At 38.4% G+C, this 57,671-nt stretch carries 55 protein-coding genes and 2 riboswitches (1 of these 57 cut by a window edge); of the genes, 23 read left to right on the top strand and 32 right to left on the bottom strand.

The window, feature by feature from the left end:
• Positions 1–435, bottom strand: the 5' portion of a protein-coding gene (locus HHL23_RS07405; protein ID WP_169234171.1) for a DUF4251 domain-containing protein. It extends 117 nt beyond the left edge of the window; the window shows 435 of its 552 coding nt (coding positions 1–435); the start codon lies at positions 433–435; the stop codon falls past the left edge of the window.
• A 106-nt stretch (positions 436–541) separates the two neighbouring features.
• Here HHL23_RS07405 and HHL23_RS07400 point away from each other — a divergent pair, with 106 nt between their 5' ends.
• Both HHL23_RS07400 and HHL23_RS07395 read left to right on the top strand, forming a co-directional pair.
• The gene (locus HHL23_RS07400; RefSeq protein ID WP_169234170.1) at positions 542–1,348 is read left to right on the top strand and encodes a M48 family metallopeptidase; all 807 of its coding nucleotides are present in this window, start codon (positions 542–544) and stop codon (positions 1,346–1,348) included.
• A gap of 88 nt (positions 1,349–1,436) precedes the next feature.
• Complete coding sequence (locus tag HHL23_RS07395; protein ID WP_169234169.1) at positions 1,437–1,748, top strand: hypothetical protein; 312 nt, start codon at positions 1,437–1,439, stop codon at positions 1,746–1,748.
• A 35-nt stretch (positions 1,749–1,783) separates the two neighbouring features.
• On the opposite strand, the gene HHL23_RS07390 is transcribed toward HHL23_RS07395, so the two are convergent.
• The 12 genes from HHL23_RS07390 to HHL23_RS07335 all read right to left on the bottom strand — a co-directional run bounded on the left by HHL23_RS07390 (position 1,784) and on the right by HHL23_RS07335 (position 12,771).
• Positions 1,784–2,398, bottom strand: a complete 615-nt coding sequence (locus HHL23_RS07390) for an outer membrane beta-barrel protein (RefSeq protein ID WP_169234168.1) — start codon at positions 2,396–2,398, stop codon at positions 1,784–1,786.
• Positions 2,382–3,197, bottom strand: coding sequence for an ABC transporter ATP-binding protein (locus HHL23_RS07385; RefSeq protein ID WP_169234167.1), 816 nt, complete (start codon positions 3,195–3,197; stop codon positions 2,382–2,384). The genes HHL23_RS07390 and HHL23_RS07385 overlap by 17 nt, the downstream gene beginning before the upstream one ends.
• A complete protein-coding gene (locus HHL23_RS07380; RefSeq protein ID WP_169234166.1) occupies positions 3,197–3,949 on the bottom strand; it encodes an MlaE family ABC transporter permease in 753 nt (250 codons plus the stop codon). Before HHL23_RS07380 ends, HHL23_RS07385 begins: the two co-directional genes overlap by 1 nt.
• 119 nt (positions 3,950–4,068) lie before the next feature.
• Positions 4,069–5,439: an exopolysaccharide biosynthesis polyprenyl glycosylphosphotransferase gene (locus HHL23_RS07375; protein WP_169234165.1), complete on the bottom strand. Its 1,371-nt coding sequence runs from the start codon at positions 5,437–5,439 to the stop codon at positions 4,069–4,071.
• A 45-nt stretch (positions 5,440–5,484) separates the two neighbouring features.
• Positions 5,485–6,114, bottom strand: a complete 630-nt coding sequence (locus HHL23_RS07370) for a 7-carboxy-7-deazaguanine synthase QueE (RefSeq protein ID WP_073328950.1) — start codon at positions 6,112–6,114, stop codon at positions 5,485–5,487.
• Between the two features lie 7 nt (positions 6,115–6,121).
• A complete protein-coding gene (locus HHL23_RS07365; RefSeq protein ID WP_169234164.1) occupies positions 6,122–7,006 on the bottom strand; it encodes a bifunctional 5,10-methylenetetrahydrofolate dehydrogenase/5,10-methenyltetrahydrofolate cyclohydrolase in 885 nt (294 codons plus the stop codon).
• A gap of 21 nt (positions 7,007–7,027) precedes the next feature.
• Positions 7,028–7,852, bottom strand: coding sequence for a class I SAM-dependent methyltransferase (locus HHL23_RS07360; protein WP_169234163.1), 825 nt, complete (start codon positions 7,850–7,852; stop codon positions 7,028–7,030).
• A 3-nt stretch (positions 7,853–7,855) separates the two neighbouring features.
• Positions 7,856–9,496, bottom strand: a complete 1,641-nt coding sequence (pgi, locus tag HHL23_RS07355; RefSeq protein WP_169234162.1) for a glucose-6-phosphate isomerase — start codon at positions 9,494–9,496, stop codon at positions 7,856–7,858.
• 202 nt (positions 9,497–9,698) lie between these two features.
• Positions 9,699–10,307 carry a hypothetical protein gene (locus HHL23_RS07350; RefSeq protein ID WP_169234161.1) on the bottom strand — a complete coding sequence of 203 codons (609 nt, stop codon included), beginning with the start codon at positions 10,305–10,307 and terminating at the stop codon, positions 9,699–9,701.
• Positions 10,297–10,806: an RNA polymerase sigma factor gene (locus HHL23_RS07345; protein ID WP_169234160.1), complete on the bottom strand. Its 510-nt coding sequence runs from the start codon at positions 10,804–10,806 to the stop codon at positions 10,297–10,299. Before HHL23_RS07345 ends, HHL23_RS07350 begins: the two co-directional genes overlap by 11 nt.
• A gap of 25 nt (positions 10,807–10,831) precedes the next feature.
• Positions 10,832–11,701 carry a TraB/GumN family protein gene (locus HHL23_RS07340; protein ID WP_169234159.1) on the bottom strand — a complete coding sequence of 290 codons (870 nt, stop codon included), beginning with the start codon at positions 11,699–11,701 and terminating at the stop codon, positions 10,832–10,834.
• Between the two features lie 158 nt (positions 11,702–11,859).
• On the bottom strand, positions 11,860–12,771 hold the full coding sequence (locus HHL23_RS07335; protein WP_169234158.1) for a DUF4349 domain-containing protein: 912 nt from the start codon (positions 12,769–12,771) through the stop codon (positions 11,860–11,862).
• A 211-nt stretch (positions 12,772–12,982) separates the two neighbouring features.
• Here HHL23_RS07335 and HHL23_RS07330 point away from each other — a divergent pair, with 211 nt between their 5' ends.
• Complete coding sequence (locus tag HHL23_RS07330; protein WP_169234157.1) at positions 12,983–14,341, top strand: acyl-CoA dehydrogenase family protein; 1,359 nt, start codon at positions 12,983–12,985, stop codon at positions 14,339–14,341.
• Between the two features lie 85 nt (positions 14,342–14,426).
• Here HHL23_RS07330 and HHL23_RS07325 read toward each other — a convergent pair whose 3' ends face one another.
• Positions 14,427–14,804 (bottom strand): DoxX family protein, encoded by a 378-nt coding sequence (locus tag HHL23_RS07325; RefSeq protein WP_169234156.1) that lies wholly within the window; start codon positions 14,802–14,804, stop codon positions 14,427–14,429.
• A gap of 157 nt (positions 14,805–14,961) precedes the next feature.
• Here HHL23_RS07325 and HHL23_RS07320 point away from each other — a divergent pair, with 157 nt between their 5' ends.
• A complete protein-coding gene (locus HHL23_RS07320; RefSeq protein ID WP_228464658.1) occupies positions 14,962–15,204 on the top strand; it encodes a bacteriocin-like protein in 243 nt (80 codons plus the stop codon).
• Positions 15,205–15,277: 73 nt separating this feature from the next.
• Here the strand turns inward: HHL23_RS07320 and HHL23_RS07315 are convergent, their stop codons facing one another.
• Both HHL23_RS07315 and lon read right to left on the bottom strand, forming a co-directional pair.
• Entirely contained in the window at positions 15,278–16,390 is a 1,113-nt protein-coding gene (locus HHL23_RS07315) for an AI-2E family transporter (protein ID WP_169234155.1), read from the bottom strand.
• A 346-nt stretch (positions 16,391–16,736) separates the two neighbouring features.
• A complete protein-coding gene (lon, locus tag HHL23_RS07310; protein ID WP_169234154.1) occupies positions 16,737–19,142 on the bottom strand; it encodes an endopeptidase La in 2,406 nt (801 codons plus the stop codon).
• 260 nt (positions 19,143–19,402) lie between these two features.
• Here lon and HHL23_RS07305 point away from each other — a divergent pair, with 260 nt between their 5' ends.
• The 5 genes from HHL23_RS07305 (at position 19,403) to HHL23_RS07285 (ending at position 25,430) form a co-directional block, all read left to right on the top strand.
• Positions 19,403–21,556, top strand: a complete 2,154-nt coding sequence (locus tag HHL23_RS07305; protein ID WP_169234153.1) for a peptidylprolyl isomerase — start codon at positions 19,403–19,405, stop codon at positions 21,554–21,556.
• Between the two features lie 131 nt (positions 21,557–21,687).
• Positions 21,688–22,638: an MlaD family protein gene (locus tag HHL23_RS07300; RefSeq protein ID WP_169234152.1), complete on the top strand. Its 951-nt coding sequence runs from the start codon at positions 21,688–21,690 to the stop codon at positions 22,636–22,638.
• 7 nt (positions 22,639–22,645) lie between these two features.
• Positions 22,646–23,989 (top strand): 4Fe-4S dicluster domain-containing protein, encoded by a 1,344-nt coding sequence (locus HHL23_RS07295; protein ID WP_169234151.1) that lies wholly within the window; start codon positions 22,646–22,648, stop codon positions 23,987–23,989.
• A 63-nt stretch (positions 23,990–24,052) separates the two neighbouring features.
• Positions 24,053–24,838, top strand: a complete 786-nt coding sequence (locus HHL23_RS07290; RefSeq protein WP_169234150.1) for a (Fe-S)-binding protein — start codon at positions 24,053–24,055, stop codon at positions 24,836–24,838.
• 103 nt (positions 24,839–24,941) lie between these two features.
• Complete coding sequence (locus tag HHL23_RS07285) at positions 24,942–25,430, top strand: hypothetical protein (protein ID WP_169234149.1); 489 nt, start codon at positions 24,942–24,944, stop codon at positions 25,428–25,430.
• Between the two features lie 21 nt (positions 25,431–25,451).
• On the opposite strand, the gene HHL23_RS07280 is transcribed toward HHL23_RS07285, so the two are convergent.
• Both HHL23_RS07280 and HHL23_RS07275 read right to left on the bottom strand, forming a co-directional pair.
• A complete protein-coding gene (locus HHL23_RS07280; RefSeq protein ID WP_169234148.1) occupies positions 25,452–26,060 on the bottom strand; it encodes an acyltransferase in 609 nt (202 codons plus the stop codon).
• Positions 26,047–27,279: an oligosaccharide flippase family protein gene (locus HHL23_RS07275; RefSeq protein WP_169234147.1), complete on the bottom strand. Its 1,233-nt coding sequence runs from the start codon at positions 27,277–27,279 to the stop codon at positions 26,047–26,049. The genes HHL23_RS07280 and HHL23_RS07275 overlap by 14 nt, the downstream gene beginning before the upstream one ends.
• Positions 27,280–27,350: 71 nt before the next feature.
• Here HHL23_RS07275 and HHL23_RS07270 point away from each other — a divergent pair, with 71 nt between their 5' ends.
• Complete coding sequence (locus HHL23_RS07270) at positions 27,351–27,875, top strand: hypothetical protein (RefSeq protein ID WP_169234146.1); 525 nt, start codon at positions 27,351–27,353, stop codon at positions 27,873–27,875.
• A gap of 67 nt (positions 27,876–27,942) precedes the next feature.
• Entirely contained in the window at positions 27,943–29,211 is a 1,269-nt protein-coding gene (gene serS / locus HHL23_RS07265; protein ID WP_169234145.1) for a serine--tRNA ligase, read from the top strand.
• Positions 29,212–29,290: 79 nt separating this feature from the next.
• Here the strand turns inward: serS and HHL23_RS07260 are convergent, their stop codons facing one another.
• The 10 genes from HHL23_RS07260 to HHL23_RS07215 all read right to left on the bottom strand — a co-directional run bounded on the left by HHL23_RS07260 (position 29,291) and on the right by HHL23_RS07215 (position 39,807).
• Positions 29,291–30,055 (bottom strand): hypothetical protein, encoded by a 765-nt coding sequence (locus HHL23_RS07260; RefSeq protein ID WP_169234144.1) that lies wholly within the window; start codon positions 30,053–30,055, stop codon positions 29,291–29,293.
• Between the two features lie 90 nt (positions 30,056–30,145).
• Positions 30,146–30,886, bottom strand: a complete 741-nt coding sequence (locus HHL23_RS07255; RefSeq protein WP_169234143.1) for a hypothetical protein — start codon at positions 30,884–30,886, stop codon at positions 30,146–30,148.
• 16 nt (positions 30,887–30,902) lie between these two features.
• A complete protein-coding gene (locus HHL23_RS07250) occupies positions 30,903–31,661 on the bottom strand; it encodes a sulfite exporter TauE/SafE family protein (protein ID WP_169234142.1) in 759 nt (252 codons plus the stop codon).
• Entirely contained in the window at positions 31,652–32,104 is a 453-nt protein-coding gene (locus HHL23_RS07245) for a FixH family protein (protein ID WP_169234141.1), read from the bottom strand. Before HHL23_RS07245 ends, HHL23_RS07250 begins: the two co-directional genes overlap by 10 nt.
• Before the next feature lie 64 nt (positions 32,105–32,168).
• On the bottom strand, positions 32,169–33,623 hold the full coding sequence (gene ccoG / locus HHL23_RS07240) for a cytochrome c oxidase accessory protein CcoG (protein ID WP_169234140.1): 1,455 nt from the start codon (positions 33,621–33,623) through the stop codon (positions 32,169–32,171).
• Positions 33,624–33,715: 92 nt separating this feature from the next.
• Positions 33,716–34,597: a cbb3-type cytochrome c oxidase N-terminal domain-containing protein gene (locus HHL23_RS07235; protein ID WP_169234139.1), complete on the bottom strand. Its 882-nt coding sequence runs from the start codon at positions 34,595–34,597 to the stop codon at positions 33,716–33,718.
• A 10-nt stretch (positions 34,598–34,607) separates the two neighbouring features.
• Positions 34,608–34,808, bottom strand: coding sequence for a cbb3-type cytochrome oxidase subunit 3 (locus tag HHL23_RS07230; RefSeq protein ID WP_062652071.1), 201 nt, complete (start codon positions 34,806–34,808; stop codon positions 34,608–34,610).
• Between the two features lie 16 nt (positions 34,809–34,824).
• Positions 34,825–37,086, bottom strand: a complete 2,262-nt coding sequence (gene ccoN / locus HHL23_RS07225; protein WP_169234138.1) for a cytochrome-c oxidase, cbb3-type subunit I — start codon at positions 37,084–37,086, stop codon at positions 34,825–34,827.
• A 5-nt stretch (positions 37,087–37,091) separates the two neighbouring features.
• Entirely contained in the window at positions 37,092–37,319 is a 228-nt protein-coding gene (ccoS, locus tag HHL23_RS07220; RefSeq protein ID WP_169234137.1) for a cbb3-type cytochrome oxidase assembly protein CcoS, read from the bottom strand.
• Between the two features lie 109 nt (positions 37,320–37,428).
• Positions 37,429–39,807, bottom strand: coding sequence for a heavy metal translocating P-type ATPase (locus HHL23_RS07215; protein ID WP_169234136.1), 2,379 nt, complete (start codon positions 39,805–39,807; stop codon positions 37,429–37,431).
• An 88-nt stretch (positions 39,808–39,895) separates the two neighbouring features.
• Here HHL23_RS07215 and HHL23_RS07210 point away from each other — a divergent pair, with 88 nt between their 5' ends.
• The 11 genes from HHL23_RS07210 to HHL23_RS07160 all read left to right on the top strand — a co-directional run bounded on the left by HHL23_RS07210 (position 39,896) and on the right by HHL23_RS07160 (position 48,843).
• Positions 39,896–40,609: a Crp/Fnr family transcriptional regulator gene (locus HHL23_RS07210; RefSeq protein WP_169234135.1), complete on the top strand. Its 714-nt coding sequence runs from the start codon at positions 39,896–39,898 to the stop codon at positions 40,607–40,609.
• 62 nt (positions 40,610–40,671) lie between these two features.
• Positions 40,672–41,487: a 3-methyl-2-oxobutanoate hydroxymethyltransferase gene (panB, locus tag HHL23_RS07205; RefSeq protein WP_169234134.1), complete on the top strand. Its 816-nt coding sequence runs from the start codon at positions 40,672–40,674 to the stop codon at positions 41,485–41,487.
• A 3-nt stretch (positions 41,488–41,490) separates the two neighbouring features.
• Complete coding sequence (locus tag HHL23_RS07200; RefSeq protein WP_169234133.1) at positions 41,491–41,814, top strand: hypothetical protein; 324 nt, start codon at positions 41,491–41,493, stop codon at positions 41,812–41,814.
• A 3-nt stretch (positions 41,815–41,817) separates the two neighbouring features.
• A complete protein-coding gene (locus HHL23_RS07195; protein ID WP_169234132.1) occupies positions 41,818–42,495 on the top strand; it encodes an RluA family pseudouridine synthase in 678 nt (225 codons plus the stop codon).
• A gap of 155 nt (positions 42,496–42,650) precedes the next feature.
• A riboswitch (TPP riboswitch) is annotated at positions 42,651–42,748 on the top strand.
• Positions 42,749–42,806: 58 nt separating this feature from the next.
• Complete coding sequence (thiS, locus tag HHL23_RS07190; protein ID WP_169234131.1) at positions 42,807–43,013, top strand: sulfur carrier protein ThiS; 207 nt, start codon at positions 42,807–42,809, stop codon at positions 43,011–43,013.
• 25 nt (positions 43,014–43,038) lie between these two features.
• Positions 43,039–44,850 (top strand): phosphomethylpyrimidine synthase ThiC, encoded by a 1,812-nt coding sequence (gene thiC, locus HHL23_RS07185; RefSeq protein WP_169234130.1) that lies wholly within the window; start codon positions 43,039–43,041, stop codon positions 44,848–44,850.
• Positions 44,847–45,437: a thiamine phosphate synthase gene (locus HHL23_RS07180; RefSeq protein ID WP_169234129.1), complete on the top strand. Its 591-nt coding sequence runs from the start codon at positions 44,847–44,849 to the stop codon at positions 45,435–45,437. The genes thiC and HHL23_RS07180 overlap by 4 nt, the downstream gene beginning before the upstream one ends.
• 32 nt (positions 45,438–45,469) lie before the next feature.
• Entirely contained in the window at positions 45,470–46,087 is a 618-nt protein-coding gene (locus HHL23_RS07175) for a thiamine phosphate synthase (protein WP_169234187.1), read from the top strand.
• On the top strand, positions 46,084–46,860 hold the full coding sequence (locus HHL23_RS07170) for a thiazole synthase (RefSeq protein WP_169234128.1): 777 nt from the start codon (positions 46,084–46,086) through the stop codon (positions 46,858–46,860). Before HHL23_RS07175 ends, HHL23_RS07170 begins: the two co-directional genes overlap by 4 nt.
• 15 nt (positions 46,861–46,875) lie before the next feature.
• On the top strand, positions 46,876–47,994 hold the full coding sequence (gene thiH, locus HHL23_RS07165; protein ID WP_169234127.1) for a 2-iminoacetate synthase ThiH: 1,119 nt from the start codon (positions 46,876–46,878) through the stop codon (positions 47,992–47,994).
• Positions 47,995–48,132: 138 nt separating this feature from the next.
• Positions 48,133–48,843: a HesA/MoeB/ThiF family protein gene (locus tag HHL23_RS07160; protein WP_169234126.1), complete on the top strand. Its 711-nt coding sequence runs from the start codon at positions 48,133–48,135 to the stop codon at positions 48,841–48,843.
• Positions 48,844–48,911: 68 nt separating this feature from the next.
• On the opposite strand, the gene HHL23_RS07155 is transcribed toward HHL23_RS07160, so the two are convergent.
• On the bottom strand, positions 48,912–51,125 hold the full coding sequence (locus HHL23_RS07155) for an outer membrane beta-barrel family protein (protein ID WP_169234125.1): 2,214 nt from the start codon (positions 51,123–51,125) through the stop codon (positions 48,912–48,914).
• 121 nt (positions 51,126–51,246) lie between these two features.
• A riboswitch (SAM-I-IV-variant riboswitch) is annotated at positions 51,247–51,345 on the top strand.
• 289 nt (positions 51,346–51,634) lie between these two features.
• Here HHL23_RS07155 and HHL23_RS07150 point away from each other — a divergent pair.
• Entirely contained in the window at positions 51,635–54,379 is a 2,745-nt protein-coding gene (locus tag HHL23_RS07150; protein ID WP_169234124.1) for a TonB-dependent receptor plug domain-containing protein, read from the top strand.
• A 425-nt stretch (positions 54,380–54,804) separates the two neighbouring features.
• On the opposite strand, the gene HHL23_RS07145 is transcribed toward HHL23_RS07150, so the two are convergent.
• The 3 genes from HHL23_RS07145 to HHL23_RS22900 form a co-directional block, all read right to left on the bottom strand.
• The gene (locus tag HHL23_RS07145; RefSeq protein WP_169234186.1) at positions 54,805–55,218 is read right to left on the bottom strand and encodes an outer membrane beta-barrel protein; all 414 of its coding nucleotides are present in this window, start codon (positions 55,216–55,218) and stop codon (positions 54,805–54,807) included.
• A gap of 167 nt (positions 55,219–55,385) precedes the next feature.
• A complete protein-coding gene (locus tag HHL23_RS07140) occupies positions 55,386–55,928 on the bottom strand; it encodes a hypothetical protein (protein ID WP_169234123.1) in 543 nt (180 codons plus the stop codon).
• Positions 55,929–55,933: 5 nt separating this feature from the next.
• Positions 55,934–57,145, bottom strand: coding sequence for an RHS repeat-associated core domain-containing protein (locus HHL23_RS22900; protein ID WP_394354151.1), 1,212 nt, complete (start codon positions 57,143–57,145; stop codon positions 55,934–55,936).
• Between the last annotated feature and the right edge of the window lie 526 nt (positions 57,146–57,671).

The following is a 57,671-nucleotide window of genomic DNA, read 5'->3' as shown; positions in this document are numbered from 1 at the left end:
TTCTATCGTAATTTCGTCAACGTTTCTTACATCCACAGGTTTGATCTTTAAAGTCCAGTTTCCCTTTTTATTTTGAGATTTGTTTACTGTGAAATCTTTCGAAGTAAAACGGTAGCTGTTATTTGCGGTATTGTAAGAAGCGTTGTATAATCTTCCAAAGTAAGGGAGAGTAACTTCTAAATTATTTTTCTTAAGTACAATAGTGTAACTTAGTCCATCCAGCTGAAGCATTCTTGTGGAAGGAGCATTTTGAATAGATCCCATCACATTAATCACCTCATAGTTCATAGGATTGGCCCGTTGGGCATAAAAAGTAAATTCCTCAGAATCTACCAGTGTGTCTACTGTTTTGGAATCCAATGAGCCCTGTGAAGAACAGCTCTGAAAGAGAAAAAGAAAACCAAAAATAAATATAAGTGAGATATACTTTTTCATAACCGTAATAATTGTTAAATTTAAATAGCAAAATGTATGCAAATATATCCCTTCTCAACCATTTTGGAACAAAAATTGTAAATGTTGAATTATTAACACTCGAAATATGAAATTTACACATCTATTAGGAATAGGAGCAGTTGCGTTGTCAACTCTAGCTTGTACTACAAATCCGATTACGGGCAGGTCTTCATTACAGATCGCCAATAACTCGGAAATACTGACCATGTCTTCTCAGGAATATAAAACAACATTGTCTAAATCTAAGATTATCTCCGGAACTGCAGATGCCAAAAGAGTATCGAGTGTAGGGAGCAGAATAAAAAGTGCGGCAGAAAGATACTATCAGAGCATAGGAAGATCAGCAGATCTTGCCAATTACAACTGGGAGTTTAATCTTCTGCAAAGCAATGAATTGAATGCGTGGTGTATGCCTGGCGGGAAAGTGGCAGTATACACAGGAATTCTTCCTGTCACGAAAAATGATAATGGTCTTGCTGTAGTTATGGGACACGAAGTTTCACATGCTTTGGCGGGGCATGGAAATGAAAGAATTTCTCAGGCAATGGTAGCACAGTACGGCGGTTCTATTTTGGGTGGAACCATTTCCAATTCACAATGGGCCGGTATTTTTGAAAAAGTGTATCCTATCGGGTCACAGGTAGCTTTATTGAAATACGGAAGAAATCAGGAATCAGAGGCAGATCAGATGGGACTGTACCTGATGTCTATGGCAGGATACGATCCGAGAGAAGCCATTCCTTTCTGGAATAGAATGGAAGGTGCCTCTTCAGGAGCAAAACAGCCGGAATTCCTGTCTACTCACCCAAATCCTGAGTCCAGAATTTCAGACATTAATAAAAACCTTCCAAAAGCTTTGGAATATTATAAAGCTGCCGGAGGGAAGATATAATGATTTAACATTTTAATCTTGTATAAAGCCTTATTGAATTTTATTAAATTGGGTAAGGCTTTTTAATCAACCACTAAACACAATATTTATGAAAAGTTTATCAATTACCGGACTTATACTGCTTGCGGTTTCAGCATTGCTTTTTTATCTGACCACTGATTTTACGGTAGGCGGAATTACCATCTCACACATGATGGGAATGATGGCCGGAGTAGGAATAGGCCTTATTATCGGCGGAATGGTAGGATATGTAAGCAAAGGAAGCGCCCTCAAGGCTGAAGAAAAAAGAAAAGAATTCAAACAACTGCAAAAAGACAAAGAAGAACTGGAAAAGCAGGCGGTAGAAATTGCCAAACGTGAAGCAGAGCTTCAGCAACAAAATCAAAACCCTCAAATTTAAAATTTGAGGGTTTCTTTATAGCTGTTATTTTCAAATTATTTAAATCTGTAGCCTACACCTACTAAAAACAGGTTAGGTCTGTTGTCGTATCTGATCTCTGAACCAGAAACTTTATTGATGAAGTTTCTTTCATCCTTACTGAATGAACCTTCATATCGGGCATTAACGATCAGTTTTTTAATTTCAAGCTGTGCACCGAACTGATACCCTACCGTGAAATTATTTTTAACGTTTTCCTTGAAATCGTTGTAGGTATTGTCCTTACTCAAATTGTAGCTGGCCACTGGTCCTACAAAAACCCCAAGCATATCTCCTAAAACATTATGTCCCAGAAGAACAGGCATATCAAGACGATTGCTTTTTACATCAAAAGTAGTATTTTCTGTAGTGAATTCATTTTTGAAATGTGTATAATATAATTCCGGCATTACATAGAATGAACCCGGAAGTGCCACTTTTACTGATAGTCCAACATTGAAGCCTGCATTGTTTTTTCCTGTTCCTTCAATGGCTTCATTCACTGTTCCTTTAATGTTTTTCCATGAAGGAGAGCCTGTAGGGAAGATTAAGTTAGCTTTTCCTGCCAGTGAGATCTGCGCAGAAGCGAACATTGAAAACCCGATTAACGCTATACTAAGTACCTTTTTCATTATCATCTATTTTATGGATTGTATTTTCAATCGTTTTATTATTTTCAAGTAAATATTCTCTCAGTTCTTTAAACAGTTCCGAAGAATAAACGAAGTCAATAAGATTTTTATTGCCTGCGGTGATCAGAATGTCTTTGGTTCCTTCCCATTCTTTAATCCCTAATCTCAGGTATACAATTTTCTGCCCAATCGTCATCACAGAATTCATATCATGAGTATTGATGATGGTTGTTGTATTGTATTCCTGGGTAATCTCCACAAGAAGATCATCAATGATATTCGACGTATAAGGATCAAGACCGGAGTTCGGTTCATCACAGAACAGATACTTCGGATTGTTCACAATGGCTCTTGCAATGGCGACACGCTTCTGCATTCCTCCGGAAATCTCGGATGGGAATTTTCTGCCCGCTTTATCAAGATGCACCCTGCCTATTACGTCAAAGACCCTTTTCTTTTTTTCTCTGAAAGTAAGATTCGTAAACATATCCAGCGGAAACATGATATTCTCTTCCACGGTAAGCGAATCAAAAAGTGCACTGCCCTGGAATACCGTTCCAATCTCCGACCGAAGGTGCTGTTTTTGATCTCTTGTCATCGTATTGACATCACGGCCATCAAAAAGGATCTCTCCTGATGAAGGCTGGTAAACATTCAGCAGGCTTTTCAGGAAAACTGTTTTCCCCGAGCCACTCTGCCCGATGATCAAATTCACCTTTCCTTTGTCAAAGGAAGTCGAAATTCCCTTAAGCACTTCAACATTGTCAAAACTCTTCTTAAGATCTTTTACCTCAATCATTAGCTTAATATTAATTGGGTTAAAATTAATTCAGAAATGATAATAAATACCATTGTCCATACTACTGCCTGCGTACTGGCTCTACCTACTTCCAGCGATCCTCCTTTTACATTATATCCGAAATAAGAAGGAACTGTGGCAATAATAAAAGCGAATACAGTAGTTTTTACAAATGCATAGTACACGAATAAGTTCGGCATAAACATTTGAATACCTGTAATGTAGTCGTTTTCAGTCCAGTTTCCGGTCAGCATACCTGCCAGATGTCCACCGCCAATACCAAATACGATACTGATGGCGATAAGGATAGGATTGAAAATAACACAGGCACAAATTTTAGGCAGAATCAGGAAATTGGGAGAATTGACCCCCATAATGTCCAATGCGTCGATCTGTTCAGAAACCCTCATGGTTCCTATACTTGATGCAATATATGATCCTACTTTACCCGCCAGAATAAGGCTGATGATGGTGGGAGAAAACTCCAGAACCAAAACTGCCTTTGTAGCATATCCCACGAATGAAGGCGGGATTGGGAAAGAGGAAGAAGCAAAGTTGTTGAACATCTGGATAGCGACTACCGCTCCCACAAATATAGAAGTGAAGATCACAAGTCCAAAAGAATTGACACCGAGATCATTAATTTCTCTCATGAACAGCTTCCAAAAAACCCTCATTTTCTGGGGTTTCTGCAAGGATTTACCTAGAAGGACAATGTATTCTCCTACTGCTGTGAAAAACTTTTTTAACATGCTGCTAAATTAGACTTTTTTTATTTAATTAAAGTTAAGGCTCAGGGCAATACCTGAGGTTTATTTAACCTGTGAAGCAAATATGATTCCTCAATCTTAATCTTAACCTTTTGTTTGATTTATTTTGCGTTTTTATCGCCACCGATCACCAATAAGACCGTCTTTAAAATAATGACCAGATCCAGAACAAAACTCCAGTTTCTTACATAGAACGTGTCTGCAAGGATCCTTTTTTTCATCTCTACTTCCACATCTCCGTAATCTCCACGCAATCCACTTACCTGAGCAAGGCCAGTGATACCCGGGGATACCATACTTCTTAAGCTATATCTTCCGATCTTTGGTTTATAGTAATTGTCCACAGACAGCATATGTGGGCGTGGACCTACGATAGACATTTCTCCTTTCAGGACATTGATAAACTGAGGAAGTTCATCAAGACTTGTTTTTCTAAGGAATTTCCCGATTTTTGTGATCCTTGAATCATTCTCTTCCGTAGTTTTTGTAGCAGATTCATCATTGACGACCATGGTTCTGAATTTTAAGCAGGAAAATACTTCTTCATGGAAGCCGTACCTCTTTTGTACAAAAAAAACAGGGCCTTTGGACGTTGCTTTTATTAGAATCGCAATCACCGGAAAGAGCCATGAGCAAAGTAAAACTAAAATCGTAACTGAAAAAGCGATGTCAAAAATCCTTTTAACCAGAAAATTGGAATAATAGTCCAAAGGATATTTTGCCTGGCTTAGGATCGGCTGTGTCTGAATATACCCAAGATCATACAGGAAAAAATCACTCTGTGTAATGCTGGGAATCAATGAGACGTGAACCTTATTGTCCTCCGCCAGTTTGAAGATTTCTGTTTCTATACCTTCACTGAATGTATTTTCTGTAGATAAAAACAGGGTGTGAATTCCGTTTTTTTTCCAAAAAGCAACCAGCTCATTGGGACTTATATCAGAGCTTTCGTAATCAAAAATTTTATATCCGTAATCTTTTCTGTCTTTAAATATATTCTTTAAAATCTCAGTAGAACCGGTCTCGCCCAGAAACATGACATTTCTATAATTAATCCCCAGCGACCGGAAGTATTTTATGGTAAAATAAATAACTGATTTTGCCAGGAAAATAAAGAAAAAAAGATAAAATGAAAGCCAGTAAATATCCGAATTGAAAAATACATTCTTACTAACCTTTCCAATAAGCATGACTCCCAATATAAAAAATATGAAGTGAATCAGAAGGCGTTCCAAAAACAATGTATAGGTAAGATTTCTCTGGATATTATAAATTTTTGTCCTGCCGCTAAGCAGCATCCAGAACAAAAAGAGTAATATCAGGGAAAAAATATTCTGATACCAGGTTTCTTCGTGATACCGCAAGCTTTCGTTTCTGCTTACAAAAAAGAAAATGAAGATAAATGCAATAACCATAAGGTCAAGCAAAATAATGATCGATTTCAGGTATCTAGAGTATCGAATTCTCTGCATCTATCGGTGTTTATAACGGATACGAAGAGCTAAGGTACGTATTTTTTACGGTATATTCAGGTATTTATGTGTCTGAACCGAAGCCTGCCATTCCGGGTGGGCCAAAATAAAATCGGTAATCTTTGGATACATTTCATCACGCTTGCTCCATTCGCTTTGCATATACAGCTTACAGTTTTCTGAAACCTTTGCGGCCTGCTCCTGTGCAAATGTAAAGTCGTGTTGATTGAATATGATCACTTTAAGTTCACTTGCTTTCTCATATATCTCTTCTTTTGGAAGTCCTGTTTTCTTAGGAGAAAGAGTGATCCAGTCGATCTGCCCGCTTAGCGGATAGGCACCTGATGTTTCAATATGAATGGTACATCCCAGTTCCTTTAATTTGGAGGTCAGGATATCCAGATTCCACATCAGCGGTTCTCCACCGGTCAGGACAATCGTTTTACAGTGTTTTGCTGCCGTTTCGGCAATTTCTTCTGCATTCATCAGCGGATGGAGGTTAGGATCCCAGCTTTCTTTTACGTCACACCAGTGACACCCGACGTCGCAGCCTCCCAATCTTATAAAATAGGATGCTTTTCCGGTGTGGGCTCCTTCTCCCTGTAAAGTGTAAAAATGCTCCATTACGGGGAGCATTTTACCTTCTTTTAATAAAATATCTTCTTCTTTATTCATTTTAAAATTAGTCGTTATAGACCGAAGTTTTGTATGCGATGATGGTGTTCTTCATCAGCATGGCTCTTGTCATTGGGCCTACTCCTCCAGGTACCGGTGTGATCCAGCTTGCTTTGGCTGCACAGCTGTCAAAATCTACATCACCTGCAAGGTAGTATCCTTTTGGAGAGTCATCATCTACTCTTGTGATACCTACATCTACGATTACTGCGCCATCTTTGATCATATCTCCTTTTAAGAAATGAGGATCGCCCAAAGCGGTAATAACGATGTCTGCTTTTCTTGTATATTCTTCGATGTCTTTCGTGTAAGAGTGTGTTAAAGTCACCGTAGAATTCCCCGGGAAATCTTTTCTTCCCATCAGGATGCTCATAGGTCTTCCTACGATCTTACTTCTTCCGATAATGACACAGTCTTTTCCTTTAGTTTCAATATTATATCTTTCCAATAAGGTCAGGATCCCGAAAGGAGTTGCAGGAAGGAAAGTGTCCATTTCCAAAGCCATTTTTCCAAAATTTTCAGGATGGAAACCATCTACATCTTTTCTTGGATCAATAGCCAGAATGATCTTTTCCTGATCGATCTGATCCGGTAAAGGAAGCTGTACGATAAAACCGTCAACCGCCTTAGATTTATTCAGCTCGTCGATCTTTTCCAATAGTTCAGACTCAGAAACTGTACTTGGGAATTTGACAAGCGTAGAGCGGAATCCTACTTCCTCACAGTCTTTTACCTTACTGTTTACATACGCCTTGCTCGCTCCGTTGTTTCCTACAAGAATGGCTACCAGATGTGGTGCTCTTTTCTTGCTTTCAAGGATCTTTTCCACTTCAACCTTGATCTCCGCTTTTATTTCTTTGGATACTTTCAGTCCGTCAAGAATTTCTGCCATTTTTACTTTTTTTACTTTTATTTAGATTTTATTGAATACAACAATATCCTGAAATTCATCCGCACTTTCCTTTTCTACATTGGTTCTCCAGAACCCTTCTTTTACTGTGGTTACTTTTAAACCGGCTTCTGCAGCCATTTGGTTCAGTAAAGGGATACTTACCGCAATATTAGCTGCGGTCACTTTATCATCCATCAGTCTGTAGCCTTCATATTGATGGGGAAATGGCATGATGCCAAATTCAGTTTTAGAATCATCATACAGAAAGAAAGTGGCTAAACACTGTCCACCGCTGTTCAAAACCCGACTGATCTCATTCAGATATCTTTTGATCTCGGGAATCTGCATATGGGTGAAAACCGAGAATAGGAATACTTTGTCAAACTCTGCATCATGATAAGGGAATGTAAAACTCTCTGCTTTTTGGCTGAAAGTATTGTACAGGTCATTGTAAATCGGGGTAAACTTGAATTTAAAATTAGGATGTTTTTTACCAATATTCTTATGACACCAGTTGATTCCTTTTTCTACAGCATCAAAGCCGTCATAAGTTCCTTTATCGATAATTCCTGTAAGTGCTACGGCAGTTCTTCCGATTCCGCATCCCACATCCAGGACGTGATCTGTATTTTGTAAGCCGATATATTTTTTAAGGGCATTTACCTGACGTATCCCGTGAGGAATAAAGTCGCTGCCCCCCACATAAATATCACCTTTCTTAGGTTCATTCTTGGATCTTTTTCCGGTAAGGCCATCATAGAGGTCTATTGGGAAATAATAGATCTTTCTTCCTAAGAGCCTAAGGCTGGGAGGAAGTTTATAATAATATGATCGTAATGCAGACATCTGCTATTTATTTCCTTTATAATAATTGATCAATCCATTGGTAGAGCTGTCATGAGAACTTACTGCTTCATTGTTTTCAAGCTCGGGAAGGATCTTATTGGCTAAAACTTTTCCTAATTCTACACCGAACTGGTCGAAGCTGAAAATATTCCAGATAACACCCTGAACAAAGATTTTATGTTCATACATCGCAATTAACTGTCCTAATGAAAAAGGAGTTAATTCATTGAATAATATAGAGTTGGTAGGTGTGTTTCCGTGGAAGACTTTGTAGTTCAGCAGTTTGTCGATCTCCTCATCAGATTTTCCTTCGTTTCTTAATTCCTGTTCTACTTCCTCTTCCGATTTTCCAAAGGCAAGTGCTTCAGTTTGAGCAAAAAAGTTAGCTAAAAGTTTCGGCTGGTGATCAGAAACCGCGTTGCTGCTTTTTACATAAGCAATAAAATCTGCAGGAATAAGTTCAGTTCCCTGATGGATAAGCTGGTAGAAAGCATGCTGCCCGTTGGTTCCCGGTTCGCCCCAAATAATTGGTCCCGTTTCATATTCTACAAATTCTCCATTTCTGTCAACGCATTTTCCATTACTTTCCATATCTCCCTGCTGAAGATAAGCGGCAAACCTGTCCAGATATTGAGAATAAGGAAGAATTGCATAGGTTGTTGCAGCATAGAAATTACGGTACCAGATCCCTAAAAGCCCCATCAATACCGGAACGTTTTCTGAGAAATCAGCCGTCTGGAAATGTTGGTCAGTATCGGACGCTCCTTTCAGAAGCTGTTCAAAATTGTCATATCCTACTGCCAGAACGATGCTTAGACCGATAGCACTCCAAAGAGAATATCTTCCACCTACCCAATCCCAGAACTCAAAAATATTTTCTTCTGCAATGCCGAAGTTTTTAACTGCCTCAACGTTAGTAGATAAAGCTACGAAATGCTTGGCCACATCTTCTTCTTTTCCGGCTTTCAGGAACCAATCTTTCGCCGAGTTGGCATTGGTCATCGTTTCCTGAGTCGTAAAAGTCTTGGAAGCGATAATGAACAATGTGGTCTCAGGATTCAGTTTTTTAACGGTTTCTGCAATATGATTGCCATCAACGTTGGAAACGAAATGAACGTTTAATCTTGTTTTAAAATGTTTTAAAGCAGAACAAACCATCACAGGGCCAAGATCTGAACCTCCGATTCCGATATTCACGATATCAGTAATTTCTTTTCCACTGAAGCCTTTGTGTTCCCCTGAAATAATTTTTTCGGAGAAAGCTTTCATATGGTCAAGAACTCTTCTGATCTGGGGTTTGATATTTTCTCCGTCTACGATGATCTCTTTATCTGAAAAATCCCTTAAAGCGGTATGCAATACGGCTCTTCCTTCTGTTTCATTGATCTTGTCTCCGGAAAACATTTTGGAAATAGCATCTTTCAGCTGACATTCTTCTGCTAATTGCAGCAAAAGCTCCCTGGTTCTTGTGTCGATCAGGTTTTTAGAATAATCAAAAAGAAAATTATCTTTCTGCAAAGAAAATTCCTTGAAACGCTCAGGATTGTACTGGAAAAGACTTCTTAAGTCAAAGTCGTTACCTGCAAAATGTTCGTCAAGAGCTTTCCAGCTGGTGGTTTGTATAGGATTTATTTTTGATAGCATATTTTAGGAATTATATAGATTCAGAAATGAAAGGTTGGATCAGATGTTTAAAATCCATATCATTTTATTTCTGATGTGCAAATTTAAGGAAAAATAAAACCTCAGATAAATTTGAGCATGATAAATAACAATTTTTTAAAAAACAAACCTCAGATCAAGTCTGAGGTTCATCGTTATTGTTTGTGAAAGATGGATAAGAAAATTATTCCTCCATTTCGTTCAGAATATTTTCAAGACGCTTGGCGTTTCTTCCATAGATGTATTTGGTCCATAAAACAATGCCGGTTACAATGGCTATGGTTCCGATGAGAACAACCATAATCAAAGCTTGTTGATAAGAATCAGCAAAACTTCCTAGAGACTTGCCCTTTTTCTCGAATATATTATAGAATTCCAGTCCTAATGCGATCATAAAGTGGGGAAGCAGCAGGAATCCGAATGACTGATAGCGTTCCATGTTCAGTTTCAATTCATGGTATATTTTCCAGAGGCTGTTTTTGGTATTTCCGCTATACAGCTCGGTTTGCTTATAAAATTTATAGAATCCGAAAAAATAATAGGAAGATATGACGACAAGCATGGCGTAGGATGTATAATAAATGATGTACTGAGAGGGCGGAAAATCCAATTGCTGTGGAAAGAAGGCAATAAGAATGATGGCAATGACCTGCATAGGAAATTCTGCTTTCATGCTTTTCTGGATCTTTTCAATGGGATGTTTGCTTTTCTTTAACTGTTCTATGGTGTTGGGAATATGGATGCTGCTACCGTCTTCGTTATTCCACTGTTCTTTTAATTGATCAAAATTCATAGCCTGATTTTTTTATGATTTGCTGTATTTTTTCTTTGGTTCTATTTAGTTTTACACGGGCATTGACTTCGCTCAGCCCCAGGTTTTCCCCAATCTCTTTGTGGGACATTCCTTCCATGAAATAAAAGATAATGGCTTTTTCAAGGGCCTTAAGCTCCTGGACCGTACTGTAAAAAACTTCCAGCTGTTTGTCCTTTGCAGGATTGTAGTCTTCATTTTGCACTTCAAAATGATGGGGTACATCGGTTTGATTACTTGTGCGCTGTTTTTCTTTTTTTAAATAAGTAATAGCGGTATTGATGGCCACACGGTACATCCACGTTGAAAATTCACTATTGCCCTTGAAGTTCTGGTAAGATTTCCACAGCTGAATAAGAATTTCCTGCTGCAGGTCTTCCCGGTCTTCCACAGAATCTGCATAGATGCGGGAGGCCTTATATAAAATGCCTTTGTGTTGGTTGACGAGCTTTAAAAAAGCGGTTTCAGTTTGACTGCTCACGATGATTTCATGGTTTGATTATACATTAAAGACTTGATACGGGTTTTATGGTGTATCCTTTCGATCTTAAAAGACGAATCACTCCGTTTTCACCCATAAGATGAGCGCCTCCAACGGCAAAGAAAGCACTTTCTTTTTTCATCATTTCCGGCATTTTTTCTACCCAGTTTTTATTTCTATCTGTAAGCATGGCTTTTTCCTGGTCAGCAGTCATTATTTTATCATTTTTAAAGAGTGAATAAACGGACTGTACGTCTTCTTTTTTAAAGGCAGTGACCATTTTGTTAAGAAGGATTTCATATTCTTTTCCCATTTTTAACTGTTGAATGACTGCTTTCAGATCATAAGCTTTATTAATGGAGGTCATCTGATCCTCTACTTTTTCAAGCCCGAAGACTTTCTTTTTATTTTTAAGAGCATTTTGAAGAAGCTCTATTTCATATAATTTTATTTCAGTCTGTGGGCATGGTAAGGCTTTCATTGAAATCAGCGCATACAGTGCCTGTGAGCTTGAATTGTCCATCTTCTTTAAATCTGTTCCGTAGTCAGCAAGGACTTTATCCAGTTCCTTAGCTTCTTCAGGAGTAAGCTGATCGGATAGTTTTTTATCCGTCTGATACATTTTCTGCATAGCCGCCATTTCAGCCGGATCCGTATAATTGATCTCCATGACAAAATGATCAGATTTTTCAAGAGCTTTCAATACTTTCGGTTTAATCTCAAAATCCTGACCGCACATGATATGGCAGGTTCCTGCAATATAAGAGGATTGTGTAAGTCCATTTCCGGAAATCTCCCAAAGTGTACTGTTTTCTGTGTCCTTGCTCTGAGCTTTTGCCGTCATAAAGGTTGCCGATAATAATGCTGCGAACCCAAGTTGTATTAAATTTTTCATATGATTAAGTTTTTGATTATTTACTCTTTTAAACAGTAGGTAAGGGCAGCATAATAATCGTTACAGTTTTTTTTGAAAAAAATAAAAAAACCTCCTGAAAAGAAGGCTTGAAAAATCTAAAATTATGATGATAACCAATGGGTTAGGATTGCTTTTTGTTATTCTGAAATTTTTGTAGTTTGCGGTTTTGTCAGCTTTCTTTTTCTTAAAAAGTATACGACTACAGCTAAGATTAATAATAAAGGCCATACCGTGATAAGTCCTACGGCAATTTTTTGGATAAGATAAAACCCTTCTACAAAGGCATTTTTAGCATCATATATAAAATTGAATTTATATTTATTATCAATGTTACGGGTATTGGTAACGGCTATTTCAGCGATGCGAAGTTTAGGTTCTTTAATATAAATATCTATCGTGCTGTATTTGATGCTGTCTGTAGTGTCCATGCTGGCGAGCTGCTGCAGATTTCCTTCCGCCATATTATCATTGTCAAGTTCTACTTTGTCTTTATTGGCTTTCAGCTGATGGATGTTTTCGCCTGTCTTTTTAACTCTTTTACGCTCTATTTCCGCGTATTTGATGTTTGATGTTACATCTTCAGCATTGATCGTTCTGGAATTCAGGAAAAGTTTTTTATCATTGATGAGCACAAGAAGCTCACCCAGTTTTTCTGTCTGAACACGCACCTGCATGGTATTTTCCGTCTGGTATTTTTTGATCAGCATGGCATCATCGGTGGAAGTATTGTAAGTGTCCTCTGAAATTACATTGCTCTGAAGATTGCTGTGGGTGACAAAGCCTCCCAGATCCTGAACTGTTTTTTCAATAGAAACCGTTGCTTCATAGACGTCCTTGACCTCCATATTGACATCAGCTGTTTTAATGAACTGTTTGTCCTTTACTTTCATTGTTGCTACAGAAGAAACACTGTCTGAAACACTGGCCGTTGCAGAGTCTGTATTAGCATAGGCTTCGAGATCAGTTGAGGCCACTTCTCCTTTTTTACATGAATAGATTCCTAATAAAAGAACTGCTGACAGGGATAATTGAATGTAAGTGGTTTTCATAGCGTTGATTTTTTTTGTTGGTTTTCTTAGGTCAAAGTTCTGTCAGGATCGTTTGTAATATTTGAAAATCCGTCGCAAAAAAATTGTAAAGAAATATTTGTGTTTTAATGGGTTGTAAATGAGTGTTTTGTAAAATAGATTGCAATGGGATGGCTTGTTTTCGGAGCAGTTTTTGCTTCACTTTTACAAATCAATCCCACAAAACATTACTATGTCAAATACTTTTTCCAAAATCAGAAACGCAATAGAATTATTCAGATCCATAGATTTTGACGAGTTGAGTACTATTTCTCAAAAAGTCGATCTCCCTAAACTGATGCAGAACTTTTCCAAACTGGATGATAAACAACTGAACGGAATGATGAAAATGCTTGATCCTGATCAGAAAAAACGTGAGCTTCCCCCGATCGATGGTGATTTTTATGATATCTACCACACACTGACTCCTGAGCAACGTGAGATTCAGCTTAAGGTAAGAGCGTTCATGGAAAAAGAAGTAAAACCTTTGGTGAATCATTATTGGCTGAGAGATGATTTTCCTTTTGAACTCATTCCTAAATTTCAGAAACTGAATATTTGTGGGGTCACCTATGAAGGATATGGCTGTCCGGGAATGCCTTTTCTGATGGAAGGGGTTATTGCTATGGAGATGGCGAGAATAGATGCTTCTATTGCTACATTTTTCGGAGTTCAGTCAGGTTTGGCAATGGGATCTATTTATATCTGTGGATCAGAAGAACAGAAACAAAAATGGCTTCCCCAGATGCAAAAGTTTGAAAAAATAGGGGCTTTCGGTCTTACAGAACCAGAAGTGGGGTCCGGGGCAGCAGGCGGTCTTACCGTCACCTGTAAAAAAACAGAAGAAGGCTGGATTCTTAACGGTCAGAAAAAATGGATCGGAAATGCAACATTTGCCGATTTAATTATTATCTGGGCAAGAGATCTGGATAGTGGAGAAGTGAAAGGTTTTATTGTAGAAAAAGATAATCCGGGCTATTCCGTTGAGAAAATCAAAGGGAAAATGGCATTGAGAATTGTTCAGAATGGTTTGATCACTTTAAAAGACTGTCTGGTAACCGAAGAAAACCGTTTGCAACATGCCAATTCATTCAAAGATACCGGAAAAGTATTGCGTATGACCAGAGCGGGAGTAGCATGGATGGCTACAGGCTGTGCAAGAGGAGCATACGAAAGTGCATTACAATATACCAGAACAAGAGAGCAGTTCGGGAAACCTATCGCCTCATTCCAGATGATCCAGGGTCATTTGGTAGAAATGCTTTCTAATCTTACGGCCATGCAAACAATGGTTTTCAGGTTGTCTGAAATGCAGGATGAAGGGATTTTAAAAGATGAGCATGCTTCGCTGGCCAAGGTTTTCTGTACTTTAAGAACAAGAGATATTGTTTCCAGAGCCAGAGAAGTGCTGGGAGGAAATGGTATTCTCCTTGAGTATGATGTTGCCCGATTTGTGGCAGATGCTGAGGCCATCTATTCTTACGAAGGAACGAAAGAGATCAATTCACTTATCGTAGGAAGATCGATTACCGGATTTAGTGCATTTGTATAATAAAAGATAGCAGGTAGCAGATGATAGGTTGCAGGTTAATGCGCGCTTTGTTACCTGCCACCTGCTACCTATTATCTATAACCTTTTAACTAATCAAAGCTTTATATTTCTCCCGGTCATCAATAATTGCCCAGATATTAATGAGGAACATTACTACAGCGGTGATAATTCCCATTTGGGTTGGGTCTCTGTATATATTATGAATTACCATTCCTATCATGACAGGAAGGAGGATAATGGCGCCCAAAGCTTTGGTTTTCTGGAAGATAAATAGTACTCCGCCAACAATTTCTACGATTCCCACTAATGGCAGTAACCAGCCGATTTCACCGAATGCAGCAAAGATTTTTATCTGCTCATCGGACATTTTAGGCATGGGTGAATAATGGAAAAATTTGTTCAGACCGGCATGAATAAACATCAATGCAAATATGAACGAAAGGATAAATTTTACGATTTTCATGATTGTTGATTTTATATCAAATGTAAAACAAAAATGGTATTCGTTTGTTTATTTTAAATAAAACTTGAGAATATTTGTTATTTCATCTAGTATCACATATGATTTTTTAATTTGATTTAATATATTTGTTGAACAAATCAAACTAAACAATAGTATTATGCTGAAAAATCTTCAAAAATTAAATCGTGAGAATTTAAAGAAAGTTCATGGCGGAGGAAAGCCTCCTATCTGTGATATAGGGCCGGAAGGCTGTCCGTGTATAATTCCACCGGGAGACCCTTGTTTAGGAGGTCCAGGCGGTGGAGGTGGTTCGGATTTAGGATACTGTCCTGATAGCCATGCGTATATTCCATGTAATCAGACTTGTCCTAACGGGATGGATCCGTTATGTGCATTGTAAAAATTACCTATAGGGCTGTCTCAAGTGAGGCAGCTTTTTTTATAGGTGATAATCGATGAATAATGACTCATCATCAATCCATTTCCTTCAGAGTAATGTTTTTAGAGATCTTGTAGGTCTTTTTCTTTTTATTAGGCTTTTCTTCCTCTCCAAGCAGTTTGCCCCAAGGTTTCAAGCCATCTACTCTTTCGAAGATGATTTTAATGATGGCAATAGCCGGGATACAGAGAAACATTCCCGCGATTCCCCAAAGATGTTCACCCAAAATAATTCCGATAAAGGAAAATAAAGCGTTGATCTTCACTTTTGAACCCACTACAAATGGAAGCACAATGTTTCCGTCAACGACATGAATGGCAATATATCCAATGGCTACATAAATACAGGTAGAGGGCGTACCCGTGGCAAAGGCAATGAAACATGAGATCAAAAGGGAAATGCAGATTCCCAGATAAGGAATCACATTGAGTAAGCCTGTCAAAACGGCAAGAAGTATCGCATACTTTACTCCCAGAACTGTAAGAACGATTGAACAAAGAATGGAAACGATCAAAACCTGCAGGCAGAGTCCGAAAATATATTTCTTCGTCATTACTCTGATCTCGTTTACAACTTCCTGTACGCTGGTTTTATGTCTTTCGTTAAAAACGGTTACAATGAAATTATTAAGAATTCTTCTGTAATTTAAAATGAAGATAAAAAACAGGGTGAAGAAAACAATAAAGCCGAAACCGCTGGAAAATATTCCAAAAGTAAAGCCTAAGATGACACCGGAAGAAGAAAGTAATTTATTTAATCCCTGATTAATGTAATCAAGCTGCTCATCTATTTTTACGTTGAATGTTTTTGATATCCAGTGCTGAAGATTATTAAAAACAGTGGTCATCTGATCCCTGAGATGGGGCAGATCTTTGCTGAAATCGGAAAGCTGTGATCCGAAAAAATAAATGATTCCGCATAAAATGGCGAGCATAAAGAAGACCGAAGTCATCGTCGATATAGATCTTGGAAACCTTAGCCTTCTTTCCATGAAAGTCGCAGCAGGAAGAAAGAGCATAGCCATTAAAAAAGCCAAAAAGAAAGGAGCTAAAATACTCTGTCCAAGTGTCAACAGGTAGCCGAGACCAATGATGGAAATAACGACAAGCGTGAGCTTAACAAGAAACGGGAGTCTAAGGAAATTCATAATTTTTCAAATCTGTCGGATAAAAATAAGAAAACACAACTAATTAATCGGATCTTTTGGGTTAATTAACATAATTCTTTTTGAATGAGAAGATGTAGGAATAGCGCCGTGTGGTATGTATTTCTTTAAAATAATCTCACGCAGATTTCTCAGATTACACCGATTTATTATACTGAAGAAAATCTAAGATTTTCATAAACTTAAGTGCTCTTCCTATGCGTAATATATTTAGCTTAAAATCACGTAAGTATTAAAATTTTTGTATCTTTTGTGGTGAATTTTAAAAAAAACGCACCCCAGACCTAATCTGAGACGCGTTTCCTTATTGAGAGTTCATAGTTCTGAATTATTTTTCGATCGCCACATCAATCACCTCTTCCATTCTGTTCACATAATGTACAGTCAGGTTTTTAAGATAATCTTTTTTGATCTCTTCCACATCTTTTCTGTTCGCTTCACAGAGAATTACTTCTTTTATTCCTGCTCTGGTAGCAGCAAGCAGTTTTTCTTTGATTCCGCCTACAGGAAGTACTTTTCCTCTTAACGTTATCTCTCCCGTCATCGCAAGGTGAGGTCTTACTTTCTTGTTCTTGAATGAAGAAACCATTGACGTCAGCATTGCAATACCTGCAGATGGTCCGTCTTTCGGTGTCGCCCCTTCCGGAACGTGAACGTGGATGTTTTTCTTGTCCAGATCTTCCTGAGCTATTCCAAGATCATCATGTCTGGCTTTGATATATTCCAAAGCAATAGTGGCGGACTCCTTCATGACCGTACCTAAGTTCCCGGTCATGGTAAGGCTTCCCTTTCCATTGCTTAAAATGCTTTCAATATATAAAATGTCTCCCCCAACACTTGTCCAGGCCAAACCTGTTACAACACCAGGTACACCAGTGATTTCAGACAAACTTTTAGGTCTTGGAACCCCAAGAATTTCGTCTACTTTCTCAATGGTGATCTTTGGGTCGTATTTTTTTACCAGTGCAGTCTGCAGAGCAACCCATCTTGCAATAGCAGCAATTCTTTTTTCTAAAGTTCTTACCCCACTTTCCGAAGTGTGTGCTTCGATAATATGTTTAAGCTCAGGATTTCCAAGTTTGAATGATTTCGCATCCAATCCATTTTCTTCCTGTTGTTTTTTAATTAAATGTCTTTTGGCGATCTCCGTCTTTTCTTCCATCGTATATCCGGCAATCTGAATGATCTCCGTTCTGTCTAAAAGCGGTGTCTGAATCGTGGAAAGTGAATTGGCAGTTGCGATAAACATCACTTTAGACAAGTCATAACCCATTTCTAAGAAATTATCATAGAACGCTTTATTCTGTTCAGGGTCGAGAACCTCTAAAAGGGCAGAGCTTGGATCACCGTGAAGGCCCTGAGCGATTTTATCAATTTCATCAAGGACAATCACCGGGTTAGAAGTACCAGATTTCTTGATCGTCTGCAGGATTCTTCCCGCCATGGCTCCAATATATGTTTTTCTGTGTCCACGGATCTCACTTTCGTCATGAAGTCCACCCAGAGATAATCGTACATATTTTCTTCCCAAAGCATCAGCAACAGATTTTCCTAAAGAAGTTTTTCCTACTCCCGGAGGCCCTACAAGCAATAGAATAGGGGATTTCATGTTGTTTTTTAATTTTAAAACAGCCATGTGCTCCAGAATCCTTTTCTTAATATCTTCAAGTCCGAAATGAGCCTTGTCTAAGATCTTCTCAGCTTTAGCAATATCAAAAACATCTTTTGTGTAAGTCTCCCATGGAAGATCCGTAAAGAAATCAAGATAATTTCTCTGAACGTTATAATCCGGAGAATTCGGGTTCTGACGCTGCAGTCTGTTGATCTCTTTCTGGAAATGTTCCTCTACTTCCTGGTTCCATTTTTTTCTGCTTGCTTTATCGATAAGCTCTTCCACATCACTTTCCGGACCGCCTCCCAGTTCGTCCTGGATGGTTCTGATCTGCTGGTTCAGAAAATATTCTCTCTGCTGCTTATCAAGGTCTTTTGATGTTTTCTGATGGATCTGGTTTCTTAATTCCAGCTTTCTGAAATCCTCGTGCATCATTTCATAGCACTTGTTAGCCCTTTCTACGAGACTCTTTTCTTCAAGAAGTTTCTGTTTTTCTAGAGATGGGAAATTGGAGTTGGTACAGATGAAATTCAGCAGGTCATCATTATTATTAATATTCTTAATCGCGAAATTAGCCGCGTTGGGAATATTCGGATCCAGTTCAATAATCTTTAAAGCAAGATCTTTTATATTTTCAAGAAGAGCATCATACTCTTCCTTATTTTTTGGACGTGTATCTTTTAGTTTTGTGATTTCCGCTTTAAAATAAGGCCGGCTTTCTACGATTTTTTTGATCTTAAATCTGTGGAAACCTTTCGTAATAGCTGTGATATTACCTTCAGGAAGTTTGATGATTTTGATGATCTTCGCCAGTGTGCCGGTCTGGTACATATCTTTCTCGGCAGGCTGCTCCAACTCTGAATTTTTCTGGCTGACGATCCCAATGAAATCACCATTTTTCTGGGCTTCTTCCAAAAGCTGTATCGATGTTTTTCTTCCTGCAGTAATAGGAATTACCACGTTCGGAAACATAACCATATTTCTTACGGGAAGTATAGGGAATATTCTTTGTTCGGAATTTTTATCAGTCTCCGAAAAGTCTGAAAGATTGATCTCTTCGGCTACAATGTCAAACCCATCGCTGATCATTTCCTCTAAACTAATATCTTCAAATTCTGTCATAGTTAATCAAATGACAAATTGTCATCTTCGTTTTAAATCGTTAAAATGATATTTTACAATATGCGCTGAAAACGTGCAGCGTACTATAGTTCTCTATATTGCACAATACCTATGCCATTTGTTTTTTGCTAAAAAATATGGTCAAAATTTCCTTTTTTCAACAATCTTTCATTTTAAAAATTAAAATAAAGGACTTCTGCTTCTCTAATTTCTTAAAAATGTGTATTTTCGCAAACTGATAAAAAACTATAATATATAAAATGGCAATTTTAGGACAGATTAGGAGTAAGCCTTGGCTTTTGATGGGAGTGATAGCATTGGCGCTTTTAGCGTTTCTGGTAAACCCTGAGAGCATCGACAAGGTTTTTGGGAAAAATCCTGACGTTTTAGGAAAAGTAAACGGTGAGAAAGTCACCCGCGAAGAGTTCAACGATCAGCTTTTCGTACTGCAGCAACAGGCTGAACAACAAGGCCGTCCAAAAACGGGACTTGAAGAGCAGGCTTGGCAGTTACTTGTACAATCTAAACTTATCAAGCAACAGTTTGAGAAGTTGGGCTTTGAGATGACTGACGACTATTTCTGGAATCAGATCCAGTATGATCAGATGTTTGCCCAACAAAAGCAGTTTTTTGATGAGAAAGGTAATTTTAAAACTCAAGAACTTAAAAAAGAAATTGAAACGTTAAAAAGCACCAATCCGGAAGGTTACAACCAGTGGTTGAAAACCAGAAAAACCGTTGAGTACAGACTCATGGCGAGACAGGTGTTTACTAATATTTCAGCGGGTATTACTACTGGTAAGAAAGAGGCTGAAGAGCTTATGAAGCAGAGAGACCAGTTAGCAGACATCGATTTTGTAAAGATTGATTATGCTGCATACCTTCAGAAAACGAAGATCAACGTTACTACGGCAGACCTTGATAATTATATCAAACAACACCCTGTAATGTTTAAAGCTGAACCTAGCAGAAATATTGGAATTGTATATTTCCCTTCTACCCCTAGCCCTGCAGATGATGCAGCTGCTCAGAAGGAAATCAATAAACTTTTCTCTGGAGGTACAGATGCAAGCGGAGGAGCTGAAAACTTCCAGAATACAAAGAATGACTCCATGTTTGTAATGGCCAATTCTGATATGCCTTATAACAATCAGTATGCAAAGCCGAACCAATTGCCTCAGGCTATTCAGGGACAGATTGCATCTGCCGCTATCGGACAGACCTTCGGACCTTACAAGGAGCAGAATTTCTACGTAGTTTCAAAACTTTTGGATAAAAAGACTTCTGACTCTACCTTGTCAAGACACATCCTGATTGCTTTCAAAGGAAGCCCGGCAGGAGAAGGTGTGGCAAGATCTAAGGAACAGGCTAAGAAACTGGCAGACTCTATCGGAGCTATTGTGAAAGCAAGCCCTGCTAAATTTACAGAGTTTATCAAACTTTCTAATGACCCAAGTTCTGCTGCACAAGGAGGAAGCTTAGGATGGACAACTCCTGAAACGCCTTTCGTTCCGGAATTCCTTACCTATTTAGCCAACAACCCTAAAGGAGCTACTGGTATTGTAGAAACACAGTTCGGATACCATATCATCAATATTGAAGATAAAAAAGCAGGGTCAATGAGCTATAAAGTAGCTAACCTTGTAAAAGAAGTGAAGTCTTCAGATGCTACAGAGGCAGAATCTGATAAAAAAGCAAGAAGATTTATTCAGCAGGTTCAAGGGAAATCTTTCAACGATTTCGTGAATATTGCTAAAAAAGGAAACTATCAGTTCTCCAATCCTAAAGCAGCCAAAAGATTTGACGGACAGCTTCAGGGACTTGGTACAGATAAAGATGGAGAGATCTTAGCTTGGGCTTTCGATAAGAAAAGAACAAAAGGAGATACAGAATTCTTTACAGTGGAAGGAACAGGTGATAAAATTGTAGCCTATCTTAACGGGAAGCAGGATGCAGGTCTTGCAGATGCTGAATCTGTAAGAGACCAGATCGAAGTGATCGTTAAAAACAAATTAGCTGCAAAACAGATTACTGATAAAATTGCTGGAGCTAAAGCTTCTAATTTAGATCAGATCGCTAAACTGTTTGCTTCAACAAAGCAGTCTGCTCAGGTGAATATGCTTAACCCTTCAGTAGCCGGTTCTATGGAGCCTAAGGTTGCCGGTGCAGCTTTCGGTGTTGCGAAAGGTAAACTTTCAAACGCTATCGAGGGTGGAACAGGAGTTTATGTATTGATCAAAAAATCAGAAACAATAAACAAACAGCCGGGTGACCTTAAGCAGTTTACTGAATCTATTACGCAGAGAGGAGCACAGATGTTCGGACAGGCTTGGATGAAGAGTCTTCAGGATAATGCAGATATCAAAGATTACAGAATTGAGATCTGGAACAAGGTTGGAAACCAACAACAGTAAGAAATTAATTTTTACAGATATAAATAAAAGCGGCAGATTTTTCTGCCGCTTTTTTGTATTTAACGCAGAACAATAAAGAAAAAGATTAATTTAAAATGTGTTATATTTGCTCATTAGAAAAAATTTAGCAAGTGAAGTTCAGTAAAGAATTAAAAGCTGGTGTGATTGCACTTTTGGCTATTGTAGGCTTTGTGGTGTTGTTTCAATTCATGAAGGGCAGAAGTCTTTTTACTACCGATAATATATTTTACGCAAAATACGACAATGTAGAAGGGCTGGCTCAGTCGTCTGCAGTTTCCATCAACGGTCTCAAAGTAGGACAGGTCGATAAGATCATTCCTAAGACCGCAAAAGACGGAAAAATTAGTTTTGTAGTAAAAATTACGGTGGATGACAAGTTCGAGTTTTCCAAAAATTCAACCCTAGAAATCTTTGAACCAGGCCTTATGTCCGGAAAAGAAATGAGGGTAAATCTTATGTATGGTGGCCAGACGGCAAAAGACGGTGATACCCTACAAGGTACTTTCAAATTGGGAACTTTGGGAAGTTTTTCTTCTCAGGTAGGTCCGGTGAAAGATCAGCTGCAAACAGTATTACATCGTGTAGACTCTCTAATGGCTAATGCCAATCTATTGGTTGACGGGCAGAACAGAGCTGAAATCAAAGCATTGCTTTCGAATCTTAATAAGACGGTAAGCGCTTTACAGACTACAGCAGGAAGTGTAAATACCTTGGTTGGACATAATGATCCCAAACTTCAGAAAGTACTTGATGATGCAAGTGTTACCATGCAGAGTGGAAAAGTAACTTTGGATAAATACGGAAATCTTGCAGAAAGCATTGATACTAAAAAGTTGAATGCAGCTATATCCAATTTAGATGCTACCGTAGGAAAACTTAATCAGGTCATTGCAGGAGTTGATAGTGGACAGGGAAGCTTAGGAAAGCTAATGAAGGATGAGCAACTTTACAATAATCTGAATTCTGCATCTACAAACCTGAATTCATTGATTGAAGATATGAAAGCAAACCCTAAGAGATATATTAATTTCTCGGTTTTCGGTAAGAACAATAAAGACTAATCACCTTATGCAGTACATCGATAACATTATTTTTCTGATCTTATTAGTTGCTGGATTTGGGCTATTTGCAAAAAGCCTGCTCAAGATTTACAGAAATATCAAGCTGGGAAGAGAGATCAACAGAAGCGACAGGAAAGCAGAGCGCTGGGAAACCATGGCCAGAGTGGCGATGGGCCAGAGCAAAATGGTGAAACGTCCTGTAGCAGGTATTCTCCACCTTTTTGTATACGTTGGTTTTGTTATTATCAATATTGAATTGATAGAGATTATTGTAGACGGAATTTTTGGAACCCACAGATTTTTAGCTTCCATTTTTGGACACGGTTTCTATAATTTCTTTACGGCGACATTGGAAGTACTGGCTCTTTTAGTAATCATTGGAGTGGTTGTTTTCTTTATCAGAAGAAATTTCTATGGCGTTAAAAGGCTTACCATGAAAGAACTTTTTGGCTGGCCTAAAAACGATGCCAATTGGATTCTGATTATAGAGTTTGCTCTAATGGTAGCCTTCTTCAGCATGAATGCTTCAGAATTAGTTTTGCAGGCAAGAAATGCAGAAGGTTTTCATCATGTAGGTTCTTTTCCGATTAGTCAAATGCTGTTTGTTCCATTCTTGGAAGTATTTAGTTTTGACAATGGCTTTTTGGTTTTTGTTGAAAGAAGCGCATGGTGGTTCCACTTTGTAGGGATCCTTTTCTTCATGAACTATCTTTATTACTCAAAACACCTTCATATTATTCTGGCATTTCCAAGCACTTGGTTTGCGAATCTTGATAAAAAAGGAAAATTCAATAATCTTGACTCTGTAACCAAAGAAATCAAGTTGATGATGGACCCTAACGCTGACCCTTATGCCGCACCGGCTGAAGGAGAAGCTGCAGATGTTCCTTCCAAGTTTGGAGCAGAAGATATATTTGACCTGAATCAGGTACAATTACTCAACGCCTATTCCTGTACAGAATGCGGAAGATGTACTTCGGTATGTCCTGCTAACATCACAGGGAAAAAACTTTCTCCAAGACTGATTCTGATGAAAACAAGAGACAGGCTGGAAGAAGTAGGTAGAAATATAGACAAAAACGGAAAATTCGAAGACGACGGCAAGAAGCTTCTGAATGATTATATTACAAAAGAAGAACTTTGGGCATGTACAACATGTAACGCCTGTACAGAAGCATGTCCGGTATTGCTGGATCCGCTTTCTATTATTTTCGAAATGAGAAGATTCCTTGTGATGGAGCAGTCCGCTGCACCTCAGGAACTAAATCTGATGATGACGAATGTAGAAAACAATGCTGCACCTTGGCAGTATAATCAGGCAGACCGTCTGAACTGGGCAAACGAGAATTAATGTAAAATAATGTAACAATGTAGCAATTCATTGGTAAACTGGTATATTCGTAAATTTGAAAAAATGGATTTCAATATAAAAACAATGGCAGAATATGCTGCCGAAGGAAAATCCCCGGAAGTTTTATTTTGGGTGGGATGTGCCGGAAGTTTTGACGACCGCGCGAAAAAAATCACCAAAGCCTTTTGTAAAATTCTTAATAAAATAGGAGTTGAATTCGCTGTTCTCGGACAGGAAGAAAGCTGTACCGGAGATCCCGCGAAAAGAGCAGGAAACGAATTTGTCTTCCAGATGATGGCCCTTACCAATATTGAGGTCCTGAATGCGTATGAAGTGAAAAAGATCGTTACCGCCTGCCCTCACTGTTTCAACACCCTTAAAAACGAATATCCGAGCCTTGGAGGACACTACGAAGTGGTGCATCATACTCAGTTCCTTAAGACATTAATGGAAGAAGGAAGATTGAAAATCGAAGGAGGAGCTTTTAAAGGAAAAAAGATCACTTTCCATGATCCTTGCTACCTGGGGAGAGCCAACAACGAATATGAGGCTCCTAGGATTCTTCTTGAAAAACTGGATGCCGAGCTTGTAGAAATGAAGCGTTGCAAAACCAACGGTTTATGCTGTGGAGCAGGAGGTGCACAGATGTTTAAAGAACCTGAAAAAGGGAACAAAGACATCAATATTGAAAGAACCGAAGAAGCTTTATCTTTCCTGCCTAAAGTCATTGCGACAGGATGTCCGTTCTGTAATACCATGATGACAGACGGTGTAAAACACTTTAACAAAAACGAAGAAGTAGTTGTAAAGGATATTGTAGAACTTCTTGCTGAAGCAGACGATTTATAGAAAATCCATTAAAGATATCTAAAAACTCAGGCTCAGGCTTGGGTTTTTCTTGATTATAAACTCAGGAATATTTCTTAATTTTATACTTTAAAACCGACAGGATATGAAAATTGAAGAATCTAGTATAGTAGAAACCAACGACTACAGAGTCATTATATACCCCGCATCGAGACCATTTGAAACCAAAGAGGCTAAAGTGATCACCGAAAAACTATTCGATTTCCTTGCCACTTGGGCAGCACACGGAAAACAGCTTGCCTCCTCCTTTAAAATTGAGAAAAATCAGTTTATCGTGGTATGTGTAGACGAGGAGAAAGAAATGGCTTCAGGATGCAGTATTGATGCCTTAGGGAAGATCATGCGCGAGATCGACGGCGAGTATCAACTGGGACTTTTCGACAGAATGAAAGCTAGTTTTATACAGAATAATGAAGTAAAGACTCTGAAACTTCAGGACTTTAAATCTCAACTGAGAAGCGGTGAATTGCCGAAAGACATCCAGGTTTTTGATTTTTCTAAAAATACCTACCTGGACTTTTTAAGTCACTTTCTTCTTCCATTAGAGAAAAGCTGGGCAGCAGGGATTGCTTAGCCCCATATAAAATACAATCTTCTAGAACTTTAGATTGATGCCTTCGGGGAGTTTTCTGTTAAAAACAGTCTTCGTGAAGTCTTCAATGTAAGGTTCTTTTTGTTTGATAACCTTACAGGGATTTCCTACTGCAATAGAGTTGGAAGGAATATCTTTTGCAACAATAGAGCCGGCTCCGATCACGACATTGTCACCTATTTTTACGCCCGGAAGAATCACCGAATTCGTTCCTACAAAAACATTATTACCTATTGTGATAGGCTCACATTGGTCATGAATGCTGTGGTCATTGTGGTTATGATTGGCAGATATCAGAGACGTTCCCGCTCCGAAACCTACATTGTGTCCTATAATGATCCCGTTATTCGCCTGAATATAAATATTGGGATTATCACCCGGATCACACATAATCCCTTTCTTGATATTCTGGTATCCTCTGATTTCCGAAGTAAAATGAACCGGCCATGGAACTTTCCCATTGATTCTCAGTATTTTTTGTGGAACCAAATAATAGAAAAAGAGCACATGAGGAAGCAGGTAGTCATATTTTTGGCGGTAATACTCCGGATAGAAAAAATTATTAATTCTATGGAAAATCTGGTATTCAATAAATTTTTTAATCGGATTCATTTTTCTTCAGAATAAACATGATGTAAAAGTACAAAAATCCATAACCTATAAACAAGAACAGGGAAAAAATACCCACCAGATAGCTGATTCCTTTCTCTTTTCCAATCAGGATAGCGGCAATATTGGCCAGGAAAAGATAAATATTAAAGACCATGGCTACATTATTTCTCTTCAGGATCGTGAGAATATCTGAAATAGGATTGATAAGGCTTCGGGTAAGATATCCAAATGACATCAGGAAAATAAACAGACCAAGATGTTCCCAGTTTTTATTGAAAAACAATTCCAGTATAGGAATTCCAACGACGTTGACGAGGATATACAGCGCAAAAATGATATAAAAATTCATTAAGCTCATTTTCTTGGTATACGCAAAAAGTTCACTTTTGCTCCGGCCTCTGTTGTTAATCTCCGCAGCTCTTGGATAGTAAACCGTTGCGATGGATGAGGAGACCAAAAGAAGTGGAACCGACATGATTTTTACCGCTAAAGAATATTCTCCAAGCAATGAATCTGCAAAATAAAGCGATATCAGGATCGGCATAATATTATTTCCTAATGCATTGATCAGTGTGGAAGGGTAAGAGTATTTAAAAAGCTCCGGCCGTTTTTTTGCATTGGCTATGTATCTTTTGAAATCTGGTTTTACATAATATTTTCTGGAGTAATAAATGGCAGCAAGGAAAGCGGCGATATATCCGATCAGGCTGCCGATCACAAGGCCGTTTTCTATCTTAATAAATACAAATACCACCTGAAACAGAAAGCTTATCAGAGAATCTACAATCGTCAGAACGGAAACCAGTTTGAAGAGTTTCTTTTTAGCCAGTAAGAATTTCGCATTGTTGGTAAATAAGTAAATAAAGCCGGTAAAAATCCCAAGAAATAAAATGTTTTTAGGAATATCAAAAGGAATAAATACCAACAGGAAAGCCAACATCATAACTGCCCCTGAAATAATGCCGGCCGCACTGAAATTATTGTTCACATCCTCCTCATTTCCCTCGAGCATGATCATGTGTTCCTGTGCAAGGCTCAGTACTACGGTAAATATGCTCATGATGCTCAGGTAGATACTGAATATCCCGTATTCAGATGAACCGTAATATTTTGCCAGCAGAAGCCCTCCAATCACCAAAACAAACTTAGAAATAAAGTTCCCTTTAAAGATGGTGGTGATGTGACTGCTGTTTAATCTTTTGAGTTTGTTTAAAAACATGGTAAAATATTACGAGAACAAATATATAATTATACATTTGCATAAAAAAAATTATTGAAAATTAACAGAAGATGAAATCTAAGCTCAATCATATTGTCATACTTAAACTTATAGCCGTACTTTTTTTAACGGTTTCATGCGGAAGCGACGATGAATCTTTACAGAGGATTGATCAGGTCATGAACTTCTATATGAAAAACAGTGCCGGACAGGATCTGCTGAACGGTAAAAAGACAGGATCATATACTGCCTATTCAGTGAATGATGCGAATGGATTAGCAGATATTGCTCCAGTATCTGTCCCTCTTAAAATGACAACGGATTCCTTATACTATTTTGAGTATTTGAGAGGAGCGAGAAGGGTGATTTTAGATTCTGTGAGCCCCGAGAATAAAACATACAGATCAAATCTCACTTTTTCGCTTAGCAGAACAGTGAACAATCAGGTGGTTACCGTTACTGATGCTATGGAAATTCGTTACCGCTGGACGCCTTCACTGTTCCAGGTTTCCGAGGTCCGTTACAATGGTCAGGTCGTATTTTCGAAAGCTGCCGATGCACCTAATGCGATAAATACCTTTACTATCATAAAATAATTCTAAATTTGTAAAACTGTTAGCTTAGTATTTAAGTTTAACATCTAATATTTAACATCTAAATAAAATGTTACAAGTCAATTTTTTACGCGACAATAAAGAGCGCGTTTTAGAAGGTCTTCAAAAAAGACAATTCAAGAATCTTGGGTTGGTAGACGATGCTGTCGCTACTGACGACGAAAGAAAAAGAATTCAGTTTGAATTAGATTCCCAACTTGCTGAAATCAACAAAATTTCCAAAGAAATTGGACTTTTGATGAAAGAAGGAAAAAAAGAAGAAGCGGAATCCTCAAAATCTAAAACAGCTCAATACAAAGAATCGAGTAAAGAACTGCAGGCTCAGTTAGATGTAACGGAGAAGGCTTTACTGGATATTTTATACCAGATTCCCAACGTTCCTTTTGATTTAGTTAAAAGCGGATCTTCTGCGGAAGACAACGAGAATATTTACCAGTCTCATGATGTGGAAGGCCTTGGAGAAGGGGCTATTCCTCACTGGGAACTTGCCAAAAAATATAACCTGATCGATTTTGAATTGGGAGTAAAGATTGCCGGTGCCGGTTTCCCTGTTTATTTGGGTAAAGGAGCAAGACTTCAGAGAGCATTGGTTCAATATTTTCTGGATAAAAACGTTGAAAAGGGCTATATGGAAGTTAATCCTCCTCACGTTGTGAATGAAGCTTCAGGATACGGAACGGGACAGCTTCCTGATAAAGAAGGTCAGATGTACCATATTGGTATTGATGATTTGTATCTGATTCCTACGGCAGAAGTTCCTGTAACGAACCTTTATCGTGATGTATTGCTGGAGGAAAAAGACCTTCCGATCAAAAATACAGCTTTCTCTCAGTGCTACAGAAGAGAAGCGGGAAGTTACGGAGCTCATGTAAGAGGTCTGAACCGTCTTCACCAGTTCGAAAAAGTAGAGATCGTAAGACTTGAAAAGCCTGAGAACTCTTATGCTGCATTAGAGGAAATGGTAGAACATATCAAGGAGATCCTTGCAGATCTTGAACTTCCGTTCAGAGTATTGAGACTTTGTGGAGGGGATACAGGTTTTGCTGCTGCCATGACCTATGACTTTGAAGTATGGAGTGCAGCTCAGGAAATGTGGCTTGAAGTAAGTTCTGTATCTAATTTTGAAACTTTCCAGGCAAACCGTCTGAAATGCCGTTTCAAAACAGATGGGAAAGCTCAGCTTGTACATACCTTAAACGGTTCTGCAATGGCTCTTCCGAGAATTATGGCTGCATTGCTTGAAAACAACCAGACCGAAGAAGGAATCAGAATTCCTAAAAAGATTGCAGAATATGCAAGATTTGATCAGATTAACTAGAATCATATTTTAATAGAAATACATCATCCCCTTTCAGTTTTGGAAGGGGATGATTTTTGTTTGTTACTGGACACTTGAATTATTCGGTAGTGATCACTACTTTCTTATCCTTATTAATCAGGTTTTTACTGTCTAAAAGATCATTGGATCTTATGATGATCTGAACGGTTTTATGATCAATCTGTTTGACGAAATCGTGTTTTCCTGTAATACTTTTAATCGGTTTCTGAAACTTCAGGGTATTGGTAAAGGTAAGATTGAACATTCTGAGCATTCCTGCCATTCCGGAAGCCATTTGTTTTCCGTATGCTTCAATAGAATCGCTTTTGGTTTGGGGAACTGTTTTTTCTTCTGAATCTTTTTCTTCCAGCATTTTAAGAATACCATCAGAATTGAATTTATCCGTGTTAATAGTCAGTGACTGACCATTCCAGACTGCAATATCTTGTAAAGGGATCTTTTTCAGACGCTTGTCATTGGCTAAAAGTTGGGTGATCTCAGAAGGCATTAGTTTATCATATTTAAGAGAAAGACCTACGATCTCGTTTTTGTCTTTATCCACTTTCATATACACTTTCTTCAGCACTTTCGCCGAATCCTCATTAAGCGTTACTTTTCCATGTTTCTGAACATTGTAAAGACTTGTCCAGTCAGTAGGCAGCTTATCAAGCTCACTTAGTTTCTTTGAATCTGGCCCCATCATGCTCATCATTCCCATTACATTTTTATCCATCAGGATATTAGACTGCATACTGGTTGCAGCATCCTTATAATAGGTCGTTTCTGTATTGATAGAGCAGGACTGAAGAATTATCAAAAGAATGGCAGGCCATAAAAACTTCATCTGTTTAATCATTGCTAAAAATTTTACTGTTTTCTAATGTATTACAAAACAGATACCAACAAAAAACGGCTGAAATTTCAGCCGGTCATTTTATTCTGTAACGATCACAATTTTTTTGTCTGAATGTTTTAGCTTGGCCTCCTTATCATACATGGCCTTGAGATCGTAATCTATTTTAATGGTATAATTATCGGTTTGTTTCACCCAATCGTGTTTCCCGGTAATAGATTTTATTTTGTTTTCAAATTTCAGGGTGGTTCCGATGCTTTTGAAGAACATCGTGATCATTCCTTCTACCTTTTCAGCTTCATCTTTTGATGCTTTGCTTTTAAGGGTCTCCTCAATATTCTTAAGGTTGAAATTTTCGGTATTGATCGTCAATGTTTTTCCATCCCAATCATTGAAAATATTCTGATCAAACGGAAGCTTTTCCTTTTTGTTGTAGCTGCTCAGCATTTGATAATCTCCCTTGGTAAAGTGCTCCATTTTTAAAGAAAAACCGGCAGGCTCATTATTCTCCTTATTGGTTTTCATGAATATTTTTTTCATGATTCTAATGGAGTCCGGATCTTGGGTCTTCAGTTTTCCTTCCTTCTTCTGTATGTCAAAAATACTTGTCCAGACCGTTGGGAGCTTATCCATGTCTCCGAATTCCTTCTGCTGTTTCAGAGAGTCGGGAGTCATGGCCTTCATTTCGGCTATAAACTGTTTCATGTCAATATCTGTAACAGAAGTAGATGCAGCATCCTTGTGATAGACAATTTCAGAATTAATGATACAGGATTGCAGTACAAAAGCAGCAGCAATCAGTAAGAAGAATATTTTTTTCATGGGTTAGTTAGTTCTATTAATGACAGTTGGTCGAACTGTGGTCGTGTCCTTCAATATGACAGTTGGCACCGTTATGGTCTTTAGAAATCGTCATCGCTTCAGCTCGGGGAGATATATAAGGAATTCCGAGCTCTAAACCTCTAAGGATAAATAATCCTCCCAAAATGATCATGATCACCGGAACGGCTTTTAAAACCTTTACTCTGAAAGCCTGATTCATGAGGTTTCCGGCAAGAACTACTGCAAACATGAACGGAAGGGTTCCTAAGCCAAATAAGGCCATATATGAAGCTCCCTGCCACACTCCTCCGCTCGCCAGACTTGCGGTAAGAGCCATATACACCATTCCGCAGGGTAGAAAGCCATTTAAAACTCCCGTACTAAACCTTGAACGGTAATCTGCTTTCTGCAGGAGTTTTCCTAAATTTGATTTTACGGAAAACAAAAATTTAGAAAGAAAAGGAATCTTAGAAGCAAAATCCTTTCCTCCAAACGAAAACAAAGCCATAATAATCAATAGTATTCCTGCAATAATCGTCAGATACTGCTGAAATCCCGCCATCTCAAAACCTTCTCCTATAATTCCCAGAACTGCTCCTAATAAAGAGTACGTGAAAATTCTGCCGAATTGGTAGGTCAGATTCTGAAGGTAAAAATTGGTGGCCTGTTTTTTTGTCAATCCCATCGATAAAGCAATAGGGCCGCACATTCCGATACAGTGAAAACCGGAGGCAAATCCCAATGCAATGGCCGATAAAATGAGTCCTATTTCCATATTACATCATAATCCATTCTGTAGTCTGTTTTATCTTTTGTCCACATCAGTCTCAAGGTATAGTTCCCTACTTTCAATACCTGTGCAGGGATCATGAAAGAATGTGAAGCATCAAGATGTACAGGTTTTTTTATGTCTAAATTCTGGTCGTCGGTTCTGTTTAAAACAAATTTTGCCGTAGTATTCGTATTGTCGTATTCTTTTGGGAAAACAATCTTTATTCCGTCTTTTTCCTGACTGTATACAGGTTTTTCCTGTAAATCATCCGCTTTCTTTTTAGCATCAATAACGTCCTGGTATTTAAGCTCCTCTTCGTAATAATTATCGGTTACCATTTCAGAATTCTTCTGCCCGTTCGGGAAAAGAAATAACATGGATAATATAAAAACAATGAATGCAAATAATGCAATTACAACACCGTGTCCCCAACTAAAGTTTTTCATTTCTTCCGGATTTTTTATTTGTTTTTAGGACCTCTGTGACTCTTGAATGACAGAGGTTTTTAAATTAAAATTGCAGTTTGAATGGCCCCTCGAAATACGTCTGATAAGAATCGACAAGTTTACCTTTCATATCATAAACACCAATGGTTATATTCTGTTTGGAAAGTTTCATTTCATCTTCAGGAAAGCTGATATTGATGGTTCCTTTCGAAATTTTGTCTCTATCTACCTGAATTTTGCTGGAAGCACTGTAAATAACCTCGCCGTGAGCAGGCTCAACAATTTTGATCGTTACAATCTTTTTCTCGTTGGTTTTGTTTAGGAAGGTATAATTGTAGGTATTGGTAATCTTCCCATCTCTTACAAAGAATGTACTTCCTGCCGGTTTAATGAATTTTGCTTCCATTTCACCTCTGCTGTAAAGAAGGAATCCCAGGAATCCTACCAGTAAAACAAGAACAACGGCAAAGCCTTTCATTCTTCCGGTAAATTTGAACTCGGTCTGATTCTCAATTTCATTCTCAGAGGCATATCGTACCAATCCTTTTGGAAGACCAACTTTTTCCATCACCTCGTCGCAGGCATCAATACAGGCAGTACAGTTGACGCATTCCAGCTGCTGTCCGTCTCTGATGTCTATTCCCGTAGGACAAACCACTACACACTGATGGCAGTCGATACAGTCTCCTTTTCCTGCAGCCTTACGGTCTTCCCCTTTTCTCCATTTTGATCTGTTTTCCCCTCTTTTAAAATCGTAGAAAACGTTGATTGTATCTTTATCTATCAAAACGCCCTGTAATCTACCATATGGGCAAACCAATGTACAAACCTGTTCTCTGAACCATGCAAATACAAAGTAGAATGCAGAGGTAAACAGCACCATGATGATAAAATTGGTAGGGTGAGCAAAAGGCCCTTCAGATATGATTTTTAATATTTCCTCATACCCAACAATATACATCAGCATAAAGTGGGTGATAATTAAGGAAATAACAGCATACACCGTCCATTTCAAGCTTCTTTTCCAGATTTTCTCGCTGTTCCACTCCTGTCTGTCCAGCTTCATTTGCCTGTTTCGGTCACCTTCAATCAGATATTCAATTTTACGGAAGATAGATTCCATAAAAATTGTCTGAGGACATATCCATCCGCAGAAAATTCTTCCGAACGCAATCGTAAAAATGATAATAAAAATTAAAGATGCGATAGCACCTAAAGTGAGGATAAAAAAGTCTTGTGGATAGAAAGGCTGTCCAATGATGAAAAACTCTCTATCGATAACGTTGAATAAAAAGAAAGGGTTACCATTGATCTTAATGAATGGCACCGTAAAATAAATAATTAATAAAGCATAGCTTACAAGGTTTCTATAGTTGGTATATTTCCCTTTTGGTTTTCGTGGAAATACCCATCTTCTCTTACCGGATTGCTCCATTGTCCCGATAGAATCTCTGTAAGTCTCAGGGTCCAGAACCTGTCCCTGTCCACCGCGTACTTCTGTTTCTTCTATATCTGACATTTCGTAATATGTTTAAAAAAGAAAAAACATAATTCGTTACTATTTTTTTAATAACAAATTATGTTTTTTTCATATGATTTAATCTTTTAAAATTATTCTTTTTCCCAATGCGCTTCAGTTCCTTGAGGAGCTGCTCCTCCCTGAGCTGGAGTCACTGGCGATTGTTCCTGATTGATGTGATATACATATGCTGCAATCTTCTCAATCTCTGCTCCTGAAACTTCTCCGTTTTTACCGAAGGCTCTCATCGAAGGGTTAGTAGGAGAACCGTTCCAGTCCATGTGGAAAACATTTTTAAACAACGTTTTCTCTGGCTGGTTGATCCAGAAGTTATCTGTAAGGTTGGGTCCAATACCACCACTACCGTCTTCTTTGTGACAAGATGCACAGTTGGTTTTGAATAATTCTTTACCTTCCGCAATATTGTCGGCAGAATATTTTGCAGTTTCTATCGTTACAGGAGGTTGTTCAGCTTCATATTTTGCAATACTTGCCATTTGTTCCTTGTATTCCTGCTCGTATTCGCTCAATGGGTGAGCAAAATCTGTGAAAGAGTATGCTGCAATATATACAATACAAAAAGCAGTCCCAAAATAGAATAATCCTACCCACCATTTTGGAAGCTGATTATCTAATTCCATAATTCCATCGAAACCGTGGTCAATAAGGATATCCTTTTCTTCCGTTTCAGATTGCTTTTTGAATGCAGCATCATACATTCTTCTCAGGAATGGTACTTTCTTTTCTGCTAAATAAGCTGCTTTTTCTTCCGGAGATAATTTTTTGAATTTGTTGTTTTCAATCAAATCTCCAATAGAGCTGTGGATGTATGCTAAAATAGCACTGATCACTACAGTTCCCCAGAAGTATGGTGAAGCTAGAAACGAGTAGCTCTGTACAAACAAATAATAAAAAACTATTAGAAGTCCAGTTATTATTAAGATGTTTACAACAACAGGTGTTCTTTGTTTCATAATAAATAGTTTAATTTTTTAAATTAAAATCGTCATCCTCATCATCCCCAAGCGGTGCCTCTTCCTCCTCTTTGTAATATTTTTTAGGCCTGCTAAAAACATAGATTACCAGAGCTACGAAGAATAGCATAAAGAAAATCAGAGCCAGCGTCTGGTAAAGACCAGCGTTTTCTGTATTGGATAATATATCTTTAAAGTTCTGAGGAATCATGTGAACCTTTTAATGTTTAGTTAGTACTTGCTGTTTTTATTTCTGTAGTCTTGATATCTGTACCCAATCTCTGAAGATAAGAGATAAGCGCTACGATCTCTTTTTTCTCCAATTCTCCCTGAGGTCTCTTAGCATAAGCTACCTTAAGGTCATTAGCTTCTGAGAAGATATCTTTTACAATTTTCGTTGCCTGGTTGTCTGCCCATGTATTGGCAGAATCTATTTGAGCCTTAGTATAAGGAACATCAAACGTATTCTTCATAAGCTTCATTTTGTCTACCATTTTAGATCTGTCTAGGTTGGTAGCAATTAACCAAGGGTAACGAGGCATGATAGAACCGGCAGATGTAGATCTTGGGTTGTACATGTGTTTGTAATGCCAAGAACTTGGGTTTTTCCCTCCTTCTCTATGTAAATCCGGTCCTGTTCTCTTAGAACCCCATAAGAATGGTCTGTCATAAACGAACTCTCCCGCTTTGGAATACTGTCCGTTTTTACCGTTGAATCTTGTAATCTCATCCCTGAACGGTCTGATCATCTGAGAGTGACAAGCATTACATCCTTCACGGATATAAAGATCTCTACCCTCTAATTCAAGGGGTGAATATGGTTTTACTGCTGAAATTGTAGGGACACTTTTCTTTAAAGATAGGGTAGGGATAATCTCTACCGAACTACCGATTGAAATGGTGATGAAAGATAAAATACCTAATAATACAGGCATTCTTTCAAGCCATAAGTGAGTACCTTCACCTTCTTTACGTTTGTTTCCGATATTGGCCAACGCTGGTGCTTCAGCAGGAACTTCTTTTTGGAATGAACCTTTTCTTACCGTAGCGATGACGTTAACAATCATTAAGATAGCTCCTGAAATATAGAATATACCTCCTAAGAATCTCATTTTGAAGTAAGGAATAATCGCCGTTACAGTATCCAGCCAGTTTTTATACATCAAAGTACCATCCGGATTGAACTGCTTCCACATTAACCCCTGTGTAAATCCTGAAATATACATGGGTACTGCATAGAAAATAATTCCTAATGTCCCTAACCAGAAATGCCAGTTAGCTAATTTTACAGACCAAATTTTTGTTCTCCACATAATAGGTACCAGGTAATAGATAACCCCGAATGCCATGAAACCATTCCATCCAAGAGCTCCTAAATGTACGTGACCGATAACCCAGTCTGTAAAGTGACCAATTTTGTTAATATTTTTAGTGGCTAAAAGCGGACCTTCAAATGTTGCCATACCGTAGCATGTAACAGCTACTACGAAGAACTTAAGGATAGGGTTTTCCCTTACTTTGTCCCAAGCCCCTCTCAGCGTAAGAAGTCCGTTTAGCATTCCTCCCCAAGACGGTGCGATAAGCATGATAGAGAAACCAGTTCCCACAGCCTGCGCCCATGCAGGAAGAGCTGTATACTGAAGGTGGTGAGGACCAGCCCAGATATAGACGAAAATTAATGACCAGAAGTGAATAATAGACAGTTTATAAGAGAAAACCGGTCTGTCTGCTGCCTTCGGAAGGAAGTAATACATCAAACCAAGAACTGGAGTTGTCAGTACAAATGCAACCGCATTGTGACCATACCACCACTGTACAATAGCGTCTTTTACGCCCGCATATGCTGAATAAGATTTCCAGCCTGTGAAAGATAAAGGAACCTCAAGGTTGTTGAAGATGTGAAGCATTGCTACGGCAATCCATGTACCGATATAGAACCAGATGGCTACATAAAGGTGTCTTACTCTTCTTTTTGCAATCGTCAGGAACATGTTGGCCCCGAAAATAATCCATGAGAACGCAATCAATATGTCGATCGGCCACTCGTGTTCAGCATATTCTTTTGAAGTATTAATCCCCATAAAGAACGTAATGAACGTAGCAACGATCATAAACTGCCAAGTCCAGAAATGTAACCAGGATAATGTATCACTGTACATTCTTGTTTTTAATAATCTCTGTAATGAGTAATAAATACCAGTATAAACGATATTACATACGAATGCCCAGATTACGGTATTGGTATGAAGCATTCTGATTCTACCAAAACCAAATGCACCATGAGTGTTTATTAACCCTTGAATATTGCCTGATGCAAGACTCTTGATGGTGGTATCATCTGTACCGAATATAAATTCCGGTAATTCAGGGTAAAAAAGCATTAATGCCGCCGTAAGCCCGAACGTAAATCCTATAAGACCGAAAACTAAGGTCGCATAAAGGAACGCACGGACAATACTGTTGTCATAACTAAACTTTTGTGTTTCCATATCAACTATTCACTTTTTTCTTCAATTTTATTATTCTCTCCTATTTTTTTCTCGTCTTTATTTTTGTTGCCTTTTTCATCCTTTTCCTTGATTTCTCCACTGTCAAAAAGAATCCTGACAGCAGGAGATTCATCATCTTCAAACTGTCCTTTTCGGGCATACACTATAAATACGATCAAGAAAATCGCAGCCAAAGAAACACTGCAGAGGATCATTAAATATAGAATATCCATTGGACAACAAAATTAACCTATTTTCGGGGTTCAAATTTAGTGAAAAATAATGACTTTCATCACGAAATGCCGATTTCAGCTAATTTAAACTCAGTCTAAATAAGAGCTTCTACGCCTGCTTTTTGAAATGTTTTCTACCCAAAATCCAGGTGGAAATAGTGGTAAATGTTACTACGGTGATTGAACTGATTGGCATGATGATTGCTGCAAAGAGCGGATGCATATGGCCTGTAACTGCGTAACTTAAACCAACGATATTGTATAGAAAACTGATTATGAATGTCATTTTTACAATAGTGATTGAGCCTTTGCAGACATTCAGATAGTTATCCAGGGTCACTACTTTATCACCATTCATGATTACATCGGAAGAAGGTGTGAAGCTATTGGTGTCATCAGAGATAGCGATTCCTACGTTACTTTGTTTAAGCGCTCCTGCATCATTCAGTCCGTCTCCTAGCATGGCTACTTTCATATTCTGATCCTGAAGGTTCTTGATGTAGTTCAGCTTATCCTCCGGGCTTTGGTTAAAAGCCATTCCCTGGTAGTTCGGGATCAGTTCCTTAAGCTGGTTTTCCTCAGAAGAGTTATCACCGCTCAGGATGAATATTTTATAAGAAGTAAGTTTTGTAAACAGTTCTTTTAATTTCGGACGGTATTCATTTTTGAAGATAAATTTACCAACAAACTCATCATTTTTACTGATGTAAACAGCGGTTTCAAGGTTTTTAGGTTCCTGGTTGTTATAGCGGGCAGAACCGATCTTATAAAGGCTCCCTCTTACCCTTGCTTCGTATCCTTTTCCTGAGATCTCCCGGAAGTTTTCAACAGGGAAATAGTCATCATTTACGTCTATGAATTCGTATAGTGACTTAGAAAGCGGGTGATTGGAGTTCTTTAATAATGTTTTGATATTCAGTTGGTCAAAATCACTGATTTCAACACCTTCGTATCTGATGTTGGACTTTTTTGTGTGGGTAATGGTTCCTGTTTTATCGAAAACAATAGTATTTAATTTGGCAATCTTTTCGATCGTCAAGGTATCTTTTACATAAAACTTATTACGGCCTAATATTCTCATAATATGGCCGAAGGTGAACGGTGCAGATAAGGCAAGAGCACACGGACATGCAATGATAAGTATGGCTGAGATAACCTGGAACATAATCTTCAGATCAATAAATGCCCAATAAATCCCAGAGATTAAAGCAATGCCTAAAATAATGAATGTGAAGTATTTACTGACGTTGTTGGTCAGTGTATCAAGGCCTGTTTCGTGCTTTTTGAATGCTTCCTTATTCCAAAGCTGTGTCAGATAACTCTGGTCAACATCTTTGATCACCTCAAGCTCTAGTGAAGATCCGATTTGTTTTCCTCCGGCAAAAATCTTGTCACCCGGCTGTTTGCTGATGCTTTCACTTTCTCCGGTGATGAAGCTGTTGTCTATATTTCCTTCTCCGTTGATCAGGATGGCATCCACTGGAATGATTTCCTGGTTTCTTACCAAAATCCTGTCGCCGACCTTAATTTCGGAAAGAAGGATGTTGTTCTGTTTTCCCTCGAAATCCACTTTGGTAACGGCGATAGGGTAGAATGATTTGTAGTCCCTGTCATAGGATAGTGCGCTGTAGGTCCTTTTCTGGAAGATTTTACCCATTAGCATGAAAAATAACAACCCACACAGGGTGTCGAAATATCCAGGACCGTAATTGGTCACTACTTCATAAATGCTTCGCCCGAAAAGAACAAGAATACCCAGTACGATTGGAACATCAATATTCACGATCTTATTTTTTAAACCATACCAGGCAGATTTATAATAATCCGAAGCAGAATAAAAGACAACCGGGCATGCCAGAAGAAACATCAGTGTTCTGAAAAGTCCTTTGTAATGCTCCATCCAGAAATCTTCGCCACCTACATATTCAGGAAAGGCAAGGAACATACTGTTTCCGAATGCAAACCCTGCGATTGCAAATTTTATAAGAAGAGATTTATCAAGATGATCTACATTTTTATCGGCTGTTTCAAGGCTGATAACAGGTTTGTAACCGAGATTGGTTAAAAAAACAGCTAGTTCGCTTAATTTTAGATCGTTATGATTGAATGAAATCTGTAAAGTCTTTCTTGTGAAATTGACCTGTGAATAATTGATATGTTCATTCAATGTATGAAGGCTTTCCAGAAGCCATATGCAAGAAGAACAATGTATTACGGGGATTTTAAAAGTAACAAGGCTGGTCTTTCCTTCTGAGAAATCCGTTACCTTTTCAAAGATTTCCGGAGTATCGAGGTATTCAAACTGTGAAGAGTTCTCATCACCGGGACGAATTCCTGCCTTCTTATTTAGTTCGTAGAAATTAGTTAAATTATTGATATTCAGAATCTCGTATACAGATTTACATCCGTTGCAACAGAAAGTCTTTTCATCAAACAGAATTCTCTCTTTTTCTATACCTTGACCACAATGAAAACAGTTCTCGCTCACCTCATAATATATTGAACTACAAAATTATAACAATTTTTTTTGTTTATCGCGTTAAAAAGTTCTATTTTTGTGATAAATGTCATATAAAATGTCGCAGGAACAACAGATTGCAATGGAAGAGAGGTTCGCCAGAGTTTTTAATGATAAATCATTTAAGGAAAGACTTTCTAGCACTGATTTTGAAAAGTATATTAACGGCAAAAAAAAATTGAGTTTTCAAAAACACGATACTATTTTTGAGGACGGGGAAACTCCGAAAGGAGTGTTCGTTTTAGAAAAAGGAGCTGCTAAACTTTCAAAATCCGGAGCTTTTGGAAAAGACCAGATTTTAAGATTTATAAAAGAGGGGGACATCATCGGTTATCGTTCATTGCTTTGCGGGGAAAATTTCCAGGCAAAGGCAGAGGCTATGACAGACATTGAATGCATTTTCCTTCCCGCAGATATTTTCATGTATCTTCTGGAAGTAGATCCGCAGCTTTCTTTTGCAATGCTTCAGAAAATCTCTTACGAATTAGGAGAGTCATCCAATACCATTACCTTCCTTGCACAGAAAACAGTAAGGGAAAGACTGGCAGAAATTCTAATCCTTCTGGAACAGAAACTGGGGGTAGATCCTGAAGGATTTATCAAAATTTCGCTCACCAGAGAAGAAATTGCCAACATCATTGGTACCGCTACAGAAAGTGCCATCCGTTTGATCTCTGAATTCAAACAGGACAGTCTTATAGAAGTAGACGGAAGAAACATCAAAATTCTGAACCACGACAAACTGATGAAACTAGGTCACGTAGTTTTATAACAATCATACAAAAACTTAAGTCGGCGAAAGCTGACTTTTTAACTTTTAAAAATAGATACATTATGTCTGTTCACTCTGAAATTAAAAAAGTTACGACTGAAACCTTGCGTAAAATGAAATTCGACAAGGAAAAAATAACGATGCTTACGGCATATGATTTTACCACTGCAAAAATGGTAGATGCCGGAGGTGTTGACGCTATTTTGATAGGAGATTCTGCAGCCAATGTGATGGCTGGTTTTGAAACAACTTTGCCGATCACTTTAGATCAGATGATTTATCATGCTCAAAGTGTTGTTCGTGGAGTAGACAGAGCCCTTGTAGTAGCAGACCTTCCCTTTGGAACCTACCAGAGTAATCCTGAGAAAGCATTGGAGTCTGCGGTTAGAATGATGAAGGAAGGAGGTGCTCATGCTGTAAAAATCGAAGGTGGTAAAGAAATCTCAAAATCTATTAAGAAAATTATCAATGCCGGAATTCCTGTGATGGGACATTTGGGTTTAACACCCCAGTCTATCTACAAATTCGGAACCTATAAAGTAAGGGCTAAAGAAGAAGCTGAAGCAGAAAAACTGATCAGCGATGCGCAGCTTTTAGAAGAATTGGGGTGTTTTTCTATAGTTTTAGAGAAAATACCAGCTGATTTAGCCAAAAAAGTATCAGAAAGCATTACGATTCCCACCATAGGAATCGGAGCTGGAGCTGACTGTGACGGGCAGGTTCTTGTGTACCACGATATGGTAGGAATGAACAAAGGTTTCAGTCCGAAGTTTTTGAGAAGATATCTTGATCTCTATACAGAAATTACAGGAGCGGTTGCTCAGTATGTAAAAGATGTGAAAAATGTTGAATTTCCTAACGAAAATGAAAGCTACTAATTGATGATGAACCAACAACAATCACTTCAGGGAATTTTATCAATCGCAGCAATTATATGCATGGCGGTAGGCTGGTTTAATTTATTCTCTCCGGAGATCAACGAGCTTCTTTCCAGAAAAGTTTTTTATGTATTGATAGGAGCGAGTTTCTTCGTTCAGGCACCATCGCTTCCCAATAAAAATTTTATGTACGGGATGTATGCGGCAGCGGCACTTTGTGTAATCGGCGCATTTTTACCGGCAGATTCTAAACTTTCAATGCTTAAAACAATCGGTCTTCTTGGAGGAATCATTATTTCTTTGACTAACAGACCAAGGCGTTCGTAATGTATGAAAGAGCAGATTGTATATGAAGACAACCATCTTTTGGTCGTTAACAAAAAAGTAGGACAGCTTGTTCAGGGCGATAAAACCGGTGATGAATCTTTACTGGAGTCCATTAAGAATTTTATAAAGAAAAGAGATGACAAACCGGGAAATGTTTTTCTCGGTTTGGTTCATCGTATAGACCGCCCAACTTCGGGTCTGGTCATTTATGCCAAAACGTCCAAGGCACTTTCCCGTCTTACACAGATGGTCAAAAACAGAGAAGTCAAAAAAACCTATTGGGCTGTGGTGGGAAAAGAAATAATTCCCCAGAGCCAGCGACTTGTTCATTATTTAAAGAAGAACGAAAAAAATAATAAAGCGAGTGTCTTTACAAAAGTAACGGAGGGTGCCAAAGAAGCGATTCTCACCTATTATATTATCAAGATATTAGATAATTATATGTTGCTTGAGATTGATTTGGAAACCGGAAGACATCACCAGATCCGTGCTCAGCTCTCTAAAACAGGAATTCCGATCAAAGGAGATCTGAAATATGGAGCACCCCGCTCAAATCCGGACGGTGGTATTAATCTTCATGCAAGAAAACTGGAGTTTATTCATCCTGTTACTAAAGAAGAAATAGAAATTATAGCTCCCGTTCCACAGAATGATGCCATCTGGCGAGCTTGTGAAGAATAAAAATAGCTGTACTTGAGGTTTAATCTTTGTTTTGCAAGCCAATTTTTTAATAGAAAACTTTTAAAATAATATGAGATCATTTCAATTCTGAGATGGTCTTTTTTATTTTAAGCAAAACTTAGATTTTGCCTGTTCTCAAAAAATACCTACCTTCGTCACAACTTTAGGGGTGTCTGCAAATAGGCAGACTGAGACTTTACCCTTTGAACCTGATCTGGATTATACCAGCGTAGGGAAAAGTAAATGACTTTTGCTGTACATTCTATTGTGCAATAATGGCCATTCCTAAAGTATATATAAAATAATTAGGAATGGAACTTACAATCAACCACACGACGAAAACATTTGAAGTACTTCCCGAAAATCTGGAAGAATTGATGGCTATGGAAGTACCCGGAAAGAAAAAAGGGATAGCCGTAGCCGTGAACAACCGTATTATTCCACTGTCTGCCTGGACAGAAACCCTCCTTAAAGACAAAGATTCAGTTTTAATCATTACTGCCACTCAGGGCGGATAATTCTCATTTAATAATACAAAAACTTATGGCTCATTCAATCACATGTTCGCCATTTCCGAACGCCAGGAAAATTTATGTTGAAGGAAAAATACATCCTATCAGCGTAGCAATGCGGGAAATCCATCTCAGTCCGACACGTCTTACCAATGGAACACTGGAAGAAAATTCTCCGGTAACCATTTATGATACTTCGGGGCCTTATACAGATGGAAATGCATCAATTGACATTATGAAAGGGCTTCCAAGAATCCGGGAGCAATGGATTCTGGACAGAAAGGATGTAGATGTCCTGGAGGGAATCACTTCAGAATATGGAAAAGCACGTCTTGCAGATTCCCGGCTCGATGAGCTGCGTTTCAGGTATGATCACAAACCTAAGGTCGCTAAAGACGGATTTGAACTTACCCAGCTTTACTACGCAAAACAGGGAGTCATTACCCCCGAAATGGAATATGTAGCCATCAGGGAAAATCAGCGTATTGAACAACTGGATACGGTTCCCAGAGAAATGGCAGTGCAGCATCCGGGAAACAGTTTTGGCGCCAATACCCCAAAAGGAAAGATCAGTCCGGAATTCGTTAGAGATGAAATTGCAGCCGGAAGAGCAATTATCCCTAATAATATCAATCATCCGGAAAGTGAACCGATGATCATCGGGCGCAATTTCCTGGTTAAAATTAATGCTAATATTGGTAACAGTGCTGTTTCCTCAAGCATTGATGAAGAAGTGGAAAAAGCAGTCTGGGCCTGCCGCTGGGGAGCAGATACCATCATGGACCTTTCCACAGGAAAAAATATCCACGAAACCAGAGAATGGATCATCAGAAACAGTCCTGTTCCTATTGGGACGGTTCCGATTTATCAGGCTCTGGAAAAAGTAAAAGGAGTCCCTGAAGATTTGACGTGGGAAGTTTTTAAGGATACCCTGATCGAACAGGCAGAACAGGGAGTATCCTATTTTACGATTCATGCAGGAGTATTATTAAGATATATCCATCTGACCGCTAAAAGAGTGACGGGAATTGTTTCCAGAGGTGGTTCCATTATGGCAAAATGGTGTCTTTATCATCACAAAGAAAACTTTTTGTACACCCATTTTGAAGAGATCTGTGAGATCATGAAGAAATACGACGTAGCCTTCTCTCTGGGAGACGGACTTCGACCGGGTTCTATCGCCGATGCAAACGATGCTGCCCAATTTGCAGAACTTGAAACCTTAGGTGAACTGACCAAGATCGCATGGAAACACAATGTACAGGTGATGGTGGAAGGGCCGGGTCATGTACCCATGCATATGATCAAAGAAAATATGGAGAAGCAACTGGAAGAATGCCATGAAGCCCCGTTTTATACCTTAGGCCCATTGACAACGGATATTGCACCAGGTTATGATCATATTACTTCAGGAATTGGAGCGGCCATGATCGGCTGGTTCGGCTGTGCGATGCTTTGCTATGTAACCCCGAAAGAACATTTGGGTCTTCCTAACAAAGAAGATGTAAAAGTTGGAGTAATCACTTACAAACTTGCTGCACATGCTGCAGATTTGGCCAAAGGTCATCCCGGTGCCCAATACAGAGATAATGCATTAAGTAAAGCCAGATTTGAGTTCAGATGGGAAGATCAGTTCAATCTTTCATTGGATCCCGATACGGCAAGAGCCTATCATGACGAAACTTTACCCGCAGAAGGAGCTAAGATTGCCCATTTCTGTTCCATGTGCGGTCCAAAATTCTGTTCCATGAAAATTACCCAGGAAATCCGGGATTCCGCAGAAAAAGGGATGCTGGATAAGTCCCAGGAATTTATTGAAAAAGGAAAAGAAATTTATATATGATCCTTGTGATCACTCCTGAAGCTCCTGTTCAAAATGAGACAGAAATAATCAATCAGCTGTTTCACGAAGGATTGGATTTGCTTCATATCAGGAAACCTTTGACTAGTAGAGAAGAAATGAAAAGTTTCCTGGATGGTATTAATGAGCAGTTTTATCCTCAATTAGTATTACATGGGTTTTATGATCTGATAATGGAGTATCCTGTTTCCCGTCTTCATTTCAGGGAAGCAGATAGGCTAACCGAAGGTTTTAAATCTTATACAAACGAATATATTATTTCAACCTCGGTGCATGATATGGAGACTTTTAATGGCTTGGAAAAAGAATGGAAATATGCATTTGTAAGTCCTTTTTTTTCGAGTATTTCTAAAAAAGGTTATGGTGAACAATCTACTGTGATGGAAGATATCAAATACAGAAATAATCAGGATGTCAAATTGATTGCATTGGGTGGAATTAATAAAGATAATATCAGTAAAACCTTTGAAAGCGGAGCAGACGGAGCAGCACTTTTGGGAGCGGTTTGGGAAAGTGATCAGCCATTAAATGCATTCAAAAAATGCAGGCAGAAATACCTTTTGTTGTAGGTTTATAGAAATAGTATTCATCATTCAGTTTAATAATGGAAAAATTACAATACATATCACAGGGACAGACAAGACGGGAACAGGAACACAATATCCGCACCGCTTTAGACCATGGGATACAATGGCTTCAGGTCCGCTGGAAAAATGCTTCAGAGAAAGAATTAAATGAACTCTGTGTGGTTTCAAAAAAGCTCTGTTCAGAATATCAGGCGGTCTGTATCATCAACGATCATGTTCAGATCTCAAAAGAAATAGATGCTGACGGTGTTCATCTGGGTTTAAATGATCTGTCCATTGAAGAAGCAAGAACTGTTTTAGGACATCATAAGATCATCGGTGGTACAGCCAACACCTTATCAGATGTGATCCAAAAAATAGAAGAACAGTGTGATTATATCGGTCTTGGACCCTTGAGATTTTCGGCTACTAAAGAAAAACTCAGTCCGATTTTAGGGTTTAAAGGCTATCAGGATATCGTTAATGGTTTAGAAGAAAAATCAATCACCATTCCGAAGATTTTTGCGATTGGAGCCGTTGTGCTTGAGGACGTAGAGCTGTTGCAGCAGATCGGACTCTATGGAGTAGCGGTCTCGGGGCAGATCACCAATCGCCCGGCCGCCATCAGTGAATTTAAAAAAGCAATGATATGAATAATCAAAAATTAATAATAGCAGACCGAATATTTGATTCAAGGCTGTTTCTGGGAACCGGGAAATTTGGAAACCTCAGTGAAATGGCCACCTCTGTGATCGCTTCAGGAACAGACATGGTCACCATGGCCTTGAAAAGAATAGATTCCGGAGCAGCAGAAGACGGATTGCTGGATTCATTAAAAGAAACCCATGTTCATCTTCTTCCCAATACTTCAGGCGCCAGAACGGCAAAAGAAGCAGTACTGGCTGCACAGCTTGCAAGAGAGGCTCTGGAAACGAACTGGGTGAAATTAGAGATCCATCCCGATCCGAAATACCTTCTTCCGGATCCTATTGAAACCTTGTATGCAACAGAAGAGCTAGCCAAACTTGGATTTATCGTGATGCCTTACATTCATGCCGATCCTGTTTTGTGTAAACGCCTGGAAGATGCTGGAACCGCTGTGGTAATGCCTTTGGGAGCTCCGATCGGAACCAATAAAGGATTGAGGACTTTAGATTTCCTGGAGATTATCATCAGCCAGAGCAACGTTCCCGTTGTGGTAGATGCTGGAATCGGAGCCCCTTCAGATGCTGCAAAAGCGATGGAAATGGGCGCTGATGCCGTTTTAGTCAATACCGCTATTGCCGTAGCAAGAAATCCAGTCAATATGGCTTTAGCCTTTAAAGAAGGAGTCATTGCAGGAAGAAGAGCTTTTGAATCAGGACTGGGGGCAATAGCGGATCATGCTGAAGCCTCAAGTCCATTGACCTCCTTTTTATTTGAATAAAAACAGCAGAAAAAAATGAACAGCTTTAAAGATGTTTTTGACCGCTATCAGTGGGATGAGATAAAGGACAGGCTCGGAAAAGTTACCCACTCAGATGTACTGAATAGCCTTCAAAGGAAGCATAAAACCTTAGATGATTTTTTGAATCTGCTTTCTCCTGCTGCTGCACAGGAGCTTGAACTGATGGCAAAAATGACCCGTCAGCTTACCCAGAAACGCTTTGGAAAGACAATTCAGCTGTATGCACCCATGTACCTCAGCAATGAATGTCAGAACATCTGTACCTACTGTGGTTTCAGTCTGGATAATGACGTAAGGAGGAAAACCCTTTCTGATACGGAGCTCATGATTGAAGGCTCTGTTTTAAAATCTATGGGAGTGAATCACCTCCTGTTAGTAAGTGGAGAAGCCAATAAAACGGTGGGAATTTCTTACTTTCTGAATGCCGTCCGTCTGCTGAAGCCTCATTTTGCCAATATCTCGATCGAGGTACAGCCTTTGTCAGAAGAAGAATATCTCCAGCTGCATCAGGAAGGTGTTTATTCTGTGTTGGTGTATCAGGAAACTTATCATCAGGAAGTGTATAAAGAATACCATCCCAAAGGGAAAAAATCCAATTTCCATTTCCGCTTAGATACTCCGGACAGGATTGGAAGAGCTGGAATTCATAAGATCGGGCTTGGAGTTCTGCTTGGACTGGAAGACTGGCGTGTAGACAGTTTCTTTAATGCTTTTCACATTGATTATCTCCAGAAACAATACTGGAAAAGCCGCTTTTCGGTGTCCTTTCCAAGACTCAGGCCCGCAGAAGGAATTATTGAGCCTAATTTTATCATGGAAGATAAAGACCTGTTGCAACTGATCTGCGCCTACAGAATCTGGAATGAAGACCTGGAAATCTCCATATCGACCAGAGAAAATGAAAAATTCAGGAACAACATTATATCACTGGGAGCAACAGCCATGAGTGCAGCTTCAAAAACAAATCCCGGAGGTTATGCCGTTGATGTAGAATCTCTCGAACAGTTTGAAACCAGTGATGAACGCAGCATGGAGGAAGTGAAAAACAGCATCAGAAAAGCCGGCTACGACCCGGTTATGAAAGACTGGGATCCTGCGTACAGTGGATTTTAAAAAATTAAACCATTAAGAACAGTGAAGTCATTAAGCCTAATTAAGAAAAATCAATTTTTTTAAACCTTAAAGCACGGCTCCCCTTAATATCTCTTAATAGCTTAAAAAATCTTAATGGTTCAAAACAATTATAGCAAAATGAAAAGCGAAGATATTTTTGCAAGATACAGCCGGCAGATATTCATAGAAGAAATCGGGCTGGAGGGGCAAAAGAAAATAAGGTCGTCCAAAGTACTTGTCATTGGGGCAGGAGGCTTGGGAAGTCCCGTTATTCAATACCTCGCAGCAGCCGGAGTCGGAACTTTAGGCGTGGCCGATTTTGATGAGGTGGAACTTCACAACCTGAACCGCCAGATCATTCACAATGAAAATACAGTTGGGATTTCGAAGACCAAAAGTGCGGAAGCCTTTGTGAAAAATCTTAATCATCAGGTGAAATTAATAGGAATTAATAAGAAAATTGATAGCTTAAATGCAGAGGAAATCCTTTCAACATATGATATTATTGTTGACGGATCGGATAATTTTGCCACCAGATATCTGATCAATGACACCTGTGTGAAACTTGGAAAACCATTAGTGTACGGAAGTATATTGGGTTTTTCAGGACAAACTGCTGTATTCAACTATCAAGGAAGCAAAAATCTTAGAGATTTGTTTCCGGAATCGCCCTCTGACGAAAATTTGCCGGATTGTGACAGTCTCGGAGTGCTGGGAGCACTGCCGGGAATTGTAGGGAGCATGATGGTTCTGCAGGTTTTAAAGATGATCACCGGGCTTCTCGTATATCCTGATCAGCTTACCCTTATCGATACCCTGAATTGGAGATTCCAGACCTTAGATTTTTAAATGATATTGTTTTTAAATAAATGAGGCCGTAAAATTTCTTTACGGCCTCATTTTATATAGATCAATTACTAGGGAGTTTGCATGACGCCCGTCTCCTCTTTTTTAGTCTGGTTCAGGATATTAGGATCCTCTTTCGCCAGTTTATTTCTGGTTGGAATTTTATAATTGATAGAAATTCCGAAGTTTCTCGTATCATACTTGCTTCTGATCATCACAGCCTGTCCCTCAGGCGGATTGGAATAGACCTGCATCACCTGTCCGTTGAAGATATCATTCGCGAAAACAGACACTGTCAAACGGTTGTTCATGAATTTTTTCGTCAGGGTGACATCCAGATTATTATTGAACGGTTTATCTGCTGTAAAGTAGAAATAACCTGCTTTTGGAGTCAGATAACTGTAGTTGGCCGTCAGTTTGATGTCTTTCGGTAAAAGCAACTGAGTCATAATATTGAAGATCCAGAACCCTTTATTGTTTAAATTGTCGATCTCATGCTTCTGATATCCTGCGTACAGATACATGAAATTAATTTTATCAGGATTAAAATCAAACTTCATGATCTCGCTCATCGGTTTGCTGAAGATCATAAACGGAATCGGAAGACCCAGATTGAAGTTGTGAATTTTCATATTGGAAATATTCACCTGTCTATTGAAAAGATTCTTACCGTCTTTCATGACGATCTGAGCGACCTGGTCTTTAGCAGAACTTACGCTGTATCCAATAAAAGCATAATCAAAGGCTGATACTTTTAATTCATAATTATCAAAGATTGTAGGCTGAAGATCCGGGTTACCCGTGACCTGTGTATTCGGGCTGCCGAATGTTACGTTATTCGGGTTCAGGGCAGAAATACTCGGAAGACTGATTTTTTTGTTATAGTTGGCCGCCACGTATACCTGGTTCATCAGGTTGTATTGTACACTTGCGTTAGGAAAAAGCTTAAACTTATTGAAGGTGGTAAGATCTCTTTCAAGAACAGCACCGTCCTTTATGGTTCTTGTAATCCCTGAAATATCATAATTTTCAGCACGGGTGCCTAAAATAAAGTCAAACTTCTTAAGTTTTGCCTGAAATTCAAGATAAGTAGAAGCCGTTTGTCTCTGATATTCTAAATTGGTAAGCCCTTTACTCTCCGTATCATAATCCTGTCTTTCATATAAACCGCCTAAACTCACTTTCCCGCCATCCAGAAGCTTTATCGGTTGAGAATAATCGACCTTGAAATTCGCGATCCTCATATCCGATTTATTATTAAGGACATCATTAATCCCGGCATTACGGAAAAATTGCCCATTATCGGTATAATTACCTTTCTGGAAAAAATTATCCTGAGCAAACTTACTGTCAGATTTCGTATATCCAAACTGGAAGTCCAGCTTTTGAGACTTGTCGCTGAAACGCTTCTGATACGTCACAACCGCTTCCTGTCTTAGATTGTTGGTATGAGCCACATCCGATGCTTGATAATCAGCTTCCCGGTATTTGATAGGATCAAGGCTGACAAGGATGTCGGCAAGTCCTCTACTGGCGGTATAGTTGTCATTATTGTTGTGGTAAATATCATAGTTCACCAATAATCTGTCCTGTCCAAGATCAAAAGTAAGACCTGATTTCGCAAAATACCCACGTCCTATTCTGTCTGTATTGTTATGAAGAATTACGTCCTGATCACCGTTCAGCATACTTTCACGATAATTCTGACCCACATTCAGCTGCCAGCCGAATAGTTTATTTCTTGCATTCAGATTCACAGAATGCGTTGTTCTGCTTCTGAACTTATCGTAGTTGGTAAACGAGTAGTTTCCCGAATAGGTTGCTGTTAAATACTTATTGGCGTTTTTATTCGTAATGATATTCATGATGGCGCCTCCTGAAGTGGCAGGGAATTCTGCTCCCGGCTGCGTAATCACCTCAATTTTTTCCACCGAATTGGCAGGCATCCCTTCAAGAAAAGAATTTAATTCATTGGAGGTAATATTTAGAGGTCTTCCGTTCAGGTACACATCCAGGATTTTACCCTGATACATCATTCCCGCAATATCGGTAGCCACCAATCCCGGAAGTTTTTTAATACCTTCCAGAACGTTACCGTTGTTAAGCTGGGGTTGTTCAGAAAAATCAAAAATAGTACGGTCTGCTTTCTGTTCAACGGCTTTTTTAGTTTTCGTAATAACTACGCCTTCAATTTGCTTTTCCTTCACTGCATTATTGCTGCTCTTCTCTTGCGAGTAGGCAAAAAAAGATCCCAACAGGGATAAAGCTAATATAGTTTTTTTCATAATGTTTTTTACTACTGTTCAGTTAGACGTAAAAAAGAGCAATTTGTTACGGTGAAATTTGCGAAAAGTTAAATTTTTAAGCAATTATTTTTTTTATTCCGAAATAATTATATCTTTGCCGGGTAATTATCAAGAATCTCATAGATGGGATAGCAACCTGCAAAAACAAGCAAGGTGCTAAAATAGATAAGCCGGTATGCCCGGAAAAAATGTTTATTCTCTATTTTCTTCCCATCTTGACATTTTTGTTTTAAAAATAAAATCAATGTTTAAAGACAAGGGAAATCACAAGACCAATTTAAATTTTCGTTTCTCAGATCATGAAGTATCACTTCGTTATTCTGACCTCTTTTCATACCATTTTCACATGCGCATGTGTTGTTGTTTTTAGACTTCTTTAAAAAATAATACCAACATTCAGGCTTTTCACGGTAACCTTAAAATAGGGTTACAGGAATACTATTGCCAAAAATCAAACAAACAATCAGTAATAAAAAAATAGAAAACACATGCGTAATTTTCAGAAAAAAACAATCATAGCTTCAGCAGCACTCATTTCAGTATTTTACTTTGGACAGTCGGATTCAGCATCATCCAAAAAGATCGATGATGTAGTCATCCTAGGGTCAAGGGGATCCGGAAGATCTCTTACAGAAACTCCGGTTCCGGTAGATATCATCAATATCTCAAAAATCTTAAGACAAAGTCCTGTTAACAATATCAGTCAGGCCCTCAACTATGTGGTGCCTTCATTTTCTTCCACCTCACATACGGTCAATGACGGAACCGATTTTGTGGACCCCGCACTTCTCAGGGGGCTTGGCCCGGATCAGGTTCTTGTTTTGCTTAATGGAAAAAGAAGATATCAGTCTTCACTCATCAATGTTACGTTGACTCCCGGGAGAGGCTCGGTAGGCACAGACCTTAATGCTATTCCTGCATTTGCTCTGGAGAAAATTGAAGTATTAAGAGACGGAGCATCTGCTCAATACGGTTCTGATGCTATTGCCGGAGTCGTGAATTTAGGACTTAAAAGAAGACTTGGGCTTTCAGGGCAGGTTTTCCTGGGAGGATATGCTTCTCCGGTCGCCAATAATTTTTCCGGAGGAATAGACGGACAGACCATTTCAGCCGATCTGAACTATGGAGCGAAAATTGGCGAAAAAGGCTTCATTAATGTCACAGGTTCAGTACAATACCGTGATCCGTATTCAAGAGCGGGCGTACGTCAGGGAGATATTTTTAATGCCTACAATGCCATTAATTATAGGGCATTGCAAAGCGGAGTCAATATTGATGGATTGTATAAAAACATTACCAATACTTCTAACAGCCAGCAGATCATCAATACGGTCAAGCAGTATGCTTCGCAGGTTGGTTATTTTTCACAGGATTTCAGGAATCAGATATCAGGAGCCAACAGCATTACTGCATTACAGGGTTTACTAGGAAAAGACTTTACGGATCAGGAGCTTACTTACAGAGGTTTGGAAAGAAAGGATTTCAGCCTGAGGGCAGGGCAGTCTAAACTACAGTCGGGACAGCTTTTTTTCAATTCTGAAATTCCGGTGAATGGAGACTGGAAAGTCTATTCCTTTGGAGGGTATAGTTATCGTTTGGGAAATGCCGGAGGATTTTATCGTCTTCCCAACACAGAAAGAAATATCAATGCCATTACTCCCAATGGATATTTGCCGCAGATCGAAGCCAATGTGAATGATTATTCCTTAGCCGGAGGAATCAAAGGAAAATGGAACGGCTGGAATGTAGATTTGAGCAATACTTTCGGCAAGAATGCTTTTAATTTTGGGGTCGTCAATACATTTAATGCCTCTTTGGGAGATGGCTCACCCAGAACTTTTAAAGCTGGAGGATCAGAATTTTTACAGAATACCCTGAATCTGGATTTCTCAAAAAAATATGATGTCCTTCACGGCCTGAACGTAGCCTTTGGAGGAGAATACCGTTATGAAAACTATAAAGTGAATGCAGGAAATGAAAACTCTTATGTTTCCTATGATATTTTTGGACGTGTAGTGACTACTGCTACTTCTGACAATGAAAAAGCGACTGATTTTTTTGGAAATATAAGACCTGCAGGATCACAGGTTTTTCCTGGATTTAGTCCGGATAATGCAGTTTCAGGAAGCAGAAACAGTGTTGCGGCATATGCTGATGTGGAAATTGAGCCAACGGATTGGTGGCTATTGGAAGGAGCTGTTCGTTTTGAAAATTATTCAGACTTCGGTTCTACCTTTAATTATAAACTGGCGACCAATGTGAAACTGGCTAAAAATTTCAACTGGAGAGGAGCGGTTTCCACAGGATTCAGAGCGCCTTCTTTGGCACAGATCTACTACAGTTCCACATCTACATTGATCCAGCAGGGAAAAACAACACAAGTCGGGACTTTCAGAAACAATTCCGAAGCAGCTCAGGCCTTAGGAATTCCAAAATTGAAACAGGAAACTTCGCAGTCTTACAGTACGGGAATTACCTGGAAGATTCCGGCTTTAAGTTTAGTATTTACAGCGGATGGCTATCTGATCAAGATTAAAGATAGAGTAGTGCTTACCGATTTATTTTACCGTCCGGATGGAAGTTTTGCGCCGGGATCAGATCAGGCGGTGTTGCAGGGAGCTTTCGATATCGCGCGAGCCAGTGCTGCGAATTTCTTTGCCAATGCGGTAGATTCCCAGACGAAAGGATTGGACATCACCATCTCTCAGAATTCAAGAATTGCGGAGGGCATATCTTTGGAAAACAATCTGGGACTTAACCTGAATCAGACCAAAAGGATTGGTGATATTCATGCCTCCCCTAAACTGGTGAGCCAGATCGATAATTATTTCTCTGAACCTAACAGGGTGTATTTTGAGGAAGCTGTACCGCACATAAAAGCTACGCTTGCCAATACCGTGAGGTTTTCGGCACTTACCGTTTCTCTTAGGAATTCCTACTTTGGAAAAGTGACAGATGCTGATGTGCTGGATGCCAATTTTGACGGAGTTACAGAAAGCAGGGAGCATTTTGTTTTAAATGACCGTATTGTGACCGATCTTTCCGTAGGTTATGATTTTAACAAGAATATTTCGGCGACGATAGGAAGCAATAATATATTCAATATACTGCCTTCCAAAAGCCCAAATATAAGTTCATTGACTGCTGATAACCAGTTTGTGTATTCCAGACAGGTTTCTCAATACGGGATAGGAGGACGCTTCGTTTTCGCGAGGGTAGAATTTAAATTTTAAAACAGATAAAGGATACAATAGAAAAACAGAGAATCATTCTCTGTTTTTTTGTTTGAGTGAATAACAAAAAGGATCAATTGCAAAACGTGGGAATGGATAGAAATCAAATAATTTTAAAATTTCATGCAGATTAATCAGATGATGCAGATTTTCACTTTTGCTCGTTCATCTGTGAGAGAAAAAATTCAAACCATTAAGATTCTGTTAAGCTTTTAAGAATATTAAGTTTTAGCTTCGCTTTAAGAACTACAACTTAAAAAATCATTTGATTTTTTCTTAACTGATCTTAGATCCTTCATTGATCTTAATGTTTAAAAAAAGGATGAAATGAGAATCTGTTCCATCAGCCAAATCTGCGAGAACCCATTATTATAAACACTCTCTTGTGGTCTAAAAAAAGGTCGAGACTGAGCCAACGAAAACAATTACTGTGCTCTTTCTTTCTCCTCGAAATTGATATTTTTCTTACTGATTTTCTTTTTGCTGCTTCCAAAAGTATAATTAACACTTAAACGGAAACTTCTGCCGTCCCAATAGTTATTCATATGCTGGGTATTATCAGCGAAATATAAATCGCCACGGTATCTCTGAGCGAAAATGTTGGTTACTGTTGCATTGATCTGAAGCTTCTTTTCCATGAGAGAAACCTTTAATCCTGAAGTCAGTTCCGGGAAGGCATAAAAATACGAGTTCACATTTTTGTAAGCCAGGCTGCGGCTGTAATTAAGGAAAAATACCAGCTTCTTGCTTTTGTTTAAAGTAAAGGTATTGTTGATGGAGTAGCTGAACGAACTTCTTTTCTGAGTTTCCGTATCAACATTGAATACAGATGAATTAATTTTTCATCAACACATTGGGGTAATCTTTTACCTGCATAAAGATTCCAATTTTCTATTAAAAAAACAAATAGAGCGACCAAACGATCACTCTATTCTATACAATTATTGTTTATTATTTCTCGTTAATATTGATTAATAAAAGAAACCAACATTTTTGAAACATTACTTTATCTTTGCTTAAATACAAATGCATCATCATCATCATTGTCTTTTACCTTATTTACATACCAAGCTTCAAAATCATTTAACTTTAATAGATCAACTTTTTCTAAAATATCTAGATTTTTTGATTCATTTTGCACAAAAACAAATGTTTTTTTATGTGTTTTAGCAATATCTAGTAACTCCTTAAGAATTAAATTTATACTTTCAAAATCTATTCCCATTGTTCCAACTACAAAAACATCATGACTTTCAATCTCATTTATAATTGCATAAACTAACTGATTAAATACATCAATAATTTCTTGAGGTTTAATAAACTCTAAATTGTATTTATTAATTAATTTTTCGTAGTTTTCAATAGATAAATCCTTATCATCTATATATTCTGAGATTTTAATAGAATTATGAAAAGGCAAATTAATATAAAAGATTTTTTTTGACGGATCTAATTTGTCCTCTTGTGATAAGTAATTATTAAAAATTACATATACACTTCCAATTTCTAAATCGATGTTTTTATTAAAAATCATTATTTGTTTATACATTATTTTTATTTTACAGGTAGTTTATAAACTTTATAATTGTCTATTAAAGGATTTCTTCTTATAAAGTTTCCTTTATTGATAATTTCCTCAATATATTTAAAATTGCCGCTTTCTATTCCATGCCGGATAGCTGCATTCATTCTATGATTTCCATCTGTTAAAATATATTTTCCTTCATGGATATATCCTGCTCCTCCTGTAGGCTTATAGGTGCCATTTGACATTTGCTCAAAATATTCGGCAACTTTAGCTGGGTTAATTCCTCTTTGAGTACTTAAGATACCATTCGCCTCTGCTTCTGCAGAAATTTTTGAAGCTATAGAAACCCCTTCTGTAGCACCTGCAACATTTCCAATTCTCCCATATCCTCCAAACATATTATAACCACCGCCACCAAAATCCTGCATTATTTCTATGTGAGAGCTATTCATTAATCTAAAAGATCTATCTAAACTAGATTCTCCTTCATTATAAAAAGGATTATCACGGTTGGCTCTGTATTCTTCCATTGGATTATAATTAGCACCTGTTATTAATCCAAATAATCTAACCCCATCAGCATCATAATCAACAGCAGTAATGCTTTTAGCAGGACCAACCACTAAACTACCTGAATTTTTTCTGCCACTTCCAAAAATCCTTTTAAAGAAACTACTAACATCTTTCCAAAAATGACCACGACTGCCTGGAGGATTCTCGCTACTTGCATTTCCACCTCCGCCTCCGGCCTGTACTTTTGCAAAGAACTCTCCCATATGGTCATTCAACCCATAGAAAGCCATTATTGATCCTCTGTCTATTTTTCCTCCCGAAGCAAGATACGCAAGCATCCCATTAGAAGGAGCATTTGACTTAAAATCCTCTTCAGGAGGCAATGGTCTTCTTCCATCCGGATCTATAAAGCTTACAGGATTATTAAAAGCATAATTATACGGTGAGTATCTGGTCATCTGCTCTGCCAATGGATCTATAACGCCCCATCTGCCAATATCAGACATATACATTCTCGCTCCATAGTCACTCCAGTCCGTTTCTTTCTGTAACTCTTTTCCGTTATACTCATAGTTGTAAGCAGGATTTCCTGCTAAAACATTGTAACCTTCATGCTTTAAACCAAACGGATAAAAATTGTTTTCTTCAAGAACTTCTGCGCTGCCAGTCGGGGTTTTAGAGTAGCTTAAACGTAATGAACTACGTTCGTAGTCTTCATAAAAGATTCTCTTTTATTTGTCTATCCAAATGGTCTGTATAGCTGTAAATATATAGATTTTCTGTAAATTAATTTTTCACCAACACATTTGGAACATGAATAAACTTTTACAGACATAAAGGTTACAATTTTCTATTAAAAAACAAATAGAGTGACCAAATGATCACTCTATCTATACAATTACTGTTTATTATTTCTCGTTAATATTGATTAATAAAGGAAACCAACATTTTTGAAACATTACCACACGAAAGGATTCGTGCGATAGCGGTGATGCATTACCCCAAATTGCTAAGAGGAATTGTATAGCAAATAATTAAAAAGAGATTGATTAATAGTAAAGTTAAAACTATTATTATATTAATTTTCTTTACAGAAGTAATAAAGAGAAATACAAATATCTGATAAACATATATTGTAATTCTGTCGAAACTTACTCCAAAAAAATGATTAAAATTCATATCAAGCAAATTTGTTGATTCTTTGTAAAATATTCTAATAAAGAATATAAGAATAGTTAACACTAATACAGT

The sequence above is a fragment of the Chryseobacterium antibioticum genome (assembly GCF_012927325.1).
GTDB lineage: Bacteria > Bacteroidota > Bacteroidia > Flavobacteriales > Weeksellaceae > Chryseobacterium > Chryseobacterium antibioticum.
This window is presented reverse-complemented; position numbering and strand designations above follow the sequence as displayed.

Coding starts and splice junctions, on each gene's coding strand:
- HHL23_RS07400 (WP_169234170.1), top strand. CDS start 542: ATGAAATTTACACATCTATTAGGAATAGGAGCAGTTGCGTTGTCAACT.
- HHL23_RS07395 (WP_169234169.1), top strand. CDS start 1,437: ATGAAAAGTTTATCAATTACCGGACTTATACTGCTTGCGGTTTCAGCA.
- HHL23_RS07390 (WP_169234168.1), bottom strand. CDS start 2,398: ATGAAAAAGGTACTTAGTATAGCGTTAATCGGGTTTTCAATGTTCGCT.
- HHL23_RS07385 (WP_169234167.1), bottom strand. CDS start 3,197: ATGATTGAGGTAAAAGATCTTAAGAAGAGTTTTGACAATGTTGAAGTG.
- HHL23_RS07380 (WP_169234166.1), bottom strand. CDS start 3,949: ATGTTAAAAAAGTTTTTCACAGCAGTAGGAGAATACATTGTCCTTCTA.
- HHL23_RS07375 (WP_169234165.1), bottom strand. CDS start 5,439: ATGCAGAGAATTCGATACTCTAGATACCTGAAATCGATCATTATTTTG.
- HHL23_RS07370 (WP_073328950.1), bottom strand. CDS start 6,114: ATGAATAAAGAAGAAGATATTTTATTAAAAGAAGGTAAAATGCTCCCC.
- HHL23_RS07365 (WP_169234164.1), bottom strand. CDS start 7,006: ATGGCAGAAATTCTTGACGGACTGAAAGTATCCAAAGAAATAAAAGCG.
- HHL23_RS07360 (WP_169234163.1), bottom strand. CDS start 7,852: ATGTCTGCATTACGATCATATTATTATAAACTTCCTCCCAGCCTTAGG.
- pgi (WP_169234162.1), bottom strand. CDS start 9,496: ATGCTATCAAAAATAAATCCTATACAAACCACCAGCTGGAAAGCTCTT.
- HHL23_RS07350 (WP_169234161.1), bottom strand. CDS start 10,307: ATGAATTTTGATCAATTAAAAGAACAGTGGAATAACGAAGACGGTAGC.
- HHL23_RS07340 (WP_169234159.1), bottom strand. CDS start 11,701: ATGAAAAATTTAATACAACTTGGGTTCGCAGCATTATTATCGGCAACC.
- HHL23_RS07335 (WP_169234158.1), bottom strand. CDS start 12,771: ATGAAAACCACTTACATTCAATTATCCCTGTCAGCAGTTCTTTTATTA.
- HHL23_RS07330 (WP_169234157.1), top strand. CDS start 12,983: ATGTCAAATACTTTTTCCAAAATCAGAAACGCAATAGAATTATTCAGA.
- HHL23_RS07325 (WP_169234156.1), bottom strand. CDS start 14,804: ATGAAAATCGTAAAATTTATCCTTTCGTTCATATTTGCATTGATGTTT.
- HHL23_RS07320 (WP_228464658.1), top strand. CDS start 14,962: ATGCTGAAAAATCTTCAAAAATTAAATCGTGAGAATTTAAAGAAAGTT.
- HHL23_RS07315 (WP_169234155.1), bottom strand. CDS start 16,390: ATGAATTTCCTTAGACTCCCGTTTCTTGTTAAGCTCACGCTTGTCGTT.
- lon (WP_169234154.1), bottom strand. CDS start 19,142: ATGACAGAATTTGAAGATATTAGTTTAGAGGAAATGATCAGCGATGGG.
- HHL23_RS07305 (WP_169234153.1), top strand. CDS start 19,403: ATGGCAATTTTAGGACAGATTAGGAGTAAGCCTTGGCTTTTGATGGGA.
- HHL23_RS07295 (WP_169234151.1), top strand. CDS start 22,646: ATGCAGTACATCGATAACATTATTTTTCTGATCTTATTAGTTGCTGGA.
- HHL23_RS07290 (WP_169234150.1), top strand. CDS start 24,053: ATGGATTTCAATATAAAAACAATGGCAGAATATGCTGCCGAAGGAAAA.
- HHL23_RS07285 (WP_169234149.1), top strand. CDS start 24,942: ATGAAAATTGAAGAATCTAGTATAGTAGAAACCAACGACTACAGAGTC.
- HHL23_RS07280 (WP_169234148.1), bottom strand. CDS start 26,060: ATGAATCCGATTAAAAAATTTATTGAATACCAGATTTTCCATAGAATT.
- HHL23_RS07275 (WP_169234147.1), bottom strand. CDS start 27,279: ATGTTTTTAAACAAACTCAAAAGATTAAACAGCAGTCACATCACCACC.
- HHL23_RS07270 (WP_169234146.1), top strand. CDS start 27,351: ATGAAATCTAAGCTCAATCATATTGTCATACTTAAACTTATAGCCGTA.
- serS (WP_169234145.1), top strand. CDS start 27,943: ATGTTACAAGTCAATTTTTTACGCGACAATAAAGAGCGCGTTTTAGAA.
- HHL23_RS07260 (WP_169234144.1), bottom strand. CDS start 30,055: ATGAAGTTTTTATGGCCTGCCATTCTTTTGATAATTCTTCAGTCCTGC.
- HHL23_RS07255 (WP_169234143.1), bottom strand. CDS start 30,886: ATGAAAAAAATATTCTTCTTACTGATTGCTGCTGCTTTTGTACTGCAA.
- HHL23_RS07250 (WP_169234142.1), bottom strand. CDS start 31,661: ATGGAAATAGGACTCATTTTATCGGCCATTGCATTGGGATTTGCCTCC.
- HHL23_RS07245 (WP_169234141.1), bottom strand. CDS start 32,104: ATGAAAAACTTTAGTTGGGGACACGGTGTTGTAATTGCATTATTTGCA.
- ccoG (WP_169234140.1), bottom strand. CDS start 33,623: ATGTCAGATATAGAAGAAACAGAAGTACGCGGTGGACAGGGACAGGTT.
- HHL23_RS07235 (WP_169234139.1), bottom strand. CDS start 34,597: ATGAAACAAAGAACACCTGTTGTTGTAAACATCTTAATAATAACTGGA.
- HHL23_RS07230 (WP_062652071.1), bottom strand. CDS start 34,808: ATGATTCCTCAGAACTTTAAAGATATATTATCCAATACAGAAAACGCT.
- ccoN (WP_169234138.1), bottom strand. CDS start 37,086: ATGGAAACACAAAAGTTTAGTTATGACAACAGTATTGTCCGTGCGTTC.
- ccoS (WP_169234137.1), bottom strand. CDS start 37,319: ATGGATATTCTATATTTAATGATCCTCTGCAGTGTTTCTTTGGCTGCG.
- HHL23_RS07210 (WP_169234135.1), top strand. CDS start 39,896: ATGTCGCAGGAACAACAGATTGCAATGGAAGAGAGGTTCGCCAGAGTT.
- panB (WP_169234134.1), top strand. CDS start 40,672: ATGTCTGTTCACTCTGAAATTAAAAAAGTTACGACTGAAACCTTGCGT.
- HHL23_RS07200 (WP_169234133.1), top strand. CDS start 41,491: ATGATGAACCAACAACAATCACTTCAGGGAATTTTATCAATCGCAGCA.
- HHL23_RS07195 (WP_169234132.1), top strand. CDS start 41,818: ATGAAAGAGCAGATTGTATATGAAGACAACCATCTTTTGGTCGTTAAC.
- thiS (WP_169234131.1), top strand. CDS start 42,807: ATGGAACTTACAATCAACCACACGACGAAAACATTTGAAGTACTTCCC.
- thiC (WP_169234130.1), top strand. CDS start 43,039: ATGGCTCATTCAATCACATGTTCGCCATTTCCGAACGCCAGGAAAATT.
- HHL23_RS07180 (WP_169234129.1), top strand. CDS start 44,847: ATGATCCTTGTGATCACTCCTGAAGCTCCTGTTCAAAATGAGACAGAA.
- HHL23_RS07170 (WP_169234128.1), top strand. CDS start 46,084: ATGAATAATCAAAAATTAATAATAGCAGACCGAATATTTGATTCAAGG.
- thiH (WP_169234127.1), top strand. CDS start 46,876: ATGAACAGCTTTAAAGATGTTTTTGACCGCTATCAGTGGGATGAGATA.
- HHL23_RS07160 (WP_169234126.1), top strand. CDS start 48,133: ATGAAAAGCGAAGATATTTTTGCAAGATACAGCCGGCAGATATTCATA.
- HHL23_RS07155 (WP_169234125.1), bottom strand. CDS start 51,125: ATGAAAAAAACTATATTAGCTTTATCCCTGTTGGGATCTTTTTTTGCC.
- HHL23_RS07150 (WP_169234124.1), top strand. CDS start 51,635: ATGCGTAATTTTCAGAAAAAAACAATCATAGCTTCAGCAGCACTCATT.
- HHL23_RS07140 (WP_169234123.1), bottom strand. CDS start 55,928: ATGTATAAACAAATAATGATTTTTAATAAAAACATCGATTTAGAAATT.